48 protein-coding genes, 1 tRNA gene and 4 pseudogenes (2 of these 53 running past the window's edge) are annotated in these 57,671 nt (G+C 71.5%); 32 read left to right on the forward strand and 21 right to left on the reverse strand.

Features of this window, described 5'->3' with window-relative positions:
* From ACZ5VC_RS19415 to ACZ5VC_RS19430, 4 genes are all read right to left on the reverse strand, one after another.
* On the reverse strand, positions 1–1,479 hold the beginning of the coding sequence (locus ACZ5VC_RS19415) for an ABC transporter permease subunit (protein WP_469121237.1). The gene continues 1,515 nt to the left of window position 1, outside the view; only the first 1,479 of its 2,994 coding nucleotides appear in the window; its start codon is at positions 1,477–1,479; its stop codon lies beyond the left edge, outside the window.
* Between the two features lie 12 nt (positions 1,480–1,491).
* The gene (locus tag ACZ5VC_RS19420) at positions 1,492–2,751 is read right to left on the reverse strand and encodes an ABC transporter substrate-binding protein (RefSeq protein WP_469121238.1); all 1,260 of its coding nucleotides are present in this window, start codon (positions 2,749–2,751) and stop codon (positions 1,492–1,494) included.
* Between the two features lie 123 nt (positions 2,752–2,874).
* Positions 2,875–4,674: an AMP-dependent synthetase/ligase gene (locus ACZ5VC_RS19425; protein ID WP_469121332.1), complete on the reverse strand. Its 1,800-nt coding sequence runs from the start codon at positions 4,672–4,674 to the stop codon at positions 2,875–2,877.
* Positions 4,675–4,934: 260 nt separating this feature from the next.
* Positions 4,935–5,825, reverse strand: coding sequence for a LysR substrate-binding domain-containing protein (locus ACZ5VC_RS19430; RefSeq protein ID WP_469121239.1), 891 nt, complete (start codon positions 5,823–5,825; stop codon positions 4,935–4,937).
* 223 nt (positions 5,826–6,048) lie between these two features.
* Between ACZ5VC_RS19430 and ACZ5VC_RS19435 the strand changes: the two genes are divergently transcribed.
* From ACZ5VC_RS19435 to ACZ5VC_RS19450, 4 genes are read left to right on the forward strand one after another with little or no spacing between them, the layout of a single operon-like run.
* Positions 6,049–7,158: a bile acid:sodium symporter family protein gene (locus ACZ5VC_RS19435; RefSeq protein ID WP_469121240.1), complete on the forward strand. Its 1,110-nt coding sequence runs from the start codon at positions 6,049–6,051 to the stop codon at positions 7,156–7,158.
* A 28-nt stretch (positions 7,159–7,186) separates the two neighbouring features.
* Positions 7,187–7,369: a hypothetical protein gene (locus ACZ5VC_RS19440; protein WP_469121241.1), complete on the forward strand. Its 183-nt coding sequence runs from the start codon at positions 7,187–7,189 to the stop codon at positions 7,367–7,369.
* Between the two features lie 53 nt (positions 7,370–7,422).
* Positions 7,423–7,959: an isochorismatase family protein gene (locus tag ACZ5VC_RS19445; RefSeq protein ID WP_469121242.1), complete on the forward strand. Its 537-nt coding sequence runs from the start codon at positions 7,423–7,425 to the stop codon at positions 7,957–7,959.
* Complete coding sequence (locus ACZ5VC_RS19450; RefSeq protein ID WP_469121243.1) at positions 7,956–8,342, forward strand: (2Fe-2S) ferredoxin domain-containing protein; 387 nt, start codon at positions 7,956–7,958, stop codon at positions 8,340–8,342. Before ACZ5VC_RS19445 ends, ACZ5VC_RS19450 begins: the two co-directional genes overlap by 4 nt.
* Before the next feature lie 127 nt (positions 8,343–8,469).
* On the opposite strand, the gene fdhD is transcribed toward ACZ5VC_RS19450, so the two are convergent.
* The 3 genes and pseudogenes from fdhD to ACZ5VC_RS19465 all read right to left on the reverse strand — a co-directional run.
* The gene (gene fdhD / locus ACZ5VC_RS19455; RefSeq protein ID WP_469121244.1) at positions 8,470–9,318 is read right to left on the reverse strand and encodes a formate dehydrogenase accessory sulfurtransferase FdhD; all 849 of its coding nucleotides are present in this window, start codon (positions 9,316–9,318) and stop codon (positions 8,470–8,472) included.
* Positions 9,319–9,323: 5 nt separating this feature from the next.
* Positions 9,324–9,448, reverse strand: a pseudogene (locus ACZ5VC_RS19460) (2Fe-2S iron-sulfur cluster-binding protein); the annotation flags it as partial.
* Positions 9,449–9,450: 2 nt separating this feature from the next.
* Positions 9,451–10,238 (reverse strand): annotated as a pseudogene (locus ACZ5VC_RS19465) (2-dehydropantoate 2-reductase); the annotation flags it as partial.
* 284 nt (positions 10,239–10,522) lie between these two features.
* Between ACZ5VC_RS19465 and ACZ5VC_RS19470 the strand changes: the two are divergent.
* From ACZ5VC_RS19470 to ACZ5VC_RS19575, 22 genes and pseudogenes are all read left to right on the forward strand, one after another.
* A complete protein-coding gene (locus ACZ5VC_RS19470) occupies positions 10,523–11,470 on the forward strand; it encodes a beta-ketoacyl-ACP synthase III (RefSeq protein ID WP_469121245.1) in 948 nt (315 codons plus the stop codon).
* A 129-nt stretch (positions 11,471–11,599) separates the two neighbouring features.
* Positions 11,600–12,277 carry a GntR family transcriptional regulator gene (locus tag ACZ5VC_RS19475; RefSeq protein ID WP_469121246.1) on the forward strand — a complete coding sequence of 226 codons (678 nt, stop codon included), beginning with the start codon at positions 11,600–11,602 and terminating at the stop codon, positions 12,275–12,277.
* Between the two features lie 170 nt (positions 12,278–12,447).
* A complete protein-coding gene (locus ACZ5VC_RS19480) occupies positions 12,448–13,629 on the forward strand; it encodes an ROK family transcriptional regulator (RefSeq protein WP_469121247.1) in 1,182 nt (393 codons plus the stop codon).
* A 240-nt stretch (positions 13,630–13,869) separates the two neighbouring features.
* Positions 13,870–15,360: a sugar ABC transporter ATP-binding protein gene (locus ACZ5VC_RS19485; protein ID WP_469121248.1), complete on the forward strand. Its 1,491-nt coding sequence runs from the start codon at positions 13,870–13,872 to the stop codon at positions 15,358–15,360.
* A complete protein-coding gene (locus ACZ5VC_RS19490; RefSeq protein WP_469121249.1) occupies positions 15,357–16,388 on the forward strand; it encodes an ABC transporter permease in 1,032 nt (343 codons plus the stop codon). The genes ACZ5VC_RS19485 and ACZ5VC_RS19490 overlap by 4 nt, the downstream gene beginning before the upstream one ends.
* Positions 16,389–16,451: 63 nt before the next feature.
* Positions 16,452–17,489 carry a substrate-binding domain-containing protein gene (locus tag ACZ5VC_RS19495; RefSeq protein ID WP_469121250.1) on the forward strand — a complete coding sequence of 346 codons (1,038 nt, stop codon included), beginning with the start codon at positions 16,452–16,454 and terminating at the stop codon, positions 17,487–17,489.
* An 82-nt stretch (positions 17,490–17,571) separates the two neighbouring features.
* The gene (locus ACZ5VC_RS19500) at positions 17,572–18,813 is read left to right on the forward strand and encodes a Gfo/Idh/MocA family protein (protein WP_469121251.1); all 1,242 of its coding nucleotides are present in this window, start codon (positions 17,572–17,574) and stop codon (positions 18,811–18,813) included.
* Positions 18,814–18,823: 10 nt separating this feature from the next.
* On the forward strand, positions 18,824–19,828 hold the full coding sequence (locus tag ACZ5VC_RS19505) for a sugar phosphate isomerase/epimerase family protein (RefSeq protein WP_469121252.1): 1,005 nt from the start codon (positions 18,824–18,826) through the stop codon (positions 19,826–19,828).
* Between the two features lie 347 nt (positions 19,829–20,175).
* Positions 20,176–23,859 carry a ThuA domain-containing protein gene (locus ACZ5VC_RS19510; protein ID WP_469121253.1) on the forward strand — a complete coding sequence of 1,228 codons (3,684 nt, stop codon included), beginning with the start codon at positions 20,176–20,178 and terminating at the stop codon, positions 23,857–23,859.
* 91 nt (positions 23,860–23,950) lie between these two features.
* Positions 23,951–25,069, forward strand: a complete 1,119-nt coding sequence (locus ACZ5VC_RS19515) for an inositol-3-phosphate synthase (RefSeq protein WP_469121254.1) — start codon at positions 23,951–23,953, stop codon at positions 25,067–25,069.
* 113 nt (positions 25,070–25,182) lie between these two features.
* On the forward strand, positions 25,183–26,292 hold the full coding sequence (locus ACZ5VC_RS19520; RefSeq protein WP_469121255.1) for an SCO3242 family prenyltransferase: 1,110 nt from the start codon (positions 25,183–25,185) through the stop codon (positions 26,290–26,292).
* Complete coding sequence (locus tag ACZ5VC_RS19525) at positions 26,289–27,203, forward strand: sugar phosphate isomerase/epimerase family protein (RefSeq protein ID WP_469121256.1); 915 nt, start codon at positions 26,289–26,291, stop codon at positions 27,201–27,203. Before ACZ5VC_RS19520 ends, ACZ5VC_RS19525 begins: the two co-directional genes overlap by 4 nt.
* Positions 27,197–27,778, forward strand: a complete 582-nt coding sequence (locus tag ACZ5VC_RS19530) for an EboA domain-containing protein (RefSeq protein ID WP_469121257.1) — start codon at positions 27,197–27,199, stop codon at positions 27,776–27,778. The genes ACZ5VC_RS19525 and ACZ5VC_RS19530 overlap by 7 nt, the downstream gene beginning before the upstream one ends.
* Complete coding sequence (locus ACZ5VC_RS19535) at positions 27,778–28,659, forward strand: TatD family hydrolase (RefSeq protein ID WP_469121258.1); 882 nt, start codon at positions 27,778–27,780, stop codon at positions 28,657–28,659. Before ACZ5VC_RS19530 ends, ACZ5VC_RS19535 begins: the two co-directional genes overlap by 1 nt.
* Positions 28,660–28,671: 12 nt before the next feature.
* On the forward strand, positions 28,672–29,868 hold the full coding sequence (gene eboE / locus ACZ5VC_RS19540) for a metabolite traffic protein EboE (protein ID WP_469121259.1): 1,197 nt from the start codon (positions 28,672–28,674) through the stop codon (positions 29,866–29,868).
* Positions 29,865–31,259 carry a nucleotide pyrophosphatase/phosphodiesterase family protein gene (locus ACZ5VC_RS19545; protein WP_469121260.1) on the forward strand — a complete coding sequence of 465 codons (1,395 nt, stop codon included), beginning with the start codon at positions 29,865–29,867 and terminating at the stop codon, positions 31,257–31,259. Before eboE ends, ACZ5VC_RS19545 begins: the two co-directional genes overlap by 4 nt.
* Before the next feature lie 49 nt (positions 31,260–31,308).
* On the forward strand, positions 31,309–32,373 hold the full coding sequence (locus tag ACZ5VC_RS19550) for a sugar phosphate isomerase/epimerase family protein (protein ID WP_469121261.1): 1,065 nt from the start codon (positions 31,309–31,311) through the stop codon (positions 32,371–32,373).
* A 234-nt stretch (positions 32,374–32,607) separates the two neighbouring features.
* Positions 32,608–32,879, forward strand: a pseudogene (locus ACZ5VC_RS19555) (succinate--CoA ligase subunit alpha); the annotation flags it as partial.
* Between the two features lie 119 nt (positions 32,880–32,998).
* Positions 32,999–34,569 (forward strand): annotated as a pseudogene (locus ACZ5VC_RS19560) (aldehyde dehydrogenase family protein).
* A gap of 169 nt (positions 34,570–34,738) precedes the next feature.
* Positions 34,739–34,826, forward strand: a tRNA-Leu gene (locus ACZ5VC_RS19565).
* A gap of 187 nt (positions 34,827–35,013) precedes the next feature.
* Positions 35,014–36,342 (forward strand): hypothetical protein, encoded by a 1,329-nt coding sequence (locus ACZ5VC_RS19570; RefSeq protein ID WP_469121262.1) that lies wholly within the window; start codon positions 35,014–35,016, stop codon positions 36,340–36,342.
* A 324-nt stretch (positions 36,343–36,666) separates the two neighbouring features.
* A complete protein-coding gene (locus ACZ5VC_RS19575) occupies positions 36,667–37,899 on the forward strand; it encodes an FUSC family protein (protein ID WP_469121263.1) in 1,233 nt (410 codons plus the stop codon).
* Positions 37,900–37,953: 54 nt separating this feature from the next.
* On the opposite strand, the gene ACZ5VC_RS19580 is transcribed toward ACZ5VC_RS19575, so the two are convergent.
* Both ACZ5VC_RS19580 and xylB read right to left on the reverse strand, forming a co-directional pair.
* Positions 37,954–38,367, reverse strand: coding sequence for an SRPBCC family protein (locus ACZ5VC_RS19580; protein WP_469121264.1), 414 nt, complete (start codon positions 38,365–38,367; stop codon positions 37,954–37,956).
* 145 nt (positions 38,368–38,512) lie between these two features.
* Entirely contained in the window at positions 38,513–40,006 is a 1,494-nt protein-coding gene (gene xylB, locus ACZ5VC_RS19585) for a xylulokinase (RefSeq protein WP_469121265.1), read from the reverse strand.
* 143 nt (positions 40,007–40,149) lie between these two features.
* Here xylB and xylA point away from each other — a divergent pair, with 143 nt between their 5' ends.
* Entirely contained in the window at positions 40,150–41,319 is a 1,170-nt protein-coding gene (gene xylA, locus ACZ5VC_RS19590) for a xylose isomerase (RefSeq protein ID WP_469121266.1), read from the forward strand.
* Between the two features lie 15 nt (positions 41,320–41,334).
* Here xylA and ACZ5VC_RS19595 read toward each other — a convergent pair whose 3' ends face one another.
* From ACZ5VC_RS19595 to ACZ5VC_RS19620, 6 genes are all read right to left on the reverse strand, one after another.
* Complete coding sequence (locus ACZ5VC_RS19595; protein WP_469121267.1) at positions 41,335–42,573, reverse strand: ROK family transcriptional regulator; 1,239 nt, start codon at positions 42,571–42,573, stop codon at positions 41,335–41,337.
* 141 nt (positions 42,574–42,714) lie between these two features.
* Entirely contained in the window at positions 42,715–42,867 is a 153-nt protein-coding gene (locus ACZ5VC_RS19600) for a hypothetical protein (RefSeq protein ID WP_469121268.1), read from the reverse strand.
* 204 nt (positions 42,868–43,071) lie between these two features.
* Complete coding sequence (locus ACZ5VC_RS19605) at positions 43,072–43,785, reverse strand: class I SAM-dependent methyltransferase (protein WP_469121269.1); 714 nt, start codon at positions 43,783–43,785, stop codon at positions 43,072–43,074.
* Positions 43,786–43,885: 100 nt separating this feature from the next.
* Positions 43,886–44,728, reverse strand: coding sequence for a metallophosphoesterase family protein (locus tag ACZ5VC_RS19610; protein ID WP_469121270.1), 843 nt, complete (start codon positions 44,726–44,728; stop codon positions 43,886–43,888).
* Between the two features lie 137 nt (positions 44,729–44,865).
* Positions 44,866–45,315: a hypothetical protein gene (locus tag ACZ5VC_RS19615; RefSeq protein ID WP_469121271.1), complete on the reverse strand. Its 450-nt coding sequence runs from the start codon at positions 45,313–45,315 to the stop codon at positions 44,866–44,868.
* A 5-nt stretch (positions 45,316–45,320) separates the two neighbouring features.
* Positions 45,321–45,842, reverse strand: a complete 522-nt coding sequence (locus ACZ5VC_RS19620; protein ID WP_469121272.1) for an ATP-binding protein — start codon at positions 45,840–45,842, stop codon at positions 45,321–45,323.
* 220 nt (positions 45,843–46,062) lie between these two features.
* On the opposite strand from ACZ5VC_RS19620, the gene ACZ5VC_RS19625 reads away from it, so the two are divergent.
* From ACZ5VC_RS19625 to ACZ5VC_RS19635, 3 genes are all read left to right on the forward strand, one after another.
* Entirely contained in the window at positions 46,063–46,926 is an 864-nt protein-coding gene (locus ACZ5VC_RS19625) for a helix-turn-helix domain-containing protein (protein WP_469121273.1), read from the forward strand.
* A complete protein-coding gene (locus ACZ5VC_RS19630) occupies positions 46,927–47,163 on the forward strand; it encodes a DUF397 domain-containing protein (protein WP_469121274.1) in 237 nt (78 codons plus the stop codon).
* 77 nt (positions 47,164–47,240) lie between these two features.
* Positions 47,241–48,047 carry an SAM-dependent methyltransferase gene (locus tag ACZ5VC_RS19635; RefSeq protein ID WP_469121275.1) on the forward strand — a complete coding sequence of 269 codons (807 nt, stop codon included), beginning with the start codon at positions 47,241–47,243 and terminating at the stop codon, positions 48,045–48,047.
* A gap of 57 nt (positions 48,048–48,104) precedes the next feature.
* On the opposite strand, the gene ACZ5VC_RS19640 is transcribed toward ACZ5VC_RS19635, so the two are convergent.
* Both ACZ5VC_RS19640 and ACZ5VC_RS19645 read right to left on the reverse strand, forming a co-directional pair.
* Positions 48,105–49,451 (reverse strand): 6-phospho-beta-glucosidase, encoded by a 1,347-nt coding sequence (locus ACZ5VC_RS19640; RefSeq protein ID WP_469121276.1) that lies wholly within the window; start codon positions 49,449–49,451, stop codon positions 48,105–48,107.
* Between the two features lie 45 nt (positions 49,452–49,496).
* Positions 49,497–51,278, reverse strand: coding sequence for a hydroxysqualene dehydroxylase (locus ACZ5VC_RS19645; protein WP_469121277.1), 1,782 nt, complete (start codon positions 51,276–51,278; stop codon positions 49,497–49,499).
* A 229-nt stretch (positions 51,279–51,507) separates the two neighbouring features.
* Between ACZ5VC_RS19645 and ACZ5VC_RS19650 the strand changes: the two genes are divergently transcribed.
* Positions 51,508–51,945 carry a YchJ family protein gene (locus tag ACZ5VC_RS19650; RefSeq protein ID WP_469121278.1) on the forward strand — a complete coding sequence of 146 codons (438 nt, stop codon included), beginning with the start codon at positions 51,508–51,510 and terminating at the stop codon, positions 51,943–51,945.
* 26 nt (positions 51,946–51,971) lie between these two features.
* On the opposite strand, the gene ACZ5VC_RS19655 is transcribed toward ACZ5VC_RS19650, so the two are convergent.
* Together ACZ5VC_RS19655 and ACZ5VC_RS19660 are read right to left on the reverse strand one after the other, a co-directional pair.
* Positions 51,972–52,253 carry a hypothetical protein gene (locus tag ACZ5VC_RS19655; protein ID WP_469121279.1) on the reverse strand — a complete coding sequence of 94 codons (282 nt, stop codon included), beginning with the start codon at positions 52,251–52,253 and terminating at the stop codon, positions 51,972–51,974.
* Positions 52,254–52,671: 418 nt separating this feature from the next.
* Positions 52,672–53,742, reverse strand: a complete 1,071-nt coding sequence (locus ACZ5VC_RS19660) for an ATP-dependent DNA ligase (RefSeq protein WP_469121280.1) — start codon at positions 53,740–53,742, stop codon at positions 52,672–52,674.
* 52 nt (positions 53,743–53,794) lie between these two features.
* On the opposite strand from ACZ5VC_RS19660, the gene ligD reads away from it, so the two are divergent.
* On the forward strand, positions 53,795–54,814 hold the full coding sequence (gene ligD / locus ACZ5VC_RS19665; RefSeq protein ID WP_469121281.1) for a non-homologous end-joining DNA ligase: 1,020 nt from the start codon (positions 53,795–53,797) through the stop codon (positions 54,812–54,814).
* A 49-nt stretch (positions 54,815–54,863) separates the two neighbouring features.
* Here the strand turns inward: ligD and ACZ5VC_RS19670 are convergent, their stop codons facing one another.
* A complete protein-coding gene (locus ACZ5VC_RS19670; RefSeq protein WP_469121282.1) occupies positions 54,864–57,089 on the reverse strand; it encodes an OmpL47-type beta-barrel domain-containing protein in 2,226 nt (741 codons plus the stop codon).
* On the reverse strand, positions 57,086–57,671 hold the 3' portion of the coding sequence (locus ACZ5VC_RS19675; protein ID WP_469121283.1) for a ThuA domain-containing protein. Its footprint extends 1,910 nt past the window's final position; only the last 586 of its 2,496 coding nucleotides appear in the window; the start codon falls outside the window, past its right edge — the gene reads right to left on this strand; the stop codon is at positions 57,086–57,088. Before ACZ5VC_RS19675 ends, ACZ5VC_RS19670 begins: the two co-directional genes overlap by 4 nt.

The following is a 57,671-nucleotide window of genomic DNA, read 5'->3' on the forward strand; positions in this document are numbered from 1 at the left end:
CAGGAGCCAGACCGACACCGCGCAGAGCATCACCAGTGCCACGCCCATGGCACGGTCGTCAGTGAGGTCCACGGGGCCGACGACGGGGCGGGGGATCTCCCAGCCGGTGTCGCCGTTGCGCAGCCCGCGGAACTGGAAGAGGACCTGGTCGGCGAGGAAGGCGAGTGCCAGCGTGGCAAGGGCCAGGGAGCGGCCGCCCAGCCGCAGCGCGGGCAGGGCCACCACCGCGCCGAGCAGCGCCGCCGCGCAGGTGCCGGCGGCCGCGGCCGCGGCGAACGGCCAGCCGTGGCTCATCAGGAGCCCGGCGACGAGCGCCGCCCCTGTCACGAAGGTGGCCTGTGCGAGGGAGACCATCGCGCCGAGTCCCGTCACGACCGTGAAGGACATGAAGACGAGGGCGATCGCGAGACCCTGCGCCAGGATTCCGCTCCAGAAGGGGGTGGTGACCGTGTAGAAGGCGACCGCGAGCAGTACCGCCCCGCCCGCCCACGGTCCCCACCGGTGCGCCCACGAGCGGCCGGCCAGGTAGTCGACCGGGGGCGCGTCGACGGCCGCCGTCCCGGCCGCACGCGTCCGGCGGGCCATCACGAGGAGACCGGCGAACAGGATGAGGAACGGCACGGCCGTACGGAAGCCGGTGATGCCCTCGGCGAACGTGGCGTACCCCGCGACCAGGTTCTGGAGCACGCCCAGCGCCAGCCCGCCCGCGAACGCCATCGGCACCGACGCGAACCGGCCCAGGACCGCCGCCGTCGCGGAGACGAAGAGGAACAGGGTGAAATCGTGGGCCGAGAGGCCCAGCAGCGGTGTGGCCAGGACGCCCGCGAGACCCGCCAGTCCCGACGAGAGCATCCAGGCGGTCGACGACAGCCGGTCCGCGCTGATGCCCCGAAGTTCGACGAGGGAGCGGTTGTCGACGGCGGCCCGCAGCCGCAGCCCCAGCCGGGTGTGCCGCATCAGCACCCACAGCGCGACGGCGACGACGGCCGTGGCGATCCAGGTGATGAGCTGGTCGGAGTCGACGCCGACCCCGTCCATCGGCTGCCACGACGTCGCCGGGCTCGGCCCCACACCCGGGAGCCCGAACTGGTTCTCGGCGGGCAGCACCGGCGCCCCCGCCTCCGCCAGCAGCTCCACCACCCACAGTCCGGCCGCCGGCAGGGCGACCAGCAGCCCGATCGTCGCTACGATCTGCGCGGTCTCGCCGGCCCGGGCCAGTTTGCGAAACATCAGCCGGTCGAGCCCCCAGCCGATCCCCGGCGCCACGCCGCACACCAGCAGCAGCGCCGTCGGTACGGCGGGCCAGCCGAACCCCGAGTGCAGTTCGTAGAAGGCCAGCGCGCACAGATAGGCGGTGGCGCCGTGCGCGAAGTTGAACAGACCCGACGCCGAGTAGGACAGCACGAGGCCCGTCGCGAGCAGGGCGTACAGCGCGCCCGAGACCAGTCCGCTCAGTACGAAACCCAGCAGGTCACCCACGCCCGGAGCCTCTCAGCCGAAGGGGATCGGCGGATAGCACCTGAAGGGCGACGACACTTCGTACCGCCCGCCGCGCAGTTGCACCAGCGCCCCGCAGCCGAAGCTCTCCTTCCGGCCCTTGGGTTCGGCCCGGTCGCCGACCAGGGTGCCGGTGTCGGAGAAGGTCGAGGCGGCCTTCTGGAAGGAGTCGACGGTCAGGTCCTTGCCCGCTTTCTTCGCGATCGCCAGGAAGAGGTCCGCCGACATGTACCCGGTGACCATGTGCATGTTCAGCGGGATCTCTCTGCCGCCCGCCGCCTTCCTGATGTCCGCCTTGAACTGCTTCATCGCGGGCGTGTCCGACTCGAACGGCTGGAACTGCAGCAGCACGTGGACCCCCTCCAGTGCCTGCTTCGTGGCGTCCTTGGAGAGCAGTCCCGGGTCGTAGTCGGTCGGATCCGAGATGACCCCCTTGTAGCCGGCGCGCTTGAGGGCCGTGAACAGCCCGATGTTGTACGGGGTCTGCATGACGGAGACCACCGCGTCGGGTGCCTTGCCGCCGTTGGAGCGCAGGATCTCCTTGGTGTAGGCGGACCAGTCGCTCGGCATGGAGGTCGCGGGCACGACGGCCTTGGCGTACGACACCGTGAAGCCGGCGGCCCCGAACCCCCGGCCGAAGGTGCGGATGCCGAACTTGCCCGCGTCGTTGTCCCCGGCGATCAGAGCGACCGACTTGCCCTTCGCCCCGCCCAGGACGGCCCCGAGCCCCTCAGGCCACGTCTGGTTGAGGGTTCCGCCCGGCATGGGGACGAGGCAGCCGTTGAAGCCGTAGATGTGCGGGGGGCCGCAGAAGGACGGCAGGGTGCCCCATCCCACCGTGGGCACCTTCTGCCGGTCGAGGAAGTCGGCGCCGGTGAAGGTGACCGAGCTCATCGGGGAGACCGCGAAGACCTTTTCCCGCTGGACCAATTTCCGTGCGGCGGCGAGGTTCCTGGCCGGATCCTGACCGTCGTCCTCGGCGCCCAGGTACTCGATGGTGCGTCCGTTGACGCCGCCCTCGGCGTTGGCGCGGTCGTAGCGCGCCCTGGCGCCGAGGTCGGTGTCCTTCTTGGAGTAGCCGCTGGCGGTCGTCATGGAGACGATGCCGCCGACCTTGATGGAGCCGGCGGTCACGCCCCGGGCGGCCGGGTCGCCCTCCTTCTGTGACGTCCCTCCGGTGGAGGCGGAGTTGCAGGCGGTGGCGAGCAGTAGTGCCGCGGCGGCTGCGGCGATGGTGCGGATCGGTCGCAACACGGTCGGTCCCTCCGTCGGGTGACCGAATTCTGTGGGCGACCTGATGAACCGTCAATAACTGACGCCATGTCAATTGATGGACCGTCAGATAATCGTCGGCGCGCGGCACTTGGGTGCCGTGCCTCACCGGTACAGCGCGTCGACCTCCACCGCGTACGCCTTCTCGATCGCCTTCCGCTTCAGCTTCAGCGACGGCGTGAGCAGCCCGTGCTCCTCACTGAAGGGGTGCGCCAGGATCCGGAACGTACGAATGGACTCGGACTGGGACACCAGCGTGTTCGCCGCCACCACCGCGCGCCGGATCTCCGTCTCCAGGGTGGGGTCCCGCACCAGATCGGCCGCCGGCATGGGCGGCCGGTGCTGCATGGCCAGCCAGTGCTCCACGGCCTCCTGGTCCACCGTCACCAGGGCGGCGATGTACGGACGGTCATTGCCGACGACGATGCACTGCGCCACCAGCGGATGCGCCCGCACCCGCTCCTCGAGCCCCGCGGGCGACACGCTCTTGCCGCCCGACGTCACCAGGATCTCCTTCTTCCGCCCGGTGATCGTCAGATAGCCCTCGTCGTCGAGGGATCCCAGGTCGCCCGTGGCCAGCCAGCCGTCGTTCAGCACGGCGGACGTCGAGGCGGGGTCGTTGAGGTAACCCGAGAAGATGTGGCCGCCGCGCAGCCACACCTCGCCGTCCTCCGCGATGTGCACGGTCGTTCCGGGGATCGGCTGGCCGACCGTGCCGTACTTGGTCCGCTCCGGAGGGTTCGCGGTCGCCGCCGCGGACGACTCGGTCAGGCCGTACCCCTCGTACACGGTGACCCCCGCGCCCTCGAAGAACAGCCCCAGCCGGCGGTCCATGCCCGAGCCGCCGGACATGGCGTGCCGCACCCGTCCGCCCATGGCGTCCCGGACCTTGCCGTAGACGACCTTCTCGAAGAACTGGTGTTGCATCCGCAGCGCCGCAGAGGGGCCGGGGCCGAGACCGAAGGCCTTGTGCTCCAGCGCCTCCGCGTACTTCACCGCCACCTCGACGGCCTTGTCGAACGGTCCTGTCTTGCCCGAGCCCTCCGCCTTGCGGCGGGCCGCGTTGAAGACCTTCTCGAAGATGTACGGCACGGCCAGGATGAACGTCGGCCGGAACGCCGCCAGGTCCGGCAGCAGCTCGCTCGCCGCCAGTACCGGCTGGTGCCCGATCTTCACTCCGCTGCGGATCGCCGCGACCTCCACCATCCGCCCGAAGACATGGGCGAGCGGCAGAAAGAGCAGCGTGGACGGCTCGTCGCCGGTCTTGGTGTGGAACACCGGCTCCCAGCGCCCGGTCAGCATGTCCGACTCGAACATCAGGTTGGAGTGGGTGATCACACAGCCCTTGGGGTGGCCCGTCGTCCCCGACGTGTAGATCACGGTCGCCACCGACTCGGGCGTGACCGCCCGGCGGTGCCGGTGCACCACGTCCTCGTCGATCCCGGCCCCGGCCTCGACCAGCTCGGCGACCGCGCCCGCGTCCAGTTGCCAGAGCCGGTTCAGCCGCGGCAGCCGGTCGACCACCGAACCGATCGTCATCGCGTGGTCCTCGTGCTCGACCACGCACGCCGTGACCTCGGCGTCGTACAGCATCCAGAAGACCTGCTCGGCGGCGGACGTCGGATAGACCGGCACGGACTGGGCGCCGATGCTCCACAGGGCGAAGTCGAAGAGCGTCCACTCGTAGCGCGTACGGGACATGATGGCGACCCGGTCCCCGAACCGTACGCCGTGGGCGATCAGCCCCTTGGCCAGCGCCAGCACCTCGTCACGGAACTGCCGCGCGGTCACGTCCTGCCACTGACCCGCCGCGTCCTTGCGCCCGAGGGCGACCCGCTCCGGAGCGTTCTGGGCATGGTCGAACACGGCGTCCGCCAGTCCGCCGACCTGAGGCGCCGCCTCGATGGGCGGCACTGTGAACTCCCGCAATGACCTGCTCCTTGTGGCGCTCCGCACAGCGCCGGTGACGGTACCCCACCATCAGGGCGCGCGGGAGGGCCTTGATGAACTCTGGACATTCGGCAACACCACAGGTCAGGCGCCACAAACCGGTGGTCGTGGGCGTGCTCGTGGCACGGTACTGACTCGGGAGTAAGCAAGCGGCGCCGTAATCTCCACGGAATCTTCCGAATCTGTACCGGTCGATCACGAGGGGTTCGCCGCCCTCAGTCCCCGGGCGCGCCCGCCGGCCGGTGCAGCCGGTCGCCGCTCGCCAGGATCGCCGAGGCCAGCGCGTCGGCGGCCTCCGCCGCCTCCTGGGACCCGCCCCGCTCCCGGCCCTGGCGGACGACGAAGTCCACCTCGCCCAGGTCCGGGAGGCCGTAGCGCGCCGGGACCGGGGTGAGGCCCGGCGGGATCAGCCCGCGGGTGTGGGCCATCACGCCCAGACCCGCGCGGGCCGCGGCGATCAGGCCGCTGAGGCTGGCGCTCGTGCAGGCGACGCGCCAGGGCCGGCCCGCGGCCTCCAGGGCCTCCAGGGCGCGGGCCCGGGTGATCCCCGGCGCCGGGAAGACGATCAGCGGAACAGGCCGGTCCGGGTCGAGGCGCAGCCGGGGCGCGCCGATCCAGGTGAGGACGGACTGCCAGACCAGCTCGCCGTGGCGGTCGCCGGCGCGGCGCTTGGCGAGGATCAGGTCGAGGCGTCCCGCCTCCAGCTGGGTGTGCAGCGTGCCGGAGAGTTCGACGGTCAGCTCCAGATCGACCTCCGGGTGATCGCGGCGGAACGACTCCAGGATCTCGGGGAGCCGGGTGACGACGAAGTCCTCGGAGGCGCCGAACCGCAGCCGGCCGCGCAGCCGCGTCCCGGTGAAGAAGGCCGCCGCGCGTTCGTGGGCCTGGAGGATCGTGCGTGCGAAGCCGAGCATCGCCTCGCCGTCCTCGGTGAGATCCACGCTGTGGGTGTCGCGGCTGAAGAGCGGACGGCCCGTCGCGTCCTCGAGCCGTCGCACATGCTGGCTGACCGTGGACTGGCGCAGCCCGAGCCGGCGCGCGGCCTGGGTGAAGCTCAGGGTCTGCGCCACGGCGAGGAAGGTACGGAGCTGGGTGGGGTCGTACACCCCTCCACGGTAGACCCGCTATCGCGAATCGTGATGACAGTCAGAGCTGCGTACGGGATTCCCGATCACGGGGAGAAGGAGCACGATGGGGAGGCCACGACTCCGGCACGACGCACCCGCGCGCACCGCCCGCCGCGTCACCGCACTCGGCGCGCACCACATACGGCGTCACCGCACACCGCACCACGCACCACGCACCGAATCCGATGGAGCCCCCGCGCACATGAGCCGCCGCACGTCCCCGCCGCTGTCCTGGCTGCCCGTCGATCCATACATACTCGCGCTCCTCGGCACGTTGGTCCTCGCGGCGCTGCTGCCCGCCTCCGGGGCGGCCGCCGAGGTGGCCGACGGGGCCTCGACCGGGGCGATCGCGCTGCTGTTCTTCCTGTACGGCGCGCGGCTGTCGACGCGCGAGGCCATGGACGGGCTGAAGCACTGGCGGCTCCACCTGACCGTCCTCGTCTGCACCTTCGCGGTCTTCCCCCTGCTCGGGCTCGCCGCGTGGGGACTCGTGCCCACCGTGCTGACACCCCAGCTCCACAGCGGTCTGCTGTTCCTCTGCCTGGTGCCGTCGACGATCCAGTCGTCGATCGCCTTCACCTCCATCGCCCGGGGCAATGTCGCCGCGGCGATCTGCGCCGGCTCCTTCTCCAGCCTCGCGGGCATCGTGCTCACGCCGCTGCTGGCCGCGCTGCTCCTGGGGGGCAGCGCCGGGGGCTTCTCGGCAGACTCCCTGCTGAAGATCGTGCTCCAGCTGCTGGTGCCGTTCATGGCGGGCCGGCTGGTGAGGCGCTGGGTCGGCGGGTTCCTGGTCCGGCACAAGAAGGTCCTCGGATACGTCGACCGGGGCTCGATCCTGCTGGTCGTCTACACCGCGTTCAGCCAGGGCATGGTCGCGGGCATCTGGCACCAGGTGACCCCCGGGCGGCTGGCCGCGCTGGTCGGCGTCGAGGCGGTGCTGCTCGCCGCGATGCTGGCGCTGACCTGGTACGGCTCCAAGCGCCTCGGCTTCGGCCGCGGCGACAGGATCGCGATCCAGTTCGCGGGCTCCAAGAAGAGCCTGGCGGCCGGCCTGCCGATGGCGAGCGTGCTGTTCGGGGCGCAGGCCGCGCTCGCCGTGCTGCCGCTGATGCTGTTCCACCAGATGCAGCTGATGGTGTGCGCGGTCATCGCCAAGCGCCGCTCCCGCGACCCCGAAGGCACGGATGCTTCCGGGGAGTCCGGGGGCTCTGGAAGGACCGGGGACTCCGGTGGGTCCGAGGGCTCAGCAGCTCCCGCGTCGTCGTCCGGCTCCGGTCCGGTGGTCCGGGGCGCGGTGACGGCCAGGAGCTGAGCGCCGCCCTCAGGGGGTGAGGACGACCTTGCCGACGCCGGTACGGGGCGCCATCACCCTCGCCCCGGCGGGCGCCCGGCGCCTCCGCCGCTGCGAGGCCGTTGCGGACCGCGACAACGAGGAACTCCTCGCGCCCCTGCCCCCGGCGCAGCGTGCGCACTTCCTCGACCTCTTGCGCCGTATCGCCGACCCCGACGCCCCCTGCGACTGACGCCACACCGCCACGCCGGGCCAGTGGATCACGCGGACCCATAGGGTGGCGCCATGCCCGTAGACGCCCCGCCCGTACTCGATCCCGCCCACACCGCGCTCGTCCTCGTCGACCTGATGGAGCGCATCGTCGCCCTGCCGCTCGCCCCGCGCAGCGGGGACGACGTCGTTGCCACCGCGACCCGGCTGGCCGGACGGTTCCGCGACGCCGGGGCGCCCGTCGTCCTCGTCCGGGTGGAGCGGCCGAACGTCGACACACAGCCGCCCGGCAGCGGGCTCGTCGCCGAACTCGCCCACGACGGCGACCTCGTGGTGGTCAAGCGCACCATCGGCGGATTCCAGGACACGGGCCTGCACGACCTGCTCGCCGAACGCGGCGTCACCACGCTGGTGTTCGGGGGGATCGCCACCAACCTCGGCGTCGAGTCCACCGCCAGGGCCGCGGCCGACCTCGGCTACGACCTGGTCTTCGCCGCGGACGCGATGGCCGCCTTCACCGCCGAGGAACACCAGGCCTCCGTCACCCTCGACTTCCCGCGCCTGGGGACCGTCGCACCGGCCTCGGCGATCACCCTGGGCCGCCCCGCATGACCCGCACCTGGATACGTCCCGGGGCCGCGCGCCCCTGCTCGCTCGTCGTCTGCCGCGGCTGCTGCTGCGGCGACGCCCGTAAGCACCCCGGCACCGACCACGCCGGCCAGCTGGCAAGGCTCCGCGAGGCGGCCGGGGCCTCGGGCGGCCGGCTCGCGGTCCGTACGAGCGACTGCCTCGGCCCCTGCGGCCAGGCGAACATCGTCGTCGTCCAGCCCTCCACCGAGGGCCGCCGCCGCGGCGCCCGCGCCGCCTGGATCGGCTTCACCCTCGACGACGACGTCCTCGACGACATCCTGGCGTGGACGGAAGCCGGCGGCCCCGGGGTCACCGACCCCCCGGCCACCCTCGCCCTCCAGATGATCGACCCGCCCCGCCCGTAGCGCGGGCCGCGGCCGGCCCCGGGCGCGGCGCCGGCCGGCGCAGGGGGCGCTCCCCGACGGCCGGCCCGCTCCCCACCTGCGCCCCGACGGGCGTGGGGGCCCTCACCCGTGAGCCGGGCGGGCACCGTCAGGCCTTGGAGGCAGTCGCCTCCAAGGCGATCCGGTGCTCGCCCGCGTACACGTTCATGTCCCGGCCGCGCAGAAAACCGACCAGTGTCAGCCCCGTCTCGGCGGCCAGGTCGACCGCCAGTGACGACGGCGCCGACACCGCCGCCAGTACCGGGATCCCCGCCATCACCGCCTTCTGCGCGAGTTCGAACGACGCGCGGCCGGACACCAGCAGGACCGCCCGGTCCAGCGGCAGCAGGTCCTCCCGCAGCGCCCGCCCGACCAGCTTGTCCACGGCGTTGTGCCGGCCGACGTCCTCCCGGACGTCGAGCAGTTCGCCCGACTCCGAGAACAGCGCGGCCGCGTGCAGACCCCCGGTCCGGTCGAAGACCCGCTGCGCCGCCCGCAGCCGGTCGGGGAGGCCGGCGAGCAGCGCGGGCGTGACCCGGACCGGGGGAGCGTCGGCGATCGGGAAGCGCGTCGTGGTGCGTACGGCGTCGAGACTGGCCTTGCCGCACAGACCGCACGAGGACGTGGTGTAGACGTTCCTCTCCAGGGTGATGTCGGGGACGACGACATCCGGCGCGAGCTGCACATCCACCACGTTGTACGTGTTCGACCCGTCCACCGTGGCGCCGGCGCAGTAGACGATGTTCCGTACGTCAGTGGCGGCGCCGAGGACGCCCTCGCTGACCAGGAACCCCGCCGCGAGCGCGAAGTCGTCGCCCGGCGTCCGCATGGTGATGGCCAGGGGCTTCCCGTTCAGCCGGATCTCCAGCGGCTCCTCGGCGACGAGCGTGTCGGGGCGGGTGGTGACCGCCCCGTCGCGGATCCGGATGACGCGCCGTCGCTCGGTGACCCGTCCCATGGTGGCTACACCCGTTCCTGTACGTGTTGGAAGCCGAAACGGCCCTTGATGCAGAGGTTGCCGTGGGTCACCGGTTGTCGTGCGGCGAGGTGACCTTGACGATCTCATTGTCCTGCACGTGCAGGGTGAGACGGCGCCGGCGAGGCGCCGTCCGACGGAGATGTCGGGCTGCAGCCGAGGGCCTCGGCGACGCGGAGAGTTTCGTTCATCATCAACTCGATGACCCGGCGTGTTCCGTCGTGCAGACACATCTGCCGCATGCGGGCCCGGGAGAGTGCGCTCATCGGGTTGAAGGAGATGTTGCCGAGGAGCTTGATCCAGATGTCCTTGCGGAGGTCGGGCTCGACGGGGCACTTGAGACCGCCGTCGCGCAGGGCCCCGGCGAAGCGCAGGCACCGCTCGGACAGCGACCGGTCCGGCTCTCCGACCGAGAACCGCGTGCCCTCCAAGTGCCGTACGACACCGGGCGCTTCGAGTTCTGTGGCGGCGTACACGACGCAGCCGATCGCCCGCTCGGGGGCCAGAACGGCGCTGACCGCTCCGCCGGGATCGACGCTCTCCACGCGCTGCCCGTCGTAAGGGCCGCCGTGGCGGTGGAGGTACCACCAGAGATTCCGTTCTGCGCGGCGACCACCGCCGTGGTGCCGTGGAGCAGGGGTTCGATCAGCGGTCCGCACGCCGCGTACGAGTTGGCCTGGAGGCCGAGGAGCACCTAGTCCACAGGGCCGACCTGGGCGGGGTCGTCGGTGGCGTGGACCCGGGCGGTGAAGTCCCCACGCGGTGAGGACCCGTACGCCGTGCTGCCTCGTGGCCGCGAGATGCGGTCCACACGCGATGAGGTGGACGTCGGCGCCCGCGCGGTCCAGCGCGGCTCCGACACAGGCGCCGATCGCACCGGCGCCGAGGACTGCGACCTTCACGAGAGGGGTCTCCGTTCGGTTGAGGGAACCGCAAGGGACCGGCAGGAAGGCGGGAACTCACTTTGTCGACGAAATATTGTCTGCAGTATGGAGTGGGGTCGGGCAAGGGTTCTGACAGCGGCGACGGCGCCCGCCCTGCCCGGAGATGTCGCGGAGTCTCCAACAGGCGCTCGGGAATCTTGGTGGTTTACGCGCCCGGTTACCCATCAGTCGCTGACGACACTGGAGGGCTCATGGCGTCAAAGCCATCACGACGTCAAAGCCGATCAAAGGGGGTCCCGAGCATGACGGGCACTCGTATCGCCGCGCTCGGGCACTACCAGCCCGCCAAGGTGCTCACCAACGCGGATCTGGCGGCCATGGTCGACACGAGCGACGAGTGGATCACCAGCCGCGTCGGCATCAAGACCCGCCACATCGCGGGACCGGACGAGCCGGTGGACGAGCTCGCGGCGCATGCCGGCGCCAAGGCCCTCGCCTCGGCCGGGCTCGCGCCGGCCGATGTCGATCTCGTCCTGGTGGCCACGTCCACCGCGATCGACCGCTCGCCGAACACCGCGGCCCGGGTCGCCGCCCGGCTCGGGATGACCTCGCCCGCGACGATGGACCTCAACGTCGTCTGCGCCGGGTTCACCCACGCGCTGGCCACCGCCGACCACGCCGTACGGGCGGGCTCCGCGGCCCGTGTCCTGGTCATCGGGGCCGACAAGATGGCCGACATCGTCGACTGGACCGACCGCTCCACCTGTGTGCTCGTCGGCGACGGCGCGGGCGCCGCGGTCGTCGAGGCCACCGGCCCCGACGAGGAGCCGGGGATCGGACCGGTCCTGTGGGGATCGGTCCCCGAAATGGGCCACGCGGTGCGCATCGAGGGCACGCCGCCGCGCTTCGCCCAGGAGGGCCAGAGCGTCTACCGCTGGGCGACCACCCAGCTGCCGCCCATCGCCCGCAAGGTCTGCGAGCGGGCCGGCCTCACGCCCGAGGACCTCGCCGCCGTGGTGCTGCACCAGGCCAATCTGCGGATCATCGAGCCCGTCGCCCAGAAGATCGGCGCCATCAACGCGATCATCGCCCGTGATGTGATCGACTCCGGCAACACCTCGGCCGCCTCGATCCCGATAGCGCTCTCGAAGCTGGTCGAACGCGGCGAGCTCGTTTCCGGCGCCCCCGCCCTGCTGTTCGGATTCGGCGGAAACCTCTCGTACGCCGGGCAGGTCGTCCGGGTGCCCTAGTGGGCAGTTGGCCTGTGGGCCCCGGGGACCCGGCACCTCGTGCACGTATTCGCCGCCATCGCTCTCGGTAGACTGTAGACAATAGCCAATTCCTGATTGGCGTCTCCGAGGAGCATGAGGGGGACCGCGATGTCGTCCGCAGGACTGCCGCAAGGTGCCGTGCCGAAGCTGGAGCGACCGGGGCCTCTGCGTGAGCGCGTGTACGAGGCACTGCTCGAACTGATCACCACGCGCGCTCTGCGGCCCGGCCAGCACCTGGTCGAGAGCGAACTCGCCTTCCATCTCGGAGTGTCCCGCCAGCCCGTGCGCGAAGCGCTGCAGCGGCTCAACACCGAGGGATGGGTCGATCTCCGCCCGGCCCAGGGTGCCTTCGTCCACGAGCCCACCGAGGAGGAGGCGGACCAGCTGCTCTCCGTCCGTACCCTTCTGGAGGCGGAGGCCGCCCGGCTCGCCGCCGCCAACTCCGGCACCGACGGGATCGCCGTACTCGAGGAGCTCTGCGCCAAGGGCGAGCGGGCGGTGGCGGACGGCGACGTCGACCTGGCCGTCGCGACCAACGCCGAGTTCCACGCCACCGTGATGCGACTGGCCGGCAACGTCGTCCTGGCCGGGCTGGCGGCGCAGGTGGACCGCCGGGTCCGCTGGTACTACACCCCCGTCGCCCGGCAGCGCGGCAAGCAGTCCTGGGTGGAGCACCGCGAGCTGATCTCCGCCATCTCCGCCCGCGACGAGCAGCGCGCCACCGAGGTCATGCGGGCGCACACCGAGCACACCCGCACGACCTACCACCAGCGCGACAAGGGCTGACGGGCGACGCCCGAGGGCGGGGAGGGAGAGGTCCGGGCGGGGCTTTGTCCTGGGTGTGGGGAAAGTTGGCACGCATTGCTGCGCAACTTCTTCCCACTCCGGGAAAGCGCTGCTACGTTCCCCTCGAAAGCCCGACGGACCATGGCTCAGGGGAGGGGCACGTGAGACGCATGACGGCTCGACCCGCCAACGCACACCAGGCGCGACTGCTCAGGCTGCTGCGCGACGGTGGCCCCAACTCCCGTGCCCAGCTGGGTGATCAGATCGACCTCTCGCGCTCCAAGCTCGCCGTCGAGGTCGACCGGCTCCTGGAGACCGGACTGGTCGTCGCGGACGGACTCGCCGCCTCGCGCGGCGGGCGCCGCTCGCACAACATCCGGCTCGCGCCCGAACTCCGTTTCCTGGGCGTCGATATCGGGGCCACCTCCATCGATGTCGCCGTCACCAACGCCGAGTTGGAGGTACTGGGACACCTCAACCATCCGATGGACGTACGCGAGGGCCCGGTCGCCGTCTTCGAGCAGGCGCTCTCGATGGCCAACAAGCTCCGTGCCTCCGGCCTCGCCGAGGAGTTCGACGGCGCCGGGGTGGGCGTCCCGGGCCCCGTCCGCTTTCCCGAGGGCATTCCGGTGGCCCCGCCGATCATGCCCGGCTGGGACGGCTTCCCCGTCCGGGAGGCCCTCAGCCAGGAACTGGGCTGCCCCGTCATGGTCGACAACGACGTGAACCTGATGGCGATGGGGGAGCAGCACGCGGGCGTCGCGCGTTCCGTGGGGGACTTCCTCTGCGTCAAGATCGGCACCGGTATCGGCTGCGGCATCGTCGTCGGCGGACAGGTCTACCGCGGTACGACGGGCAGCGCCGGCGACATCGGGCACATCCAGGTCGAACCCGACGGCCGCGCCTGCGCCTGCGGCAACAGGGGCTGTCTGGAAGCCCACTTCAGCGGGGCCGCGCTCGCCCGGGACGCCGAGGACGCGGCGCGCGGCGGCCGCTCCGACGAACTCGCCACGCGCCTGGCGGAGGCCGGCCGGCTCACCGCGGCCGATGTCGCCGCCGCGGCGGCCGCCGGTGACGCCACCTCCCTCGACCTCATCCGGGAAGGCGGCAACCGGGTCGGCCAGGTCATCGCCGGACTCGTCAGCTTCTTCAACCCGGGCCTCGTCGTGATCGGCGGCGGGGTCACCGGCCTCGGCCACAATCTGCTCGCCAGTGTCCGCACCCAGGTCTACCGGCAGTCCCTGCCCCTGGCCACCGGAAATCTCCCCATCGTGCTCGGGGAGTTGGGGCCCGTCGCCGGCGTGATCGGCGCGGGCCGGCTCATCAGCGACCATCTGTTCTCACCGGCCTGACCCCCTCCCACGACGCCCCCCCCCGCAGCGCACAGCCACGCACAACCCCCCGCACCTGGCACCACCTGCCCACTCACGGCCGCACACCCGCCGAGGGGATTCGCCATGGCACCAGAAGCACCCGCACACCCGGAACCACCCGCACACCCGGAACCACCCGCGCGCCCGGAACCAACCACACACTCCGAACCAGCCGCGCGCCCCGAACCACCCGCGCGCCCCGGACCGCCCCTGCTCACCATGTCCGGCATCACCAAGTCCTTCCCCGGTGTACGCGCCCTCGACGGCGTCGACCTGGAGGTCCAGGCAGGCGAGGTCCACTGCCTCCTCGGCCAGAACGGCGCCGGCAAGTCCACCCTCATCAAGGTGCTCGCCGGAGCACATCAGCCCGACGGCGGCCGCATCACCTGGCGCGGCGAGCCCGTCCGGCTCAGGTCGCCGGTCGCCGCCATGCGGCTCGGCATCGCCACCATCTACCAGGAACTCGACCTGGTGGAGGGCCTGTCGGTCGCCGAAAACGTCCACCTCGGCCATGAACCGACCGCCGCCGGATTCGTCGTACGCGGCCGGGCGGCCAGGGCGTCCACCTCCGCCCTGCTCAAGCGGCTCGGCCACCCCGAGATCGACCCCGCCGGACTCGTCGGCGAACTCTCCGCCGCTCAGCGTCAGATCGTCTCCATGGCCCGCGCGCTCTCCCACGATGTGCGCCTGATCGTCATGGACGAGCCCTCCGCGGCCCTCGACCCCGACGAGGTCGACAACCTCTTCCGCATCGTCGACGGCCTCACCGCCGACGGCGTCGCCGTCGTCTACATCTCCCACCGCCTGGAGGAGATCCGCCGGATCGGCGACCGGGTGACCGTCCTCAAGGACGGCCGGGCCGTCGCCGTCGGCCTCTCCGCCAAAGAGACACCGACACGCGACATCGTTGCCATGATGACCGGTCGGAATGTCGAGTACGTCTTTCCGGGCCGGCCCCGCGCAGCCCCCCTCGCGGCCCCCGTGCTCACCGTCGAAGGGCTCACCCGCGACGGCGAGTTCGCCCCCCTCGACCTGGAACTGCGCCCCGGCGAGATCGTCGGACTCGCCGGACTCGTCGGCTCGGGACGCTCCGAGGTCCTGGAGACGATCTACGGAGCCCGCAAGGCCACCGCCGGACGCGTCCTGGTCGACGGGAAGGCCCTTCGGCCCGGCAGCGTCCGCGCCGCCGTCCGCGCCGGTCTCGGCCTCGCGCCCGAGGAACGCAAGGCGCAGGGCCTGCTGATGCTGGAGTCGGTCACCCGCAATGTGTCCGTGTCGTCCATGTCCCGCTTCGCCCGCGCGGGCTGGGTCGACCGGAAGGCCGAACGCGACGCCGCCCGGCGGGCCACCCGCGAGCTCTCGCTGCGGCCCGACAACCCCGACGCCCGCATCCGTACCCTCTCCGGCGGCAATCAGCAGAAGGCCGTGCTCGCCCGCTGGCTGCTGCGCGGCTGCCGGGTCCTGCTCCTCGACGAGCCGACCCGGGGCGTCGACGTCGGCGCCCGGGCCGAGCTCTACGCTGTGATCCGCGGCCTGGCCGACGACGGACTCGCGGTCCTGCTGGTGTCCAGCGAGGTCCCCGAAGTGCTGGGCCTCGCCGACCGCGTCCTTGTGCTCCGAGAGGGCCAGGTCGTGCACACGGCGCCCGCCGGGGAGCTCGACGAGCACCGCGTACTCGACCTCGTGATGGAAGGGAGCCCGACGTCATGACGCAGCCTGCCTCTCCCGCGCAGCGGGACGCGCCCACAGTGATCGTCAAGTCAAGTCAGAAGTACGGAAGTTGGCGCGCTCTGGGCCTGAAGGCCGATGTCCGCAACCTCTCCCTGCTGGGCGTCCTCGCCGCGCTGATCGCGGTCGGCGGCTTCACCAGGCCCGCCGAGTTCCTCGCCACCTCCAACCTCCAACTGGTCCTCACCCAGGCGTCGGTCATCGGTGTCGTCACCGTCGGCATGACCTTCGTCATCACCAGCGGCGGAATCGACCTGTCCGTCGGCGCGATCGTCGCCCTCGCCTCCGTATGGGCGACCACCGTCGCCACCCAGGAGTACGGCTTCGCCGGCATCCTCTTCACCGCCCTCGTCGTGGGCCTTGCCTGCGGCCTGGTCAACGGGCTGCTCATCGCGTACGGCGGAATGGTCCCCTTCATCGCCACCCTGGCCATGCTCGCCTCCGCGCGCGGGCTCGCCCTTCAGATCACCGACGGCCGCACCCAGATCGTCACCGTCGAATCGGTCCTCGACCTCGGCATTCCCGATGCCTATCTGCTCGGGGTACCCCCGCTCGTCCTGGTCTTCGCCGCCGTCACCGTCGTCGGCTGGCTGCTTCTGAACCGCACCACCTTCGGACGCCGCACGGTCGCTGTCGGCGGCAACGCGGAAGCCGCGCGTCTCGCCGGTATCGACGTCCGCCGCCAGCGGCTCTACCTCTATCTGCTGTCCGGGCTGTGCTGCGGCATCGCGGCCTTCCTGCTGATCGTCCTGTCCGGCTCCGGCCAGAACACCAACGGAAACCTTTACGAACTCGACGCCATCGCCGCCGCGATCATCGGCGGCACGCTGCTCAGCGGCGGCCGGGGCACCATCGTCGGCTCGGTGCTCGGCGTCCTCGTCTTCACCACCATCACCAATATCTTCGCGCTCAACAATCTGCAGAGCGATGTCCAGCAGATCGCCAAGGGCGCGATCATCGTCGCCGCCGTTCTGGTCCAGCGCCGCACCGCGCGCCACGGCGAGGTCTGACACCCCTCGCCCCACCCCCGCCGCCGCCCCATGCCCGCACTCCTCCCGAAGGGCCTCACCGCCATGCCAGAAACCAGCCGCAGAGGACTGTTCTCCCTCACCGCCGCCGTCTCCGCCGGAGCGCTCCTCACCGCCTGCACCAGCAACGAGCCCGCGGGCAAGGCCCCGGCCGCCGGCAACGCGCCGGCCGCCGACGGCAAGCCCGGCACCCCCGTGACCATCGGCTTCGCCGGCCCGCAGGCCGACCACGGCTGGCTCAACGCCATCAACGAGAACGCCAAGGCGCGGGCGAAGAAGTACTCCGAAGTGACCCTGGAGATCACCGAGGGCTCCAACGACACCGCCGCCCAGATCGGCCAGATCCAGACCCTGATCAACAAGAAGGTCGACGTCCTGGTCATCCTGCCGGCCGACGGCAAGGCGCTCACCCAGGTCGGCCTCCAGGCCATGAAGGCCGGCATCCCGGTCATCAACCTCGACCGCGTCTTCGCCTCCCCGCAGGCCTACCGCTGCTGGATCGGCGGCGACAACTACGGCATGGGCCTCAACGCCGGCCGCTACATCGGCGAGAAGCTCAAGGACAAGCCGAACGCCAAGGTGATCGAACTCGCCGGCATGGACAGCCTGGAGCTGACCAAGCAGCGCACCCAAGGCTTCGACGACGCCCTGAAGAACTACCCCAACATCACCAAGGTGGCCCGCCAGGCCGCCGACTTCACCGTCGAGTCCGGCCAGGCCAAGATGGCTCAACTGCTCCAGGCTCAGAGTCAGTTCGACGCCCTGTGGAACCACGACGACGACCAGGGTGTCGGCGCGCTGCGCGCCATCGCTCAGGCCGGCCGCAACGACTTCCTGATGGTCGGCGGCGCCGGCGCCAAGTCCGCCATGGACGCCATCAAGGCCGACAACAGCGTCCTCAAGGCCACCGTGCTCTACCCGCCGACGATGGCCGCGTCCGCCATCGACCTGGCGCGCTCGCTCGGCCAGAAGAAGGGCGTGGGCGGGATGGCGGAGCTGGAGATCCCGGCCTCGATCACCCTGTACTCCGCCGTCGTGACCAAGGACAACGTCGACGAGTACCTGCCCACCGGCTTCAGCTGACCGGGCCTGCCCGCCCCCACCGTGCAAGGGCGCCGCGGCGCGCACCGAGCGGCCGCGGCGCACACGAAGAGGAGGAATCCGTATGGAACAGAGGGACAGTGCGGACGCCCCGCCGACACTCGGCGTCGGCATGGTCGGATACGCGTTCATGGGCGCGGCCCACTCCCAGGGGTGGCGCACCGTGGGCCGGGTCTTCGACCTGCCGGTGCGGCCGGTCCTCGCCGCCGTCGCCGGGCGGGACGCGGCGGCGGTGCGCGCCGCGGCGGACCGGCACGGCTGGGCGGCGGCGGAGACCGACTGGCGCGACCTCGTCGCCCGGGAGGACGTGCGGCTCGTCGACATCTGCACACCCGGTGACAGCCATGCGGAGATCGCCATCGCCGCGCTGGAGGCGGGCAAGCACGTGCTGTGCGAGAAGCCGCTCGCCAACACGGTCGAGGAGGCCGAGGCGATGGCCGCCGCGGCCGAGCGTGCCGCCGCGCGCGGCCAGGTGGCCATGGTCGGCTTCAACTACCGTCGGGTGCCGGCGATCTCGTACGCTCGCCGGCTCATCGCGGAAGGCCGGCTCGGCACGCTGCGGCATGTGCGGATCACCTATCTCCAGGACTGGCTGGTCGACCCGGCCTTTCCGCTGACCTGGCGCCTCGAGCGGGAGCACGCGGGCTCCGGAGCGCTCGGTGACCTGGGCGCACACGCCGTGGACCTCGCGCAGTACCTGGCGGGGGAGCCGGTGGTGGGCGTCTCGGCGCTCACCGAGACCTTCGTACGGGAACGGCCGCTGCTCGCCGGGGCCTCGGCCGGGCTGTCCGCGACGGCGGGCGGCGGCTACGGCTCGGTCACCGTCGACGACGCGGCCCTCTTCACCGGCCGCCTCGCCTCGGGCGCCCTCGCGTCCTTCGAGGCCACCCGGATGGCCGCGGGCCGCAAGAACGCCCTCCGGTTGGAGATCAACGGCGAGCACGGTTCCCTCGCCTTCGATCTGGAGCGGCTCAACGAGCTGTCCTTCCACGACCACACCGAGCCGGCCGCCTCCGCCGGCTTCCGGCGGATCCTGGTGACCGAGCCGGGCCACCCGTATCTGGAGGGGTGGTGGCCGCCGGGTCACGCGCTCGGTTACGAGCACACCTTCGCCCACCAGGCCCGTGACCTGGTCCTCGCCATCGCCTCGGGCACCGCGCCGGAACCGTCGTTCGCCGACGGACTGCGGGTGCAGCGCGTCCTCGCGGCCGTCGAGGAGAGCGCGCAGAAGAATGCCGTCTACACCCCCGTCCCCCAGGCCGGCGGCGTGAAGACCGCCGTCCGGCAGGCCCCCGTCACCGCCTAGGAGGAGACCCGTGCCACGTCCCTTCACCCTCTTCACCGGCCAGTGGGCCGACCTGCCCCTGGAGGAGGTCTGCCGGCTCGCCCGTGACTTCGGCTACGACGGGCTCGAACTCGCCTGCTGGGGCGACCACTTCGAGGTCGACAAGGCGCTGTCCGACCCGTCCTATCTGGACGGGCGGCGCGCGCTCCTCGACAAGTACGGGCTGAAGTGCTGGGCGATCTCCAACCATCTGGTCGGCCAGGCCGTCTGCGACCACCCCATCGACGAGCGCCACCAGGCCATCGTGCCGGCGCGGATCTGGGGAGACGGCGACGCCGAAGGCGTCCGGCGCCGGGCGGCACGCGAACTCGCGGACACGGCGCGGGCCGCGGCCGCTTTCGGAGTCCGTACCGTCATCGGTTTCACCGGCTCCTCGATCTGGCATCTGGTGGCCATGTTCCCGCCGGTGCCGGAGCGGATGATCGAGCGCGGATACGAGGACTTCGCGGAGCGGTGGAACCCGATCCTGGACGTCTTCGACGCCGAGGGCGTGCGGTTCGCGCACGAGGTGCACCCGAGCGAGATCGCCTACGACTACTGGACCACACACCGCGCCTTGGCGGCGGTCGACCGACGGCCGGCCTTCGGGCTCAACTTCGACCCCAGCCACTTCGTCTGGCAGGACCTGGACCCGGTGGGCTTCCTCTACGACTTCCGGGACCGGATCTACCACGTCGACTGCAAGGAGGCGCGCAAGCGCCTCGACGGCCGCAACGGCCGGCTCGGCTCGCACCTGCCCTGGGGCGACCCCCGGCGCGGCTGGGACTTCGTCTCCGCGGGGCACGGCGACGTGCCCTGGGAGGACGTCTTCCGGATGCTGCGGTCCGTCGGTTACGACGGGCCCGTCTCCGTGGAGTGGGAAGACGCCGGCATGGACCGGCTTACCGGCGCGCCGGAAGCGCTTTCCACGCTCAAGCGGTACGACTTCGACCCTCCGTCGGCATCCTTCGACGCGGCCTTCGGCAGCGGCGACTGACCCGAAGGCGCAGGCAGGGGCCCGGTGGCGAGACCGCCACCGGGCCGGTCCGGCCTGCTCCCGCCCGGCTTTGTCCTGCCGCTGTGAAAAGTTCAACCAGACTGGCGCACAAGGGCTTTCCGTGCGGGACGAACCCCGCTACCGTCCCTGAGGTGTACAGGACATAGCTCGATCGGCATCCCGTACGGCCCGCACGACCCAGGCACACCCGCAGGACCCGAAGCCACCTGTACACCAAGGCGCAGACCAGCGTGACGGCGCACGCCGGTCCCCGGACACCCTCCCCCACGCCCCGACGGGCCCGGGGGACCCCCAGTACGAGCACCGGCCCTTTCCGGAGGACATTCGTGCACAGAACAAGGATCCCAGCCCGGAAATCACTCGCTCTCCTCACCGGCACACTGCTCGCCGTCACCTCACTCGCCCTCGGCGCCCCGCAGGGCGTGGCCGCCGACACCGAGACAGCGGCTGCCGAGGAATTCCAGCAAGTCACCCTCGCCAAGGGAGGCGAAGAGGTCGGCGAGCCCATGTCGCTCGCCGTGCTCCCCGACCGCAGCGTGCTCCACACCTCCCGCAACGGAGAACTCCGCCGCACCGACGCGGCCGGCAACACCAAGGTCATCGGCACCCTCCCCGTCTACTCCCACGACGAGGAAGGCCTCCAGGGCATCGGACTCGACCCCGACTTCGCCCGGAACAAGGCCATCTACCTCTACTACGCGCCCCCGCTGAACACCCCCGCGGGGGACGCCCCCAACGAGGGCACGGCCGCCGACTTCGCCAAGTACGACGGTGTCAACCGTCTCTCGCGCTTCGTCCTCAAAGCCGACGGCACCCTCGACAACGCCAGCGAGAAGAAGGTCATCGACATCCCGGCGACCCGCGGCATCTGCTGCCACGTCGGCGGCGACATCGACTTCGACGCCCAGGGCAATCTCTATCTGTCGACCGGAGACGACTCCAACCCCTTCGCCTCCGACGGCTACACCCCCATCGACGAGCGCCCCGGCCGCAACCCCGCCTACGACGCCCGCCGCACCTCGGGCAACACCAACGACCTGCGCGGCAAGATTCTGCGCATCAAGGTCGCCGACGACGGCTCCTACACCGTCCCCGCCGGCAATCTCTTCGCCCCCGGCACGGCCAAGACCCGGCCCGAGATCTACGCCATGGGCTTCCGCAACCCCTTCCGCTTCACCGTTGACAAGAAGACCGGTGTGCTCTACGTCGGCGACTACGGCCCCGACGCCGGCGCGGCCGACCCCAAGCGCGGCCCGGCCGGACAGGTCGAATTCGCCCGCGTGACCAAGCCCGGCAACTTCGGCTGGCCCTTCTGCACCGGCAAGAACGACCCCTACGTCGACTACGACTTCGCCACCAAGGCCTCCGGAGCCACCTTCGACTGCGCGGCGCTGAAGAACGACTCGCCGTACAACACCGGCCTCGTCGACCTGCCGCCCGCCGAACCCGCCTGGATCCCCTACAACGACGGCTCCGTACCCGAGTTCGGCAGCGGCTCCGAATCCCCCATGGGCGGTCCGGTCTACCACTACGACGCCGCCTCCACGTCCCCGGTGAAGTTCCCCGAGTCCTACGACGGCGACTTCTTCGCCGGCGAGTTCGGCCGGCGCTGGATCAAGCGCATCGAAAGCGGCGCCGACGGCACCGTCCAGTCCATCAACCCCGTCCCCTGGACCGGAACCCAGATCATGGACATGGCCTTCGGACCCGACGGCGCGCTGTACGTCCTCGACTACGGCACCGCCTGGTTCGGCGGCGACCACAACTCCGGGCTCTACCGCATCGAGAACGCCACCGGCGGCCACTCCCCGGTCGCCGAGGCCGCCGCCGGCAAGACCTCCGGCCAGGCCCCGCTGCGCGTCGCGCTCTCCTCCGCCGGCACCACGGACGCCGACGGTGACACCCTCACCTACACTTGGGACTTCGGCGACGGCACCACAGCGACGGAGCCCAACCCCACCCACACCTACCGCACCAACGGCACCTACACCGCGACCGTCACCGCCAAGGACTCCACCGGGCGCACCGGCTCCGCGAGCGTCCACGTCGTCGTCGGCAACACCGCACCCAAGGTGACCCTCGACCTGCCCGCCGAAGGCGCGCTCTTCGCCTTCGGCGACGAGATCCCCTTCAAGGTGACCGTCACCGACCCCGAGGACGGGACGATCGACTGCGCCAAGGTCAAGGTGACCTACGTCCTCGGCCACGACAGCCACGGCCACCCGGTCACCTCCGCCAACGGCTGCACCGGCACCATCAAAACCTCGGCCGACGGCGGCCACGACCCCAACGCCAACATCTTCGGAGTCTTCGACGCCGAGTACACCGACGGCGGAGGCGGCGGCCAGGCCGCGCTGACCAGCCACGACCAGGCACAGCTCCAGCCGCGCCACCGGCAGGCCGAGCACTTCTCCGCCCAGTCCGGCATCCGTACCTACGACAAGACCGCCGCCAACGGCGGCAAGACCGTCGGCGACATCGACAACGGCGACTGGATCTCCTTCACTCCGTACAACCTCACCGGCTCCACCAAACTCACCGCCAGGATCTCCTCCGGCGGCGCGGGCGGCTTCCTGGAAGTACGGACCGGATCGCCGACCGGCACCCTCCTCGGGTCCGCACCCGTCCCGGTCACCGGAGGCTGGGAGACCTTCCAGAACATCGACGTACCGCTCCGGTCCGTCCCCCGGAAGACCACCCAACTCTTCCTGGTCTTCAAGGGCGGCGCCGGCGCCCTCTACGACGTCGACGACTTCGAGCTGAGCAGCACCGCTGCGAACCGCGCCGCCAAGCGCGTCCTCGTCTTCTCGAAGACGGCCGGCTTCCGGCACGACTCCATCCCCGCCGGCATCACCGCCCTCAAGGAACTCGGCGCCTCCAGCGACATCACCGTCGACGCGACCGAGGAACCCCGCCAGTTCACCACCGCCAACCTCGCCCGGTACGACACCGTCGTCTTCCTCTCCACGACCGGCGACGTACTCGACGCCGAGCAGCAGGCCGCCTTCGAGAACTACGTCGCCACCGGCGGGGGCTACATGGGCGTACACGCCGCCGCCGACACCGAATACGACTGGGAGTTCTACGGCGGACTCGTCGGCGCGTACTTCTCCTCGCACCCCCAGATCCAGCAGGCGACGGTCCGGGCCGAGGACCACGCCCACCCCGCCACCGCCCACCTCGACGAGGCCTGGGAGCGGACCGACGAGTGGTACAACTACCGCACCAATCCGCGCGACAAGGCGCGCGTCCTCGCCACCCTCGACGAAACCACCTATCAGGGCGGCACGATGAAGGGCGACCACCCGATCGCCTGGTGCCAGAGTTACCAGGGCGGCCGGTCCTTCTACACCGGAGGCGGCCACACCAAGGAGTCGTACGCCGAACCCGCCTTCCGGCAGCACCTGCTCGGCGGCCTGCGCTACACCACCGGACAGGTGGCCGCGAACTGCGCCCCGCAGACCGGATACCGCGCACTCTTCAACGGCCACACCCTCGACGGCTGGAAGCAGGCCGGACCCGGCGGATTCAACGTCGCCGACGGCGAACTGCGCTCCGAGGGCGGTATGGGAATGCTCTGGTACCAGGCCAAGGAGCTGACCTCGTACTCCCTGAAGCTCGACTGGAAGATGGCCGGTGACGACAACTCCGGTGTCTTCGTCGGTTTCCCCGCATCCGACGACCCCTGGTCGGCGGTGAACAAGGGCTTCGAGATCCAGATCGACGCCACCGACGCGGCGGACCGCACGACCGGAGCCGTCTACGGCTTCAAGTCCGCCAACATCAAGGCCCGCGACCAGGTACTCAGGCCGCCCGGCCAGTGGAACAGCTACGAGATCCGGGTCCAGGGAGAACGGCTCCAGGTCTTCCTCAACGGAGTCAAGATCAACGACTTCACCAACACCGACCCGGCCCGCAGCCTGAAGGACGGTCACATCGGCATCCAGAACCACGGTGCCGACGACCAGGTGTCCTTCCGGAACATCCAGCTCAGGGAGCTGCCCTCGTAGGGGCGCGCCCGGGCCGGGAAAAAGCCGGCGGCGGGCGGGGAGGCGCCGTACCCCCCGCCCGCCGTCTCCACCGCACACAGGAGGCAGCGTCGTGACCACTGGAACACGAGTCGGAGTCTGGTTCGTCGGAGCGAGGGGCTCCGTCGCCACCACGGCCGTCGCGGGATGCGCGGCCGTCACCGCAGGGCTGCATCCGCCGACCGGCATGGTCACCGAGACACCGCCCTTCGCCCCCGCGGACCTGCCCCCACTCTCGTCCCTGGTCTTCGGCGGACACGACACGGCGGCGTGCCCGCTGCCGAAGAGGGCCGAGGAACTCACCGCCGGCGGCGTCCTGCCGCACGGCGTGGCGAAAGCCGTGCACCACGAACTGGCCGCCGTTAACACCGAGATCGCCACCGGCGGCCCGCAGCCCGGCGACGGCCGCGACGACCAGCAACTGATCACCGCGTTCGCCGCCGACATCACCTCCTTCGCCGCACGCCACGCACTCGCCCGCGTCGTCGTGGTGAACGTCGCCTCCACCGAACCGGCACCGGGCCCGCACGACACACGACTGCCCGCCAGCTCCCTCTACGCGGCGGCAGCGCTCCGCGCCGGCTGCCCGTACGTCAACTTCACCCCCTCCACCGGTATGCACCACCCGTCCCTCTCCGACGCCGCCCGGGCAAGCGGACTTCCCCACGCCGGCCGGGACGGCAAGACGGGCCAGACACTGCTCCGCTCCGTCCTCGCCCCGATGTTCGTGCAGCGGGCACTGTCCGTACGGGCCTGGTCGGGCACCAACCTCCTCGGCGGCGGGGACGGAGCGGCGCTGGCCGATCCGGCCGCGGCGGCCGCCAAGAACGCCGGGAAGGAACGCGTTCTCGCCGACGCACTCGGAACCGCGCCCGAGGGCGAGGTCCACATCGACGACGTCCCCGCGCTCGGCGACTGGAAGACGGCCTGGGACCACATCGCCTTCGACGGCTTCCTCGGCTCGCGGATGATCCTCCAGACGATCTGGCAGGGCTGCGACTCGGCCCTGGCGGCCCCGCTCGTTCTCGACCTGGCGCGCCTGGTGGCCCGGGCCCACGAAGCGGGACTGTCCGGCCCGCTGCCGCAGCTCGGCTTCTACTTCAAGGACCCGGACGGCGAAGGCTCACCGGCGCTGGCGGACCAGTACCGGCAGCTCGCCGAGTTCGCGGCGCGGCTGGGGGAGGGGCGTTGAGGCCGGGGGACCGCGTGCCCACCGGCCCGGGCGAACGCGGGCCGCTTGCCGGGCCCACCGGCCCGGGCGAACGCGGGCTGTCTGCCGGACCCGTGGGTCCCGACGCACGTGCTGTGCAAGCTGAACCCACCGGCCTCGCCGAGCGCGCGCCTCTCGTCGGGCCCCTCGGCTTCGCCGAAGGGGTGCTGCCGGCAGGATCCACAGGCCCGGACGAACGCGCGCTGCCGGCCGGATCCACCGGCCCCGACCAGCGCGCGCTGTCGGCTGCACCCACCGGCCCCGCCGAAAGCGCGCCGCTCGGCCGGCTTCGGTCAAGGGCCCGTGACTGGGCGGAACTTCTGCGCATTTCCGCCCTGTTCACCGTTCCCGGTGACGCACTGGCGGGGGCGGCCTCCGTCGGCGCGCGCACCGGACGGGGCACCTTCCTCGCCGTCGGCTCCTCCCTCTGCCTCTACGAGGCCGGCATGGCACTCAACGACTGGGCGGACCGCGAGGAGGACGCCATCGACCGGCCGCACCGCCCGATCCCCTCCGGCCGCATCGCCCCCGGCGCCGCCCTCACGGCATCGGTCGCGCTGACGGCGGCCGGCCTCGCCCTCGCAGCGAAGGCGGGCCGCGCCCCGCTGGCGGTCGCCACCACGCTCGCGGCCACCGTCTGGGCGTACGACCTCCACCTCAAGCACACCCCGGCGGGCCCGGCGGCCATGGCCACGGCCCGCGCGCTCGACCTCCTCCTCGGCGCGACCGCCACCACTCCCGCTCCCGCGGGGGGCCTGCGCTCCTCCCTCCTCCCGGCCGCCCTGACGGGCGCCCACACCTACGCGGTGACATCGGTGTCACGCCACGAGACCCAGGGCGGCTCCACCCTCGCGCCACTCGCCGCCCTGGGGACGGCCGCGGCGGTGGCCTGGACCGCTTCGGTGCCCTCATCGCCACCACGGCATTCCACACCACCGCAGGCCACGCCACGCCGGTCTGCCGCCCGCCTGCTCACCGCGGCCCTCGCCACCACCTACGCCTCGACCGCCGCCAAGCCCTTGCTGCACGCCGCGCTCAACCCTTCCCCCGCGCTCACCCAGCGCGCCGTCGGTGGCGGAATCCGCGCCATGATCCCGCTCCAGGCCACGCTCGCCGCCGGCCGCGGCGCGCTCGGTTGTGGGCTCGCCGTCATGGGGCTCGTCCCGCTCGCCAGGGCACTCGCACGAAAGGTGAGCCCCACATGACCCCGGCCCCTTCCCCTTCCCCCGCCCCCCACCCCCTCCCCGCCCCCCTTCCGATCCGCTTCGGCTATGGCACCAACGGGCTCACCGATCTGCGTCTCGACGACGCCCTCGCCCTCCTCGCCGACCTCGGCTACGACGGCGTCGGGCTCACCCTCGACCACATGCACCTCGACCCGCTCGCCCCCGAACTGTCCGCCCGGACTGCCCGGGTCGCCCGGCGTCTGGACGAGCTGGGCCTGGGGGTCACCGTCGAGACCGGCGCCCGGTATGTGCTGGACCCCCGCCGCAAACACGGCCCGTCCCTGCTCGACCCGGACCCCGACGGCCGCGCGGCCCGCACCCGGCTCCTCGTGCGGGCGGTTCGGGTCGCCGCCGAGCTGGGCGCGCACGCCGTCCACTGCTTCAGCGGCGTCACGCCCCACGGCACGCCCCGCGACACCGCCTGGAAGCGGCTGGAGGAGTCCCTGACCCCCGTGCTGGACGCGGCGACCGCCACCGGCGTCCCCCTCGCGATCGAACCCGAACCGGGTCACCTCCTCGCCACCCTCGACGACTTCCACCACCTGCGCCGCACCTTCGGCGACCCCGCTCCCGGACTGCTCGGCCTCACCCTCGACATCGGCCACTGCCAGTGCCTGGAGGCCGCCCCGCCCGCCGACTGCATACGGGACGCCGCCCCCTGGGTGCGGCACATCCAGATCGAGGACATGCGCCGAGGTGTCCACGAGCACCTCCCCTTCGGTGACGGGGAGATCGACTTCCCGCCCGTCCTGGAGGCCCTCGCCGAACTGACCGCCGCCGGCTACCCGGGCCTGACCGTCGTCGAACTTCCCCGTCACTCCCACGCCGGCCCCGAACTGGCCGCCGTCTCCCTCGACTTCCTCCGTCCGAAGGGACCCCCCGCATGCTGACCCGGCCCCCGCAGCCCCCGCCCCTCGGCGGCGCCGCCCGAGCCTGGCTCGACCAGGCCCTCGCGGAGGCGAAGGTCCAGGCCCCGGAGTGGGAACTCCGGTTCGCCACCGCAGGCCGTCACTGCGGCCAGGAACACGCCGACGCCGTCCGTACGCTGATCCTCCACGGAGCCCACGCCGACACGGACATCCTCACCCGCCTCTACCGGCAGGGCTCCGCCGCCGAACGCCGCGCCGTCCTGCTCTCCCTCCCTTCCCTCGTCACGGGCCCCGACGCACTGCCCCTGGTCGAGGACGCCCTGCGCACCAACGACACCCGGCTGCTCGCCGCGGCCGTCGGCCCCTACGCCGCCTCCCACCTCGACCCGCACGCCTGGCGGCACGCCGTCCTCAAGTGCCTCTTCACCGGCGTCCCCGTCGATGCCGTGGCCGCCCTGGCCGAGCGCGCGTACCGCGATGCCGAACTGGCCAGGATGCTCGGCGACTACGCCGCCGAACGCACCGCCGCCGGCCGGGCAGTTCCCGCCGATCTCCACCGCGTCCTCGCCCTCACCGCCCCCACGGAGGAGTCCTGATGCGCATCTTCGATCCGCACATCCACATGACCTCCCGCACCACGGACGACTACCAGGCGATGTACGACGCCGGTGTCCGCGCCCTCGTCGAACCCTCCTTCTGGCTCGGCCAGCCCCGCACCTCGGCGGCCGGCTTCTACGACTACTTCGACTCCCTCCTCGGCTGGGAACCCTTCCGCGCCGCCCAGTACGGCATCGCCCACCACTGCACCATCGCCCTCAACCCCAAGGAGGCCAACGACCCCCGCTGCACCCCCGTCCTCGACGCCCTGCCCCGCTATCTCGTGAAGGACAACGTCGTCGCCGTCGGCGAGATCGGCTACGACTCCATGACCCCGGCCGAGGACACCGCCCTCGCCGCCCAGCTCCAGCTCGCCGCCGACCACGGCCTGCCCGCCCTCGTGCACACTCCCCACCGCGACAAGCTCGCCGGGCTGCGGCGCACCATCGACGTCGTCCGCGAGTCCGACCTCGCCCCCGAACGGGTGCTCCTCGACCACCTCAACGAGACGACCGTCAAGGAGGCCGCCGACAGCGGCGCCTGGCTCGGCTTCTCCATCTATCCCGACACCAAGATGGACGAAAACCGCATGGTCGCCATCCTCAGGAGCCACGGCACCGAACGGATGCTGGTGAACTCCGCGGCCGACTGGGGGAGGAGCGACCCCCTCAAGACCCGCAAGGTCGCCGACGCCATGCTCGCCGCGGGCTTCTCCGACGACGACGTCGACAAGGTCCTGTGGCGCAACCCCGTCGCCTTCTACGGCCTCAGCGGCCGCCTCCAGCTCGATCTCCCTTCTCCCACCGGCTCACCCGGTACCGCGCCCGACGCCCCGACCGCCCTGCACGAGGGCAACTCCATCCTCCGCGGCGGGGAATGAGGCGGGCCGGCCATGCGCTTCCGCCACCCCGACGGCTCGACCGTCCACCTTGCGTACTGCACCAACGTCCACCCGGCCGAGACGCTCGACGGTGTCCTCGCCCAGCTCCGCGACCACTGCGAACCGGTCCGCCGCCGCCTCGGGCGCGACCGCCTCGGCATCGGCCTCTGGCTCGCCAAGGACGCCGCGCACACCCTGACCAACGACCCGGCCGCCCTGCGCGGACTGCGCGCCGAACTCGACCGCCGCGGCCTGGAGGTGGTCACCCTCAACGGCTTCCCGTACGAGGGCTTCGGCGCCGACGAGGTCAAGTACCGCGTCTACCAGCCGGACTGGACCCGTCCCGAGCGCCTCGCCCACACCACCGACCTTGCCCGCCTCCTCGCCGCCCTCCTTCCCGACGACGTCACCGAGGGTTCCCTCTCCACCCTCCCTCTCGCCTGGCGCACCTCCTTCGACACCTCCGCGGCCAAGAGCGCCCACACCGCGCTCCGCACCCTCGCCGAGCGGCTCGACGCCCTCGAGGAACTCACCGGCAAGTCCATCCGGATCGCCCTGGAGCCGGAGCCCGGCTGCACGATCGAGACCACCGCCGATGCCATCGGGCCGCTCACCGCCCTCTCAAGTCCCCGCATCGGCGTCTGCGTCGACACCTGCCATCTCGCCACCTCCTTCGAAGAACCAGGGTCCGCCCTGGACGCCCTCACCGCGGCCGGAATCCCACTGCCCAAGGCCCAGTTGTCCGCCGCGCTGCACGCCGAGCACCCCCATCTGCCCGAGGTGCGCGAAGCTCTCTCGGCCTTCGCCGAACCCCGCTTCCTGCACCAGACCCGCGCCCTGCCCCGCCCGCCGCGAGCAGGGGAGCCGCCCGCCGCCGGCCTGCTCGGTACCGACGACCTGCCCGAGGCCCTCGCGGGCGACGCCCTGCCCGACACCGTTCCGTGGCGGGCGCACTTCCACGTCCCCCTGCACGCACCCCCCGCCCCGCCGCTCACCTCCACTCTTCCCGTACTGAAGGACGCCCTGGCCCGGCTCGTCGGCGAACCGCACCCGCGCACCCGCCACCTTGAGGTCGAGACCTACACCTGGCAGGCCCTCCCGCCCGAACAGCGCCCCCGCACCCGGGCCCGGCTCGCCGAGGAGATCGCCGCCGAACTCGCCCTCGCCCGCGACCTGCTGTCCGACCTCGGCCTCAAGGAACTGCCATGAGCGACGCGCGCCCCACCCCCCTCCTGGTCCTGGACGTCGTCGGTCTCACCCCGCGGCTCCTCGACCACATGCCCCGGCTGAAGGCGCTCGCCAGGGATGGATCCCGGGCCCCGCTCGGTACCGTCCTGCCCGCCGTCACCTGCGCCGCCCAGTCCACTTTCCTCACGGGCACCCTCCCCTCCGAACACGGCATCGTGGGCAACGGCTGGTACTTCCGCGAACTCGGGGACGTCCTGCTGTGGCGCCAGCACAACGGGCTCGTCTCCGGCGACAAGCTCTGGGACGCGGCGCGCCGCGCCCATCCCGGTTACACCGTCGCCAATATCTGCTGGTGGTACGCCATGGGCGCCGACACCGACATCACCGTCACCCCCCGTCCCGTCTATTACGCCGACGGCCGCAAGGAACCCGACTGCTACACGCGGCCCCCGGCCCTCCACGACGAACTCACCGAGAAATTCGGCACATTCCCCCTCTTTCATTTCTGGGGCCCGGGCGCCGACATCGTCTCCAGCCAGTGGATCGTCGACGCCACCCGTCACATCCTGCGCACCCGCCATCCCGATCTCGCCCTCTGCTACCTCCCTCATCTCGACTACGACCTGCAGCGCTTCGGCCCCGACGCCCCGCGCTCCCACCGTGCCGCCGCCGACCTCGACGCGGCCGTCGCTCCCCTCCTCGACGACGCCCGCGCCGAAGGCCGCACCGTCGTCGCCCTGTCCGAGTACGGCATCACCCGGGTGAACCGGCCCGTCGACATCAACCGCGCCCTGCGCCGCGCGGGCCTTCTGGAGGTCCACACGCAGGACGGCATGGAGTACCTGGACCCGATGGCCTCCCGGGCCTTCGCGGTCGCCGACCACCAGCTCGCCCATGTGTATGTCCGCCGCCCGGAGGACCCGGGGGAGATGGCGGCCGTGCGTGAGGTAATCCAGGGCCTCCCCGGCCTCGAACAGCTCCTCGACGACGAGGGCAAGAAGGCCCACGGGCTCGACCACCCCCGCTCCGGCGAGCTCGTCGCCGTCGCCGAGCCGGACGCCTGGTTTACGTACTACTACTGGCTCGACGACGCCCGAGCGCCCGATTTCGCGCAGCTCGTCGAGATCCACCGCAAACCCGGCTACGACCCCGTCGAGCTGTTCATGGACCCGCTCGACCCCTATGTACGCCTCAAGGCGGCCAAGGCCATCGCCCGCAAGAAACTCGGCATGCGCTACCGGCTCGCGGTCGTGCCCCTCGATCCGTCACCTATTCGCGGCAGCCATGGCCGCCTCCCCACGAGCGACTCCGAAGGTCCGCTCATTCTGTGCTCCACCCCCCGCGCCGTGTCCGGCCGCCTCGCGGCCACCGAGGTGAAGTCCCTGCTGCTTCGACTCGCCGGACTTCACTGAACTGCGACCAAGTGAAGCAGACGCCACTGACAACGAGGAGTTATCCACAATGAGCCGCACACCTGACCGCACCGACGCCGAACTCGTCCACAGGCTCAGCAGACGGAACATGCTGGGCGTCGCCGCAGGGACCACCGCCGCCGCCCTCCTCGGCGTCGCCGCCCCCGGCGCGGCCGCCGCCACGAAGACCACCACGGCCCCCGCCGCCGCCGACGACGGCACGGGCCGCGGCCGTCCCGTCCTGCCTCCCGGCCGCCTCGGCATCCAGCTCTACTCACTGCGTGACAAGGTCTCCACCCTCGGATTCGCCAAGGTCTTCCAAGAGCTCCAGCGGTACGGCTACGACGAGGTCGAGTTCGCCGGCTACACCCAGGGCTCCGCCGGTGCGATCACGCTCGCGCAGCTCAGGAAACTCACCCGCGACCACGGTCTGCGGGGCATAGGCAGCCATGTCGGCTACTACTCCTCGGACCCGGGCGCCTACACCTTCGCCCAGAACCTCGACAAGGTCCTCGACGACGCCCAGGCGCTCGGCCTGCCGCACATCGGCACGGCGTCCGGACCCTGGCGCTACGGCGCGACGGTCGACGGCTGGAAGCGCTGCGCCGAGGAGTTCAACCACTACGGCGCCGAGGCGAAGAAGCGCGGCATGAAGTTCTACCAGCACAACCATGCCGAGGAGTTCTCCTTCGCCACGGACCGGCCCGATGTGCGCCTCTACGACGTGCTGCTCGCCGAGACCGATCCGGAGCTGGTGCATCTGGAGATGGACATCTACTGGGCGTATGTGGCCCAGTTCCGGTTCGGCAAGCGGGCCGACGGGACCCCGGCCCCGTTCGACCCTCTGGACTACGTCCTCAGGCAGCCGCACCGCTATCCGTTGTTCCACGTCAAGGACGGTGACCGCGACGAGTCCGTCCGCGACGGCTACCGCATGTCGGACGTGGGAGACGGAGACATCGACTATCAGCGATTCATCTCGGCGGTGAACAGGACCCACGGTGGCCGCCGCGACCACCACTGGCAGGCCGAACACGACAACCCCGTCGAGTCGTTCGCGTTCGCCCGCAAGTCCAGCGCCCACCTCCACTCGCTGCGCGAGAAGGACTGCTGAGCGCGCAAGTGACGGCGCGGGGGGGGGGGGGGGGGTGGGGGGGGGGGGGGGGGGGGGGGGGAGAGGGGGGGGGGGGAGGGGTTGCCCCCCCCCCCCCCCCCCCCCCCCCCCCCCCCGCCCCCGGGGAAGCCCGGTAGCTGGATCACCTCCCCGCTGATCGGCCGCGGATCGGGTACGACATGCCGGCCACGCGGCCGTCCCGGAGCCCGGAGGAACACCGCCAACACGGCCGACCTCATCGGCGAGATCGGCGGAGACGCCGAAGAACGCGCCGCGGCCATGTCGCCGCCCACATCACCAAACCCGTCGTCGGTCACATCGCCGGCTTCACCGCTCCCGAGGGCAGGACGATGGGCCACGCGGGCGCGATCGTCTCCGGGTCCTCCGGGTCCTCCGGCACCGCCGAAGCCAAGAGGAAGGCGCTGGAAGCCGCCGGAGTACCCGTCGGCCCCACCCCCACCGAGACCGCCCGGCTCGTCCTCGACCAACTCGCCCTCGGCGCGTGACGTCACCCACACTTCCCACCGTGTCGGTGCCGCCGAGCTACCCCGGCTCACTACTGTCCCCGTACGAGAAGCCAGCCATCACCCCCGCCCCGTCTGTGCACCGAGAGCGGAGACCCCTCATGGCACCCAACCTCACCCCACCCCCCGCCACGCCTCCCGGCCTCGTCCTCAAGCCCGGGACCGCCTGGTCGGACGCCTGGCAGCGCTGCCTCACCGTCGCCCCCGAAGCCTTCCGGGACGACCGCGTCCTCAACCTCTGGGCCGCCGGCTGGCGCCCCGACGGACGTACCCTCCCCGCCACCAGCCCCGTCGACGGCAGCCCCATCGCGGCCCGCCGCGCCTCGACGCGCCCACCGCCCAGCAGGCGGTACGCGCCTCCCTCGAGCAGCACCGCGCCTGGCGGCACATCCCGCTGCCCGAGCGGCGCGCCCGCGTCACTGCCACCCTCGACGCCCTCACCGAACACCGCGAGCTGCTCGCCCTCCTGCTCGTCTGGGAGATCGGCAAGCCCTGGCGGCTGGCCCAGGCCGATGTGGACCGTGCCATCGACGGCGTCCGCTGGTACGTCGACGGCATCGGCCCGATGCTCCAAGGCCGCACGCCCCTCCCGGGCCCGGTCTCCAACATCGCCAGCTGGAACTACCCGATGTCCGTCCTCGTCCACGCCATGCTCGTCCAGGCGCTGGCCGGGAACGCGGTCATCGCCAAGACCCCCACCGACGGCGGCCTCGCCTGTCTCACCCTGGCCTCGGCCCTCGCCGCCCGCGAGGGAATCCCGGTCACCCTCGTCAGCGGCAGCGGCGGCGAGCTGTCCGAAGCCCTCGTCCGCTCACCGGAGATCGGCTGCGTCTCCTTCGTCGGCGGCCGCGACACCGGCGCCCGGATCGCCACCGCCGTCGCCGACCTCGGCAAACGCCACATCCTCGAACAGGAGGGCCTCAACACCTGGGGCATCTGGAACTACAGCGACTGGTCCTCGCTGACCTCCGTCGTCCCCAAGCTGTTCGACTACGGCAAGCAGCGGTGCACGGCCTATCCGCGCTTCGTCGTCCAGCGAGAGCTGTTCGCCGACTTCCTCGCCGCCTATCTCCCCGCCGTACGCTCGATCCGCCTGGGCCACCCCCTCGCCGTCGAGCACCCGGCCGACGCCCTCCCGGAGCTCGACTTCGGCCCGCTCATCAACGCGGCCAAGGCCAAGGAGCTGGGCGACCAGGTGGCGGAGGCCATCGACCGCGGCGCCGTCCCCCTGCACCGGGGCTCCCTCGCCGACGGCCACTTCCTCCCCGGCCAGGACACCTCCGCCTACCTGCCGCCCGTCACCCTCCTCGGCCCGCCGCCCTCCTCGCCGCTCCACCACGCGGAACCCTTCGGCCCGGTCGACACGATCGTCCTGGTCGACACGGAGGCCGAGCTCCTGGCCGCGATGAACGCGTCCAACGGCGCCCTGGTGGCCACCCTCGCCACCGACGACGACGCCACCTACGAGCGCCTCGCGCCCCAGATCCGCGCCTTCAAGGTCGGTCACGGAAAGCCCCGCTCCCGCGGCGACCGCGACGAACTCTTCGGGGGCTTCGGCGGCTCCTGGCGCGGCGCGTTCGTCGGCGGCGAACTGCTGGTGAAGGCGGTCACCGAAGGCCCCGAGGGGGAGCGGGCACCCGGCAACTTCCCCGACTACCACCTCATGCCCTGACCCCCGGCCGATCCCCTGGTGGTCCGGCAGTGGCGGGAGGCCGGGCCATCAGGGATCACGAGGCGGCCACACCCCACTGACCACCGGATATGTGGGTGAGGGACAGGTCGAACCCCTGGTAGAGTTGTCCATGTCGCCGCGGGGAACACACGCGAGCGGCAGACACCTTGTCCGGGTGGCGGAATGGCAGACGCGCTAGCTTGAGGTGCTAGTGCCCTTTATCGGGCGTGGGGGTTCAAGTCCCCCCTCGGACACCAGCAAAACCCCAGTTGATCTGGGGTTTTTTGCATTTCGGGGGCCGGGAGACCCCGGGCGGGCGTACGTGCTCCCCCGAACGGGTCCGCCGAGGGGTCGGTGGTCGCGGACCGTGGTCGGCTGATGCCACATGTCATGTCGCAGGCCGGGCCGGTACGGACCGCGCCACTGCCGATGAGGAGCCCCCTGATGTTCTGGCGCACCCCTGGGATGAAACGCCCGGTCCTTCTGTCCGCCGCCACCGGAATGGCCGTCGCGGGAGCCGTGGGGCTCCCCGCGCCGCTCGCGTACGCCGCCGCCGTCCCGGTGGGCTGCTCGGCCGCGGAGCTGGTGGACGCGATCAAGGCCGCCAACAGCACGGCCGACGCCGAGACGCTCGAGCTGGCCGGGGGGTGCACGTACACGCTGACCACGCCCGACAACGGCGGCAACGGTCTGCCGGTGATCACCAGCGAGATCACCGTGCGTGGCAACGGGAGCACCATCAGGCGCTCCGTCCAGGAGGGGACGCCGGACTTCCGCGTCATCTCCGTGGGAGCCGAGGGCAACCTCACCCTGGAAGCCGTCACGATCGCCGGCGGAAGGACCACCGACTCGGCCGACTGTCCGGCCATGCGCGCCCGGGTCTGCGGTGGAGGCATCTACAACAGGGGCGTCCTCACCCTGAGCGCGAGCCGGGTGACGGGCAACAGCGCGGTGGGCAGCACCCCTGAACAGGGCGCCGTGGCGGGCGCGGGCCTGCACAACGAAGGGACCGCGACCGTCACCAGTACGCGGTTCGACGGCAACAGCTCCACCAACACCGGTGAAGGACAGTCCGGCTCCGGCGGTGTGAACAACACCGGCACGCTCACGCTGAGCAGCAGCGTGATCATGGGCAACACCACCACCACGGGCGGCAGGCAGGCGGTCGGGGGCGGCTTCGACAACTTCGGCAAGGCCGACGTGTCCACTTCGTCGATCGTCGGCAACACGGCGAGGAACACGGCCAAGGGCTTCGCTCGTGGGGGCGGCATGGCCAATACGGGCACCCTCACCATCTCCCGCCTCGACGTGCGCGAGAACACGGTCAGCTCGGCGGGGGGCGAGGCGGGCGGCGCCGGCATTCTCAACCGGGGAGGACTGAAGGTGCACGCGAGCGCCATCCGCGCCAACGAGGCGAGCGCGCCCGGCGGATCGGTCCTGGGCGGCGGGATCCGCAACGCGCGCGGCGGAAAGCTTTCGCTGGACACCAGCGCACTGCGGGACAACACGATCAACGCCAAGGACGGTGTCTCCGTCGGCGCCGGGATGTTCAACGGCGCGGGCAGCACCACCACGATCCACGACAGTTCGGTCACCAGCAATGTGGCGATGGCGCCCCACGGCACCGCCGAAGGCGGCGGCGTCTTCAACGAAGCCGAGACCACCGCTCTGACGATGGACGGGACGGATGTCCTGGACAACTCGCCCAACGACTACCCGCCCGCCGGGAAGGTGCCGGCCCGGGCGACCTGGGCCGACGACCGGACCGGCTGACCCACGGGCCGGCCTGCGCGGCTGAGCGGCGGGTGCGGCCGGTGAGGCCGTCCGGGCGGCGAATTCCGGACGGCCTCACCGGTGCTCAGGAGAGGGAGACCCCCAGGCTGTCCAGGAACAGCCCGCGCCTCACGAGGTGTTCAGCGGCGTCTCGTGCCGCACCGCACACGTGGACTGCCGGCGCGGCGCCGGACGTGTCGCGCGTTCAACGGCCGGGCGTACGGCAAGCTGGCCCGGACCCTCGGCACGCCGCACGTGTGGGCCCGTCCGGTGGTTCCGCGATCACGCACGTGGGTAAGGCCCAAGATCGGGCAGGGGAATGGGATGCCGGAAGTATCAGCACCCGTGATCAAGCTGGTGAGGCGGACCACCGAGCCCGTGGGGGCGCAGACCCTGCGCTCCACGGCCGCCGCCGTCATCTCCTATGTCGTCGCCCTGCTCGTCCTGCCCGCCGAACCCCCACCGCTGACGGCTCCCCTCACCGCGCTGCTCGTCGTCCAGGTGACGCTGTACGCCACCCTCACCACCGGCGTCCGGCGGGTGAACTCGGTGATCGTCGGGGTCCTCATCGCCATCGGCTTCAGTGCCCTGGTCGGTCTGAACTGGTGGAGCCTGGGGCTGACGATCTTCACCTCGCTGATCATCGGCCGCATGGTGCGGGTCGACGAGTTCGTACCGGAGGTGGCGATCAGCGCCATGCTGGTCCTCGGTGTCTCCCAGGCCGCCTCCATCGCCTGGCACCGGGTGCTCGAGACCCTGATCGGCGCCGGAGTCGGCCTGCTGTTCAACCTGCTGTTCGCGCCGCCCGTGTGGGTGCAGTCGGCGGGAGCCTCCATCGGCGCCCTGTCACGCGACATGGGCCGGATGCTGCGCGCGATGGGGGAGGAGATCGGCGGGCACATTCCGGTCTCCCACGCGGCGGCCCGGCTGCACGAGGCCCGGCGGCTCGACCACGACATCGTGGAGGTCGACGCCTCACTGCGGCAGGCGGAGGAGAGCCTGATGCTCAATCCGCGCGTACGGCAGGGCCTGCTCAACCGGGTGGTGCTGCGGACGGGCCTGGACACGCTGGAGATCTGCGCCGTCGTGCTACGGGTGCTGATGCGTACGCTCACCGACCTCGCGAAGGCGCGTACCGAGGAGACGATGTTCCCCGAGGACGTGGCGGCCGGGCTGAAGGAGCTCTTCGGTCACATGGCCGAGGCCATCGAGAGCTTCGCGACACTCATCACCACACCGATCGCGACCGGCGCGGAGCTGGCCGAAACGCGGCTGACCGAGGCGCTGGAGGCCGGCCATGCCACCCGTGACCGGGTGGCGGACCTGCTTCTGGAGGACGTACAGGAACATCCTCGCCAGTGGCAGCTGCACGGCGCGCTGCTGAGCGAGATCGACCGGATCCTGGACGAGCTGGACGTCGACAAGCGGACCGAGCGCCTCACTCAGGAGCTGGACCGGCGGGCGGCGGAGCTCGGCGAGGCCCATCCGAGGATCGTCGCCGTCGCGCGGCGCCTGCGCGGGAGCGAGCGCGATCCCCGGCCCGGCGTCGAGACGTGAGCCCGGTGGACCGGGCTCCGGACCTGGCGTCGGGACCGGACTCCAGGCCGGGCTTCAGCCGGCGGCGCCGTCGACGCGGAGCCGTACCAGATCCTCCAGGCGGGAGAGGCTGCGGTCGAGCGCGTCGTTCACCGCCCGCTCACCCGGGTCGTGGGCCTCGTCGAAGAACGAGAGATGCACGGTCACCTCGGCGGGCCCGCTGTCCATGCCCGACACCTGGAGCCAGCCGGCGTAACTGCCGTCGTCCCTCGTGCCCCACTCCAGACGCATCTGGTCCTTCTGCGCGCGCAGCAGCGCGGAGGTGTCCTCGGAGGAACGGTCCTCGTGGACGGTCACGGCGGGGAGTTCCTCGGCGCGCACATGCAGTTCCCGGGGCAGCCACTGGTCCATCTGGTCGACATTGGCGGCCTGGTCGAAGACGTGCTCGGGCAGGGCGGGCATTGCGCGTGAGCGTTCGTACTCGGTCATGCGGGTCCTCACCACACCAATCCTCGGTCTGGGCGCGAAGCCGTACGGGTCGCACGGAGTCGTGCGGCACCGGCTGGTTCGGCACGGAGTCGTTCGGACGAACGCTTGCCCGGCGTGGCCGACATGAAGCCGTGCGGTCGTGGAATCACCCGTTCGGCGCGGCCAGGAGGGCGGGGGCGGCCCGGGTGAGCACCGAGGTGACCCGGCCCCATGTCTCCATGTCCCGCTCGACCGGCGGGAGTTCACGGTCCTTGCCGACGCCCGCGTCCGTTCGCCAGCTGGTCGCGACGGCCACCGGGTCCTCGCCCGTCGCGGCCGAGGCGGCGAGCGCGGCCGCGCCGAGGGCGACCGGCTCGTCGGCCGTGGGCAGGATCAGGTGACGCCCGGAGAGCCGGCGGACCGTCTCCACCCAGGTGCGCCCGCGTACGCCGCCTCCGATGAGGCGCAGCGGGCGGGTGGCGGCGGTGGAGTCGTCCAGGCCGCAGGCGCGCAGGAGATCGTCGAGCGCGCGCAGGACGGTGACGGTGGCGCCTTCGTAGGCGGCGCCGAGGAGCTGCTGGGGGGTGGTGGTGTGGCGCAGGCCGGTGAGGAGGCCGGAGGCGGTGGGGAGGTCGGGGGTGCGCTCGCCGTCGAGATAGGGGAGGAGGACGGCCTCGCCGCCGGGGGCCGTGTCGTCGCGGTGCAGGCCCAGCAGGGCGGCCATCGTGTCGATGGCGAGCGTGCAGTTGAGGGTGCAGGCCAGCGGGAGGTACGTACCGTCGGCGGCGGCGAAGCCCGACAGCGCGGGGGAGACGGGTCGGGTGCGGGTGGCGGCGTAGACCGTGCCGGAGGTGCCGAGGCTGAGGACCGGGTGGTCGAGGAGACCCGCCGCGCCCAGGCCCAGGCCGACGGCGGCGGCCATGTTGTCGCCGGTGCCCGCGGCGACGGCGATGCCTTCGGGCAGGCCGAGCTCATCGGCGGTGCTGCGGCGCAGGGGGCCGACGCGGGCGCCGCCGGTGGCCGCGACCGGCGGGAGCAACGCGCCGTCCAGGCCGAGAAGTTGGAGGATCTGCGGGTCGTAGGTCCCGGTCGCGGTCGCGTACCAGCCGGTGCCCGACGCGTCACCCGGATCGGTTGCGGCCGTGCCGGTGAGGCGCTCGGTGAGGAAATCGTGGGGGAGCCGGACGGCGGCCGCAGCCTCGGCGGTGGCGGGTTCGTTCTCGTACAGCCAGCGCCACTTGGCGGCGGTCAGCGCCGCGACCGGTACCGAGCCGGTGCGGGTGGCCCAGGCGGCGGGGCCGCCGAGAGCGCCGGTGAGGGCGGCGGCCTGCGGGGCCGCGCGGGTGTCGTTCCACAGGAGCGCGGGGCGCAGCGGCCGCCCGGACCGGTCGAGGACGACCAGTCCGTGCTGCTGGCCGGCGACCGCGATGCCGATGACGGCGGCGCCGGGGAGCCCGGCCTCCTTCAGGCCGGTGGCGACGGCGTCACAGAGCGCACTCCACCACTCCTCCGGGTCGCTCTCACGCGCGCCCGCGTCGCCGGTGACCCGGTGCGGGGAGCGGCCCACGGCCAGGGTGCGGCCGGTCGTGACATCGGTGACGACGGCCTTCGTGGACTGGGTGGAGCTGTCCACGCCGATGACGACCGCGTTCGACGGCATGACGACCCTCTTCCTCCGCTGCATTTTGAACGTGCTTCGAACAAATTACGGGATCAAAAGGGGGTGGGGTAGGTCCGGGCTGTTTCTCTTGTGTGTCCGGAGCCCGCATGATTAGTTAACAGGCAAAACAAATGGAGGTCCCGATGACCCAGCGCTTCACCCCCACCCCGGCCGACCGCTTCAGCTTCGGCCTCTGGACCGTCGGCTGGCAGGGCCGCGACCCCTTCGGCGACGCCACAAGGTCCCCGCGCGACCCCGTCGAGTCCATCGAGCGGCTCGCCGAGCTCGGCGCGTACGGTGTGACCTTCCACGACGACGACCTCATCCCTTTCGGCGCGACGGACAGCGAGCGCGCGTCACACGTCAAGCGGTTCCGGCAGGCCCTGGACGCCACCGGCCTGATCGTCCCGATGGCCACCACCAACCTCTTCACCCACCCCGTCTTCAAGGACGGCGGCTTCACCGCCAACGACCGGGACGTCCGCCGCTACGCGCTGCGCAAGACACTGCGCACCATCGACCTCGCCGCCGAACTGGGCGCCCGTACCTACGTCGCCTGGGGCGGCCGGGAAGGAGCCGAGTCCGGCGCCGCCAAGGACGTACGGACCGCGCTCGACCGGATGAAGGAGGCCTTCGACCTGCTGGGCCAGTACGTCACCGAGCAGGGCTACGAGCTGCGCTTCGCCATCGAGCCCAAGCCCAACGAGCCGCGCGGCGACATCCTGCTGCCCACGGTCGGCCACGCCCTCGCCTTCATCGAACGGCTGGAGCGGCCCGAGCTGTTCGGAGTGAACCCGGAGGTCGGCCACGAACAGATGGCGGGGCTGAACGTCACGCACTCGGTCGCCCAGGCCCTGTGGGCGGGCAAGCTCTTCCACATCGACCTGAACGGCCAGAGCGGCATCAAGTACGACCAGGACCTGCGGTTCGGCGCCGGGGATCTGCGCTCCGCGTTCTGGCTGGTCGACCTGCTGGAGACCGCCGGATACGAAGGGCCCCGGCACTTCGACTTCAAGCCGCCGCGGACCGAGGACTCCGGGGGAGTGTGGGCCTCGGCCGCCGGCTGCATGCGCAACTACCTGATCCTGCGGGACCGGGCGGCCGCCTTCCGCGCCGACCCGCGCGTCCATGAGGCACTGCGCGCGGCCCGCCTCGACGAACTGGCCCGTACGACCGCCCAGGACGGTCTCGCGGCGCTCCTCGCCGACCGTACGGTGTACGAGGACTTCGACGCCGACGCGGCGGCGGAGCGGGGCATGGCGTTCGAGCACCTCGACCAGCTGGCAATGGATCACCTGCTTGGCGTGGCGTAGGCCTCGTGGCCCCGATCAGGCTCCCGCCGGCTCCGTGAAGCCCACCGGGTCCGCCAGGACGTCCCGGACCACCAGCGCCGCCGCGCCCCGGGCCGCGTCCGCCGTCCGGGAGGAGGCGCGGAGACGGTCGGAGGGCGGGGCCCACAGACCCGACACGACCCGGTCGGACAGCTCGCGGCCGGCACCGGCCGCGAGCCAGGGGGTCAAGGTGCGGTAGACGCCGCCGAGGACGACCGCGTCCGGGTCGAGCAGGTTCACGGCTCCGGACAGGACCCGGCCCAGTACCGTCCCCGCCTGCTCCAGCGCGGACAGCGCGCGCGGATCACCGTCCTCGGCCCGGTGGCGCAGGGCGGCGACACCGGGGACGCCCGCGTTCTCGTCGAGGCCGGCGGACCGCAGCAGCGCCGTCTGGCCCGCGTACTGCTCCAGGCAGCCCCGCGACCCGCAGCGGCAGGCGGGGCCCTCGGGGTCCACGACCGTGTGGCCTATCTCGCCCGCGAAGCCGTGGGCGCCGCGCAGCAGTTCACCGTCCAGGACGATCGCGCCGCCGACGCCGATCTCGCCGGTCAGATAGAGGAAGCTGCGGACGCCGTCGAGGCCGCCGAACCAGAGTTCGGCCAGCGCGGCGAGGTTGGCCTCGTTTCCCGCGCTCACCGGCAGCGGCCGGTGGCCGGGGCGGAGCGCCGCGAAGGCCTGGCCGAAGTCGCCCTCCGCCGGGACCCGGCTCCAGCCCAGATTGGGCGCCTGCCGGACGACGCCCGCCGAGACGAGCCCCGGAAGGGCCAGTTCCACACCCACGGGCCGCAGCTCCTGCTCGGCTGCCGAGGCGGCGGCCCGGGCGGCGATGCGCGCGGCACGGCCGAGTACCTCGGCCGCCGGGGTGCCCCGGTTGTCGCGGTGCTCGGTCAGCCGCACCCGGTCGGTGCCGGCCAGATCGACGACGCATACGGTCACATAGTCGATGTTGATCTCGACGCCGATGCCCGCGGGGCCGGTGCGGGCGACCTTGAGCACGGTGCCGGGGCGGCCCGCCTGGCCGCTGAACGTCTTTCCGGACTCGGTGAGGAAACCGCTCTCCAGCAACTGCTCGACCAGCGACGACACGGCCGCCCGGGTCAGACCGACCCGCCCGGCGACGCCCGCGCGTGTCGCCTCGCCCTCGTCGTGCACGGCGCGCAGGACCAGGCTCAGGTTGTGGCGTCTGACGGAGTCCCGGTCGGCCTTGGGCCCGAGCGGGGTGAGGTTGCTGTTCATGTCGGCGCCGAGCCTATGCCGTCGCCGCGCGCCACCGCATCACGGGAGCAGGCGCCCGGGAAGGGGCCACCTGCTCCCCGCACGGGCGCCTTGGCCCGCGCCGGCCTCTCACCGGCCGGGTTCCGCCCCCGGCGCTCTCCTCTACGTACCGACCTTGCGCGTGTTCCAGAGGTCGAAGCCGACTGCCGCCGGCAGTGCCAGTCCCTTGATCACCCGCTGGTGGTCGGTGCCGATCGTGGCCACCGGGGGCGAGCGCGAGGCCCGGGTGGTGTGGAGGAAGTCTTGTTCGATCACGCGGGACCCTACGCCCGCAGGGGCGTCCAGGGCTTCCGCCCGCTGGATCGTTCGCGTACGTCCATCGCACGGCGAACAAGCCTGTGAATACCCCGTGTTCGCCATGCCGGCTGGTGCTTCCGGGCATCGGCCAAGGACTCCCGGCGACACCGTTCGGCGGCTGAGACGCCGCCGCTCCTGCTCCTGCCCCGCCCCGAGCCCGGCTCAGGCGCTCTTGCGGGCCACGACCAGACGGCAGCGCGGGCTGCCGTCCGGCCGCGTGCCGAGGTCGGGCAGGGGCAGCAGGCGCACGTCGAAACCCGCCCCGGTGAGCCCCGCGCGCACCTTCGAGAGGCGGAACGTGCGGTAGTACATGACGAAACGCGGCCGCCACAGCGCGTTGCGCACCCGCATCGCCACGTCGAAGCCGAGGAGTTCCCAGTACGGCAGCGAGCCGACCGGCGGGGGCGCGGGCAGCGGGAAGGCGAACACACCGCCGGGGCGCAGCGCCGCGTACACCTGGGCGAACAGGCCGGGCTGCTCCTCGGGCAGGAAATGGCCGAACGCGCCGAAGCTCACGGCCAGATCGAAGACCGGACCGAAGGGCAGCGCCCGTGCGTCCGCCTGGACCCAGGTGGCCTCGGGGACCGCGGTGCGGGCGCGAGCCAGCATGCCCGCGCTGAAGTCGACGCCCGTGATTCGCCCGTCGCACACCCGTCGCAGCATCCCGACGCCGGCACCGGTGCCGCAGCAGACGTCGAGTCCGCTGCCGAACGGGCCGAGCGGGCGAAGCCCGTTCTCCACCGCGTCCAGGACACGGTCCGGCGTGCGGAACGGAGTCTCGTCGAACTTCGGGGCGAGCAGGTCGTAACCGCGCTCGATCGACGACAGCGCCTGGACGGCGAGCTCGCGGACGGTGGGGCCCTGTGGGGTGAACATCGGTGTCAGCGTAACCGGGCAAGGGGAGAGTCGGCCGCAGCGGCGGACCCGGCGCCGGCCGCGGCCGGCGCGGTGGCCCCGCCGGACCGCAGGCAGCGGGTCACCGGCGGACGGCCGGCAGTACCGCCCTCGGCCATGGCCCGGGGGACGGCCGCGCCCGCCACTCGCGTGGATAGCCGACCGACACCTCCTCGAAGCGCACCCCGTCGTGCCATGTCGTACGGGGGATGTGCAGGTGCCCGTACACCATCACCTCGACGGGGAACCGGCGGTGCCAGTCCGCCGTCAGCTCGGTGCCGCACCACTGTGCGAACTCGGGATGACGCAGGACGCGCGTCGGCTCCCGCACCAGCGGATAGTGGTTGACCAGGACCAGACGCTCCTCGGGCCCCAACTCCAGGGCGACGAGACGCTGTTCGGTCGAGGCCACCCTGGCGCGGCACCAGTCGTCGCGGGTCGGCAGCGGGTCCGGGTGGAGCAGGTACTCGTCGGTGCAGACGATGCCGTTGGTGTGCGCCAGGGCCAGCGCCTCCTCCTTCGTCGCCGTACCGTCCGGGCGGAAGGAGTAGTCGTAGAGGAGGAACAGCGGAGCCACCGTGACCGGCGGGCCGTCCGGGCGCTCCCACACCGGGTAGGGGTCCTCCGGTGTGACCACCCCGAGACCACGGCACAGCTCCACCAGGTGGCGGTAGCGCTCCTCGCCGCGCAGGGTCACCGGGTCGCTCGGGTGCGTCCACAGCTCATGGTTGCCGGGCGCCCAGACCACCGTGGCGAACCGGGAGGCGAGTGTGCGCAGAGCCCATTCGATGTCCTCCATGAGCTCACCGACATCGCCGGCGACCAGCAGCCAGTCGGTGTCGTCGGTGGGCCTCATGGACTCGACGATCCGCCGGTTGTCCGGGTGTCCGATGTGCAGGTCACTCACCGCGAGCAGGCTGCCCATGGCTGTCGTCCCCCTCCCTTGCCCGGCTCGGCTCGCGCGGAGCCGTGTGCCGTCACACTAGCGACGCCCGGTCACTCGCTGTCCCGAGCGAGGACGGGGGAGAGGGTCGAGGAGGCGTCGGGTTCGCGCGGCGGGGCTCAGAGTGAGCTGCGTACCGGGGGCACGGTCCAGGCCGGGGCGATGCCGGTGAGCTGGCAGGTCAGGAGATAGAGCGGGATCGGCGGGGTGTACGGCGAGGTGCCGTCGGGCCGGTGGATCAGGCGGGGGCGGCGGTCCGGGACGTACGCGCCGGGGGCGTAGCAGGCGGGCAGTGGCCAGATCAGGTCCGCGTCGGAGCCCGCCGGGACGATCCACCACCACCAGTCGCTGTCCGCGTAGACGCAGCCGTTGGCGGGCAGCCGGGAGAGCACCCGGAAACCGTGCCGCGCGGGCACGCCGACCGCGTCGGCCCCGAGCGAGGCCCTCAGGCCAGAGGGCAGCGCAAGGCGGACTTCGCCCAGGTCGGAGGCGTGATCGAGGGCCCGTCCGGACGGTCGGTCGGGAGTCTCGTGCATGCGCCGGGCCCGGGGCGACAGCAGGGTCGCCATGGACCTCAGCACGGCTCCTCCAGCCCGTGGGCCAGCTCGGCCCATACGGTGCGGCCCGCCCCGTGGCCGGTGTGGTGCGCTCCCCAGGCGCTGCACAGCGCGTCCACGAGCAGCAGCCCGCGGCCCCGCTCCTCCTCGCCGCCGAGGCGCAGATGCGGACCGGCCGGGCCGCCCTCGTCCCGTACCGCTATACGCAACTGCTCGGCTCCGGAAAGGAGTTCGCAGACGACGCGCCGACTGGCGGTGTGCATCACGGCGTTGGTGAAGAGTTCGGAGACGACCAGGGTGACGGTGTCGCGGACGTCCTCGACAACTCCCCAGAGGGTGACCCGCTCATGGGCGAGGTGCCGGGCCCGGGCGACCGCGTCGGCGCGGGCGGGCAGATCGAAGGCGAAGTGCCGGCGGCGGTGGTGCTCGATGCGCCCGGCGAAGTCCCGCGTGTCGGTATTCCGGTCGGTGGCCCGGTCGTCGCCGTCCTGCGCCCGAGCGTCCATGAGCCAGGGTGTGAGGGCATTACCAGAAGCCACGACCGATTCCTAACAGTGGGGAAGCAGTGCCGTACGTCGCGTCGCCTCTCGTGTGACAGTGCGCGGCAGCCGCGTGTACTGGTTCACCGGAACACTTTCCTCCCGTCACGGACACTTGGCAAGTGGCACTGTGAAAATTGCAGAGTGCGGTGTCCTCAGTGGCCCGCGCATGGCAGACTCCGTCGAGGACAACAAGAACAGGGCGTCGGGGAGGTCTGGAGTGAGTGAGCCGCGGTCCGCCCCCACCGTGGGACAGGTCGTCCTAGGCAAACGTTTGCAGGACCTGCGGGAACGGGCCGGCCTGAGGCGGGAAGAGGCCGCGAAGGTCCTCCGGGTGGCCCCGGCCACCATCCGCCGCATGGAGACCGCGGAAGTCGCGCTGAAGATTCCCTACGTCCAGCTCCTCCTCAAGGCGTACGGCGTCGCGGAGGAGGAGGCCGACGGCTTCGTCGCCCTCGCGGAGGACGCCAACCGGCCCGGCTGGTGGCAGCGCTTTCACGACGTCCTGCCGGGCTGGTTCTCCATGTACGTCAGCCTGGAGGGGGCCGCGAGCCTCATCCGGGCGTACGAACCGCACTTCGTTCCCGGTCTCCTGCAGACCGAGGACTACGCGCGCGCCATCCTGCGCAGCGGTGCCGTCGGCGACAGCCGGGCCGAGGACGTCGAGCGGCACGTCGCGCTGCGCATGGAACGGCAGTCCCTGCTGACCAGGGACGACGCGCCCAAGCTCTGGGTCATCATGGACGAGACGGTGCTGCGCCGCCCGGTCGGCCGCGGCCCCGACGTCATGCGCGGACAGCTCGACCGCCTGATCGAGGCGGCCGAGCTGCCCCATGTCACGCTGCAGATCGCGGAGTTCGCCACGGGACACCATCCCGGCACCTACGGACCGTTCGTTCTCTTCCGCTTCGCCATGCCCGAACTCCCGGACATGGTCTACAGCGAATACCTCACCGGCGCCGTCTACCTCGACGCGCGCCCCGAGGTCGCCTCCCACCTCGAGGTGATGGACCGGATGGCGGCCCAGGCCGCGACTGCACAACGCACGAAGGAGATCCTCAGGGGTCTCCGCGAGGAGCTGTGAATGGATCGCATATACAACGGCATGCCGGCCGCGGAGCTCGGTGCCGAGGGCTGGCACAAGCCGTGGAGCGGCGGCAACGGCGGCACCTGCGTCGAGGCCATGAAGCTGGCCGACGGCAGAGTCGCCGTGCGGCAGTCGGCCGACCCCGACGGCCCCGCGCTGATCTACACGCACGGCGAGATCGCGGCGTTCATCCAGGGGGCCAAATCCGGACAGGCGGACTTCCTGCTCACCTGACCCTTCCCCTGGGTACCCGCCGTCACGTACGCATCTACATGTAACAGCAGTCCCTTCCGCAGACCCTGGAGTGTGAGATGACCGGGCAGGACCCAGCCGTACGGATCGACACCAGCAAGCCGCACCCGGCGCGGATGTACGACTGGTTCCTCGGCGGCAAGGACAACTACCCGGTCGACGAGGAGATGGCCCGTCAGCTGCTGACCCTGGACGCCCGGGGCCGCGACATGGCGCGGGTCAACCGGGCGTTCATGCACCGGGCCATTCGCTGGCTCGGCGCCAACGGCGTGCGCCAGTACCTCGACATCGGCACGGGCATCCCGACCGAGCCGAACCTTCACCAGATAGCCCAGCAGGTCGCACCCGAGTCGCGGATCGTCTACTGCGACAACGACCCGATCGTGCTGGCACACGCCGCCGCGCTGCTGCGGTCCACGCCCGAGGGTGCCACCGAGTACATCCAGGCGGACGCCCGGGACCCCGAGGCGATCCTGGAGAGGGCCGGAAAGGTCCTTGACTTCAGTAAGCCGATCGCCCTGTCCATGCTCGCCCTGCTGCACTTCGTGAGCGACGAGGACGGCGCGTACGAACTGGTCGGCCGGCTGGTGGAGCAGCTTCCTTCGGGGAGTTACCTCGTACTGTCCCATGTCACAGGTGACTTCGACCCTGAGAACGCGGAGAAGGCCGCCGCGATGTACCGGGCGCGCGGGCTCACCCTGCGGCCCCGGTCCCGTGACGAGCTCGCCCGTTTCTTCGACGGCCTGGAGCTCGCCGAGCCGGGAGTCTCCCTGACGGCCGAGTGGCATCCTGAGCTCGGCGAGCCCGTACCGGTCGCCGGCGACGAGCCGATCCCGGGCTGGGCCGGAGTGGCCCGCAAGCCCTGACGCCGGCGTTACGCCCGCCCGGCGTTCGCTCCACGGCCCGGACTCCACGGCCCGGCTCTAGGGCCTGCTCAGATAGGCCAGTTGGGGGTGTTCGCCGAGGTATCCGTCGAGGAGGCGGCGGGCCACCGACACCGAGTCGACGAGCGGATGCAGCGCGAACGCCTTCACCGCCGTCGCCCGCGATCCGCTCTCGGCCGCCGCGAGGACCTCACGCTCGACCGCCTTGACCGAGGTCACCAGGCCCACCGCGTGGTAGGGGAGCGGGGCGACCGAGACGGGGTGGGCGCCGCCCGCGTCCACGAAGCACGGCACCTCGATGACCGCCTCCGCGTCGAGGACCGAAAGCGTCGTCCCATTGCGGACGTTGAGGATGAGAGTGGCGCGCTCATTGCGGGCGATGGCCCGCATCAGGGCCAGGGCGACCTTCTCGTACCCGCCCGACTCCAGATCCTCCTCGTCCCGCTCCCCGACCCCGGACGCCTCCCGGTTGGCCGCCATGTAGGTCGCCTCGCGGTCGGCGAGCGTCCGGTGCCAGGTGTCGAGAGCGGGTGTGCCGGGGCGGGCCATCTCGCTGTAGAAACCCGCCTGTTGGTCGCGCAGGTAGGTGCCGCGGGTCTTCTCGGCGTGCTGGTAGGCGGTCACCGCCTCGCGGTTGAAGTAGTAGTAGTGCAGGTACTCGTTGGGGATCGCGCCCAGCGAGCGCAGCCACTGGGGGCCGAAGAGCTTGCCCTCCTCGAACGAGCCGAGCGCCTCCGGGTCCGCGAGCAGTCGTGGCAGCTCGTCCCGGCCCGCGATCCGCAGACCGCGCAGCCAGCCGAGGTGGTTCAGGCCGACGTAGTCGATCCAGGCCTCGTCCGGGTTCGCGCCGAGGACCCGGACGACCCGCCGGCCGAGGCCGACCGGCGAGTCGCAGATGCCGATGACCCGGTCGCCCAGGATCCGGGACATGGCCTCGGTGACCATCCCGGCCGGATTGGTGAAGTTGATGACCCAGGCGTCGGGCGCGAGCTCGGCGACGCGCCGGGCGATCCGTACCGCGACCGGCACGGTCCGCAGCCCGTACGCGATCCCGCCCGCGCCCACCGTCTCCTGCCCGAGCACCCCCTCGGCCAGCGCCACCCGCTCGTCGGCCGCCCGCCCCTCCAGCCCGCCGACGCGGATCGCCGAGAACACGAAGTCCGCCCCGCGCAGCGCCTCGTCGAGATCGGTGGTCGCCGACACCTCGGGCGCGTCCGGCACCCCCTCCGCCTGCTCGCTCAGCACCTTGGCGATCGCCCCGAGCCGGCCCGCGTCCAGATCGTGCAAGGTCACATGGGTGACCCGGCCCTCCCGGTGATCGCCGAGCAGCGCTCCGTACACCAGCGGCACCCGGAATCCACCGCCGCCGAGAATCGTCAGCCTCATGCACGTAACGCTACTCGGCGGGGCGTCCGCCCGGACGGGAGCGGATCAGCCCAGGTCGAGCGCGTTGCGCAGACCGAGGCGGTAACGCAGACGGTCATGGCGCTTCAGGGACTCCAGAGCGGGGGCGCGGAAGAGGGGCTGGACCGTGCAGCGCGGGGCGTTGGAGCCGGTGCGGTCGAGGAGGGTGTTGACCGCCTGGCGGGCCGAGGCGTTCGCCCCCTCCATCGTCGCCAGGTCGATGTCGACGGAGACGTAGTCGCCGGCGAGATAGAAGTTGGGGATCGTCGTGGCGGCCTGCGGCCGGTTGTGGAGGGTGCCGACCGGGTGGATGAGGAGCTGGTCCTCGTTGGTCGGGTTCGGCGTGCCGATGCCGTCCACTCCCGGGTCGAGGAACCAGGAGTGCAGGGTGCTGTCCTTCAGGACCGTACGGCCGGTGTCGTTGAACGCGGCCTTCAGTTGCGCCCACACCTCCCGGGCGACCTCGGTGCGGGTGCACTGCTTGGCCGTCTTGCCGTAGAGCATCCCGGGCCTGTCCCATTCGGAGATGTCCACCGAGAGGCAGTCCACGGCGACACCGTCGCCGTAGTCGGAGGCGAAGGATCGGGAGGGCCAGTGCCGGGCCTGCTGAATCGCCGTCAGTGACCATGGCGAGTCGATGCAGTTGGCGTGCCCGGCGAGCAGAGGCGCGGGCTCGGTCAGATAGAACTGGATGCCCGTCATCCAGTCCGTCTCCAGCTTGTCGCAGCGGGCCAGCTGCGGGTCGGCCGCGCGTAGACCGGCGCCCCACGTTCGCCGGGCGTGCTCCACCGGCATCGCGGAGATGTAGTGGTCGGCGGTGACCTCTCGCCGTACGCCCTGCGGGTCCTCGATCACGGCCGCGCTGATCCGTCCGGAGCCGTACGCCATCTCCCGTACCGTCCAGCCGACGCGGAACTCGACGCCCAGTGACTTCAGATGGGCCACCCAGGGGTCGATCCAGGCCTCATTGGTCGGCAGATTGAGAATCCGGTCGAGCGGTCCGTCGGCGCCGCGGCCGAGGGCGTTGAAGGCGAAGGCCTCCAGGAGGGTGGCCACGGTGCGCGTGCTGGCCTCCTCGGCCTTGGTGGCCACGATGTTCCGGGTGAGCCCGATGGCCAGGACGCGCTGGTAGTCGTAGCTCATCCGCTCGGCGCGGATGAAGTCCCACCAGGGCATGCGCTCCCAGGTGTCGTCCCGCCGTTCGTCGCAGCTGGTGAGGAAGACGAGGCCGCGGTTGACGAAGTAGGCGGTCTCGTGGGGAGGGATGCCGAGGGCGGTGTCCAGGAGAGCGGTCAGGGCCCGGCGGATCTTGTCGAGCGTGAGGTCGGCCGGCTTGTGTCCGGGCCAGGGCAACGGAATCCGCAGATCCTCGCGGCCGGTGCGGGCGAACGACATCTCGGCCGGCGCCACCAGGTTGTCCCACACCCCATTGGCATTGCCCGGGAAGGGAATGCGCCGCATCGTGTCGGGGAGGTTGTGATAGATGCCCGGGATGAAGCGGAAGCCGTGCTCGGCCGGGAGCGGTCTGCGGCCGCCCTTGGCACTGTCGGGCACGTCCATACTGCGCGCCTTGCCGCCGAGTGCACGACGTTCGTACACGGTGACGTCGTACCCGCGCTCCGCGAGCTCATGGGCGGCGGTCAGTCCGGCCACCCCGCCCCCGAGCACGGCGACCGACGGCATCCGCGCCGGCTCGGCCGCGACGGCCGGCGAAGCGGCTCCCACGGTGACCGCCCCGGAGGCGATCGCGCCGGTGACGGCGGCGGCGCTTGTGACGAAGGTGCGTCGCGTACTGCCTGTACGGTCCATGCCCCAACCCCTTTACCGGCGGTAACTCTCCCATCCGGCGCAGGAATATACGGGCGTCCCCCCTACCCCGGAAGACGAGCGCGGGCCCCAATCGCACATTGGCGCGATCGAGCGATGGCGCGATCCAGTGGCTGACGGCTGACGGCTGACGGCTGACGGGTTCCTGTCCAGCGCCCAGCGTCCAGCGCCCCGCCCGTCCTTCCCGCAGCTCGCGCGGGACAATGGCCCCATGGCCCGTCGCATCAAACGCCCCGCCCCTCCCCGGAGCCCCGCCGTCACCGCCGGATCGGACTGCCCCTGCGGGCTGCCCGGTACGTACGGCGCGTGCTGTGGGCGCCTTCATTCCGGGGAGGCCGCCGCACCCACGGCCGAACTGCTGATGCGGTCGCGCTACAGCGCCTTCGTCGTCCGGGACGAGGCGTATCTGCTGCGCACCTGGGCCCCGGCCACCCGGCCCGGCGACGTCGACTTCGATCCGGCCATGCGCTGGACCGGGCTGGAGATCGAGGAGGCGACGGACGGCAGTGCCTTCCACCGGACCGGTACGGTCACCTTCGTCGCCCGCTACAGCCACGGCGGTGTGCCGGGGGCACTCCATGAGCGCAGCAGGTTCGAGCGGCACGACGGTGCCTGGGTGTACGTGGACGGTACGTTCATCGAGCCGTGACGCCCGCGGCCTCGCGGCGCGCTGTGCTAGCGGCTCGGCCGGACCGTCAGCAGCGGGTGATGGGCTGCCAGTACCTTGTTCGCCCGGGCCAGGACGGAGAGGGCCTGCTCACGGTCCGCCTGGTCCTCCGCGCACAGCGGCCCCCGGAACCGGTGGACCTCCCGCGCGGCGCACTCCGCGTCGACCTCGGCCTGCAGGACGGACAGCGGCATGCAGGAACCGATCAGCGCGGCCACGCTGTCGGGGATCGGTACGGGAACGAGGGAGGAGGCGTACACGTGGATTCCTTGTCTGGCGGTGGGCGTCATCTACATACCTACCGGACGCGCTTCCGTGTTCCTCGACAGGGATGTCTCCGCGCCGCAACCGTGCATGATGATCGTCCGGGCGCCGGGCTTCGGCCGCGCCCGGGCCGCCGAAGGGGATCAAGAACGGTCCGTCACATTCCCGCAGGTGCGGGACGCGTGGCGCGATCTTCGCGGTCGACGGGTCCTCGGGATCGCTCGGACATTCGCCGAACACCCTGTCGGGATCGCGCTTTTCGGCGACTCTCACCCGACCGCCGAATGTGAAGCATCTCACCTCCAGGCCGACCGGTTCGGGGGAGTGCGCCCCCTCCGTGCGCCCCCTTCACGCGGCTCGGCGAGCCGCTCGCTCCGGCGCGCTCGCCCGCACCTCGCGATCCCTGGAGCCCCGGCGTCCCGGATGGGCCGGGCCCGGGACGCGTCAGGACCCGGGCGGGGTCAGAACCTGCGCGAGGTCGTACGAAACCGGCTCCTCCAGCTGGTCGTAGCCGCAGCTCTCCGGCTCCCGGTCCTCGCGCCACCGGCGGAACTGCGCGGTGTGCCGGAAGCGGTCGCCCTCCATGTGGTCGTAGGCGACCTCGCACACCCGCTCCGGTCGCAGCGCCACCCATGAGAGGTCCTTCTTGCCGGTCCAGCGGCTCGTGGCCCCGGGCAGCCGGTCGCTCTCATGGGCGACCTCGTCCGCCCAGGCCGCCCAGGGGTGGCCGTCCGGCGGATCCATCCGCAGCGGCTCCAGCTCCGCCACCAGCTCCTCGCGGCGCTTGGCGGTGAAGGCGGCGCACACGCCGACATGCTGGAGCCGTCCCTGGCCGTCGTACAGACCGAGGAGGAGCGAGCCGACGACCGGGCCGCTCTTGTGGAAGCGGTAGCCGGCGACCACGACGTCGGCCGTCCGCTCGTGCTTGATCTTGAACATCAACCGGGCGTCGGGCCGGTAGGGAAGATCGAGCGGCTTGGCGATCACTCCGTCGAGGCCGGCTCCCTCGTACTGCTCGAACCACTGGCCGGCCAGCTCGGCATCGGTGGTCGCCGGAGCCAGATGGACCGGCGGGTCGACCCCCTCGAGCGCCTCGACGAGAGCGGCCCGCCGCTCGGTCAACGGCGTGTCCAGCAATGACATGTCACCGAGCGCCAGAAGATCGAAGGCGATGAAGCTCGCCGGTGTCCGTTCGGACAGCATGGTCACACGTGACGCCGCAGGGTGAATGCGCTCGGTCAGCCGGTCGAAGTCCAGCCGCCCCGCGTACGCGATCACGATCTCCCCGTCCACCACGCACCGGTCCGGCAGCCGCTCCAGCAGCGCGGCGGCCAGCTCGGGGAAGTAGCGGGTCAGCGGCTTGCCCGTCCGGCTGCCGATCACCAGCTCCGGCCCGTCCCGGTGGACGATCGCGCGAAAACCGTCCCACTTGGCCTCGTACTGCATCCCGGGCGGGATCTTCTTCACGGCCTTGGCCAGCATCGGCTTCACAGGCGGCATCACCGGCAGATCCATATGCCGATTGTCTGGTATGCGCGGAATGTCGGCGCGTCCTACGCTGACAGGCATGGCAGCCAAGGCAGCAGCGCTGGAGCTGGAGGTCGGGGACCGGACCGTACGCGTGTCCAACCCGGACAAGATCTACTTCCCCGAGGCCGGCTACACCAAGCTGGACATGGTCAGCTACTACCTGGCCGTCGGCGACGGGATCACCCGTGCCCTGCGCGACCGCCCCACCACCCTGGAGCGCTACCCCGACGGAGTGACCGGAGAGTCCTTCTTCCAGAAGCGCGCCCCCAAATACCTCCCCGAGTGGATCCCCACCGCGCACATCACCTTCCCCAGCGGCAGAACCGCCGACGAGATGTGCCCCACCGAACCCGCCGCCGTGCTGTGGGCCGCCAATCTCGGCGCCGTCACCTTCCACCCCTGGCCCGTCCGGCGCGACGACACCGACCACCCCGACGAGCTGCGCATCGACCTCGATCCGCAGCCCGGAACGGACTACGCCGACGCCGTCCGCGCCGCCCACGAACTGCGGGCGGTATTGGACGAGGCGGGGCTGCGCGGCTGGCCCAAGACCTCCGGAGGGCGCGGCCTCCATGTCTTCGTACCGATCGAGCCCCGCTGGACCTTCACCCAGGTCCGGCGCGCCGCGATCGCCTGCGGCCGGCAGCTGGAGCGCCGTATGCCGGACCGGGTGACCATCAAGTGGTGGAAGGAGGAACGCGGCGAGAAGATCTTCGTCGACTACAACCAGACCGCCCGGGACCGCACGATCGCCTCCGCCTACTCCGTCCGCCCCCACCCGCACGCGCCCGTCTCGGCCCCGCTGCGCTGGGAGGAGATCGACGACGCGGAACCGCGGGACTTCGACATCAGGACGATGCCCGAACGGTACGCCCGGGTCGGCGACGTCCACGCGGACATGGACGACCACCGCTTCAGCCTGGAGACCCTGCTGGAGGTGGCCCGCCGCGACGAGGCGGAGCACGGCCTCGGCGACCTCCCCTATCCGCCGGAGTACCCGAAGATGCCGGGGGAGCCGAAGCGGGTCCAGCCCAGCAGGGCCCGGCAGGACGACTAGACCTGTCCGGGCCCCGCGGCTGCTTGCGCGGGCTGCTTCCTCCCGCCGACTACAGCTCCTTGACGCGGATGTTGCGGTACGAGATCACATCGGTGGTGCCGTGGACCTGGAGGCCGATGTAGCCGGAGGCGTACCGCCGGCCGTCGGTGCCCGGGTCGTCCGCGCGCGCCGGGTAGAAGTCCTGCCCGCCGACGTTGTCGAACTCATTGATCAGCACACCGTTGCGGAAGACCGAGTAGTGCTGGCCCTCCACCCGGATCTCGTAGTCGTTCCAGGTGCCCTTGGGCGTCACCCCGGCACCGCCGAGGCCGACCCGGTCGAAGCCGTAGACCGAGCCCGTCTTGTACATGTCGCCGTCCGGCCGGTCCAGCACCTGGATCTCATGGCCGTACTTGATGGCGACCCACTCGGGCCGGGACTCCTCCGGGTTGTCGTGGACGTACGGGAAGCGGACGAACACACCGCTGTTGGCGTTGCCCGTGCCGGGCGCGTCGTCCCGCCACTGCAGCTTCAGCGAGAAGTCACCGTACGCGCGCTGCGGGAACCACAGCATCCCGAGACCGGCCCTGGTGGTGCCGCTCGTCATCGACCCGTCCGCGTTCAGACCGAACGAACCGCCGCCCACGTGCTGCCACTTGGCGAACGACGCGGCCGTCCCGTCGAAGAGGTCCCGGTAGCCGGACGTCTGGCCCGGCTTGCCGATGCCGGACTGCTTCGCCGCCCGGTGGATCGCCTTGTGCTCCCGGGTGTCGATGACACCGTCGGCGAGCAGCTTGTCCAGCACCGTGTCGACATGCTTGAGGAAGAGCGCGTGGGAGGTCCAGGCCTTCTCGTCCTCGATCAGTTCGTTGATGGTGCAGCGGCTGCGTGTCATCCGGTTCGGCACGCCGGTGTCGACCGTGCCGACGATCACCGTCAGCCGCTCGTCGTACTCCGGGCAGTCGGGGGCCGGAACGCCGCCGCCCTCGGCGACGGTGAAGGTGGCCTGCTCGGCCGTCGAGGTGTTGCCCGCCTTGTCGGTGGCCCGGTACAGCACCGTGTGCGTCCCGACGCGGTCGACGAGAACGGGAGCGGTGTAGGCGAGGTACGGCCCGCCGTCGAGGGAGTACTCGATCTTCTCCACTCCCGTGCCGGCGTCGGTCGCCGTGACCGTCACCTTGGCGCTGGTGATGAAAGCGCCGTCCGAGTTCCTCGAGCCTGTCACCGTCGCGGTGGCTTCCGGCGGCGTGGTGTCCTGCGCCGGCGGGGTGACGACGGTGAAGTCGACGGCCTTCTCTGCGGCCGCGTTCCCGGCCCGGTCGGTGGCCCGGTGGCGCACATGGTGGGTCCCGGACCGGTGAACCATGACCGGGGCCGTGTAGGGCTGCCAGGCCTCGGAACCGAGCGCGTACTCAATGGTGTTGACGCCCGAGCCGGTGTCGGACGCGGTGACGGTGACCGTCGCCATGTCCACGTACTGCCCCTGCTCGTTCTTCTCGCCGCTGACCGTCGCCGATGTCTCCGGCGGGGTCGTGTCGTCCGTCGGCGGGGTGACGACGGTGAAGTCGACGGCCTTCTCGGCGGCGGTGTTGCCCGCCTTGTCGGTGGCCCTGTAGCGGATCTTGTGCGTGCCGACCTCGTGGACCATCACCGGCGCCGTGTACGGCTGCCAGGCACCGGCGGCGCCCACCGCGTACTCGATCCGGTCGACGCCCGAACCGGCGTCGGTCGCCGAGACGGTGACATTGGCGTGGCCGATGTACGCGCCGTCGGCGTTCTTCTCGCCCTCCACCTTCGCCAAGGTCTCGGGCGCGGACGTGTCCTCGCCGCCGCCCGGCTCGGTGACGGTGAGGATGCCCTGCATCGAGCCGTGACCGGGGATGGTGCAGTGGTAGAAGTACCGGCCCGGGGTCAGGGTGACCTCGACCGAGTGCCGGCCGCCCTGGTCGTCGCCGGGGTTGGCGAGAATGTTGAGTTGTACGTCGTTGTTGTACTCGGGGTCCGACACGTCGAAGGTCAACGTGTGCGGCATACCGGTGGTGTTGCCGGTCGCCCTGCTGTTCTCGAAGACGATCGTCGCAGCGCCGGCCACCGCGGTGGTCGGGAACGACATATAACGGTCGATCGGATCGCCGGCGGTCCAGGTCAGGACCTGGGCCTCGGCGGCCACCGAGTCGTCCGTGCGACCGTACGCGGCGGTCGACGTCAGGCCGAGGACGAGCAGCAGCGACCCGAGCAGAGCCGTCCACAGCGTGAGGGAACGTCCTGGGGAATTCCGGGATGAACGGTGTCTCACTGTGCCGCCTTCCTCACGAGCTGATCGGCGGCCGGTGTCGGCCCGCCGCCCTTGTAGGTGATCCGCCACAGCGCGGACTTGGCGTCGGACGTGAAGAAGCCGCGCCCGTAGTCCAGGACGTACAGCGAACCGTCCGGTGCGAACTTCCAGTCCATGAGGTTGCGGATGCCGTCGGCGCCGACCGGAATGATCTTCTTGAGCGACTCCGCGTGCACCGGCAGACCACCCTTGCCGACGGTCTTCGGATCCGTCAGCACGGCGTGGCGCGGCTGGTCGCCGTCGTAGAAGTCACCGACGAACCACTTGCCGTCCCAGTACTCGGGCCACTTCACCGTGCTCGTGCTCGACCCGTCGTACCGGTACACCGGGCCGTTCATGGTCGCCTGCCCGCCGCCCTTGAGCCACGGCAGCAACAGCTTCTGCTCCTCCTGCTTGTAGCTCGGCACGCCGTTGGCATCCCGCGGGTAGTCCACGCCGCCGCCCTGCGGCGAGTACCAGATGGTGTTCGGTGTGACGGGGGGCAGATTGACCAGACCGTCGTTGTTGGGGGACTCGTTCCTGGGCTTCGCGCAGTCGTACCAG

It is taken from the genome of Streptomyces sp. NPDC033174, assembly GCF_055577795.1.

Coding starts and splice junctions, on each gene's coding strand:
- ACZ5VC_RS19435 (WP_469121240.1), top strand. CDS start 6,049: ATGAGCCGCCGCACGTCCCCGCCGCTGTCCTGGCTGCCCGTCGATCCA.
- ACZ5VC_RS19445 (WP_469121242.1), top strand. CDS start 7,423: ATGCCCGTAGACGCCCCGCCCGTACTCGATCCCGCCCACACCGCGCTC.
- ACZ5VC_RS19450 (WP_469121243.1), top strand. CDS start 7,956: ATGACCCGCACCTGGATACGTCCCGGGGCCGCGCGCCCCTGCTCGCTC.
- fdhD (WP_469121244.1), bottom strand. CDS start 9,318: ATGGGACGGGTCACCGAGCGACGGCGCGTCATCCGGATCCGCGACGGG.
- ACZ5VC_RS19470 (WP_469121245.1), top strand. CDS start 10,523: ATGACGGGCACTCGTATCGCCGCGCTCGGGCACTACCAGCCCGCCAAG.
- ACZ5VC_RS19475 (WP_469121246.1), top strand. CDS start 11,600: ATGTCGTCCGCAGGACTGCCGCAAGGTGCCGTGCCGAAGCTGGAGCGA.
- ACZ5VC_RS19480 (WP_469121247.1), top strand. CDS start 12,448: ATGACGGCTCGACCCGCCAACGCACACCAGGCGCGACTGCTCAGGCTG.
- ACZ5VC_RS19485 (WP_469121248.1), top strand. CDS start 13,870: ATGTCCGGCATCACCAAGTCCTTCCCCGGTGTACGCGCCCTCGACGGC.
- ACZ5VC_RS19490 (WP_469121249.1), top strand. CDS start 15,357: ATGACGCAGCCTGCCTCTCCCGCGCAGCGGGACGCGCCCACAGTGATC.
- ACZ5VC_RS19495 (WP_469121250.1), top strand. CDS start 16,452: ATGCCAGAAACCAGCCGCAGAGGACTGTTCTCCCTCACCGCCGCCGTC.
- ACZ5VC_RS19500 (WP_469121251.1), top strand. CDS start 17,572: ATGGAACAGAGGGACAGTGCGGACGCCCCGCCGACACTCGGCGTCGGC.
- ACZ5VC_RS19525 (WP_469121256.1), top strand. CDS start 26,289: ATGACCCCGGCCCCTTCCCCTTCCCCCGCCCCCCACCCCCTCCCCGCC.
- ACZ5VC_RS19530 (WP_469121257.1), top strand. CDS start 27,197: ATGCTGACCCGGCCCCCGCAGCCCCCGCCCCTCGGCGGCGCCGCCCGA.
- ACZ5VC_RS19535 (WP_469121258.1), top strand. CDS start 27,778: ATGCGCATCTTCGATCCGCACATCCACATGACCTCCCGCACCACGGAC.
- eboE (WP_469121259.1), top strand. CDS start 28,672: ATGCGCTTCCGCCACCCCGACGGCTCGACCGTCCACCTTGCGTACTGC.
- ACZ5VC_RS19545 (WP_469121260.1), top strand. CDS start 29,865: ATGAGCGACGCGCGCCCCACCCCCCTCCTGGTCCTGGACGTCGTCGGT.
- ACZ5VC_RS19550 (WP_469121261.1), top strand. CDS start 31,309: ATGAGCCGCACACCTGACCGCACCGACGCCGAACTCGTCCACAGGCTC.
- ACZ5VC_RS19570 (WP_469121262.1), top strand. CDS start 35,014: ATGTTCTGGCGCACCCCTGGGATGAAACGCCCGGTCCTTCTGTCCGCC.
- ACZ5VC_RS19575 (WP_469121263.1), top strand. CDS start 36,667: ATGCCGGAAGTATCAGCACCCGTGATCAAGCTGGTGAGGCGGACCACC.
- ACZ5VC_RS19580 (WP_469121264.1), bottom strand. CDS start 38,367: ATGACCGAGTACGAACGCTCACGCGCAATGCCCGCCCTGCCCGAGCAC.
- xylB (WP_469121265.1), bottom strand. CDS start 40,006: ATGCCGTCGAACGCGGTCGTCATCGGCGTGGACAGCTCCACCCAGTCC.
- xylA (WP_469121266.1), top strand. CDS start 40,150: ATGACCCAGCGCTTCACCCCCACCCCGGCCGACCGCTTCAGCTTCGGC.
- ACZ5VC_RS19595 (WP_469121267.1), bottom strand. CDS start 42,573: ATGAACAGCAACCTCACCCCGCTCGGGCCCAAGGCCGACCGGGACTCC.
- ACZ5VC_RS19605 (WP_469121269.1), bottom strand. CDS start 43,785: ATGTTCACCCCACAGGGCCCCACCGTCCGCGAGCTCGCCGTCCAGGCG.
- ACZ5VC_RS19610 (WP_469121270.1), bottom strand. CDS start 44,728: ATGGGCAGCCTGCTCGCGGTGAGTGACCTGCACATCGGACACCCGGAC.
- ACZ5VC_RS19615 (WP_469121271.1), bottom strand. CDS start 45,315: ATGGCGACCCTGCTGTCGCCCCGGGCCCGGCGCATGCACGAGACTCCC.
- ACZ5VC_RS19630 (WP_469121274.1), top strand. CDS start 46,927: ATGGATCGCATATACAACGGCATGCCGGCCGCGGAGCTCGGTGCCGAG.
- ACZ5VC_RS19635 (WP_469121275.1), top strand. CDS start 47,241: ATGACCGGGCAGGACCCAGCCGTACGGATCGACACCAGCAAGCCGCAC.
- ACZ5VC_RS19640 (WP_469121276.1), bottom strand. CDS start 49,451: ATGAGGCTGACGATTCTCGGCGGCGGTGGATTCCGGGTGCCGCTGGTG.
- ACZ5VC_RS19645 (WP_469121277.1), bottom strand. CDS start 51,278: ATGGACCGTACAGGCAGTACGCGACGCACCTTCGTCACAAGCGCCGCC.
- ACZ5VC_RS19650 (WP_469121278.1), top strand. CDS start 51,508: ATGGCCCGTCGCATCAAACGCCCCGCCCCTCCCCGGAGCCCCGCCGTC.
- ACZ5VC_RS19655 (WP_469121279.1), bottom strand. CDS start 52,253: ATGACGCCCACCGCCAGACAAGGAATCCACGTGTACGCCTCCTCCCTC.
- ACZ5VC_RS19660 (WP_469121280.1), bottom strand. CDS start 53,742: ATGGATCTGCCGGTGATGCCGCCTGTGAAGCCGATGCTGGCCAAGGCC.
- ligD (WP_469121281.1), top strand. CDS start 53,795: ATGGCAGCCAAGGCAGCAGCGCTGGAGCTGGAGGTCGGGGACCGGACC.